Here is a 57671-nt window from a genome sequence, read left to right on the forward strand (position 1 = left end):
CTGCTATTTTAAAATTGGTGAAATTCACGTATAAAAGATTATCCTGTTTTTTGGTTTGTGGGAAATATTTAGCGATAATAAAATTACTCCCGACATCATTATTAGAGGAAACAGAAGTAACCCAGCCTTTAGCAGGAAGAATCTGCGGATAGCCCTCTGTCCCTAGTTCAAACATAATTGCGTTTTTTATACTGTAAAAAGAATAGAAGGAACCTGCAACTTCGTCAGAATTTTCTTTGAAAACTTCCAGATTTAAGTAAGGTGACCTTCCTACATATTCATTGGCAAGTGGTCCGGTTTCTGTAGAGATGTTTTCATGTTGTGTAATAACTTCTTCTCGACCATTTTCTTTGTAAATCCAGTTATCATCCTGTAGTTTTATATTCGGGTTTTTTACTAATGCTTCATTGATCCTATTGTTTGAACTGGTTTTAAATTCCTGTTCTGAAATCTCAGTAATAGTTCCAAATTTCTTAAAAGATTTATTCTTAAAATCATCAGATTGTTTAAATGTACTGCTTCTGATCTCATAGAGATCCACACCTTTTAAAGTAAGCTCATATGCCGGAGTGAATTCTGATTTCAGGACAAATGCCTCAATGCTGTTAGAAATATTGTTATTAATGCTGTAGTGAATAGAGTAGAAGTCTTCAAATTCTTCAAATCCGTAATAATTATCGAGTTTATGATAAGCCATTTTCAAATGAGCTGCATCTTTGCTCGGAGTCACAAAAAACCGTATAGAATCCAACTTGGTAAATAATTGAAACGGAACATCCCGTACATTATCTACCCCTTTTATTTTTTTGAAATCGGCCAGTGTTATCTTTTTTTGCTTAACTTCAGTTTCTGCTTTGTTTGTTTCTGTTGTTTTATTCTGCTGATTGCATCCTACAAAAGCAACCATAGATGAGATGAAGAATTGATTTAAAATTTTCATTTTATATTTTTGGGGCAAATGTATCAGTATTCCAGTACAGATGCCAACAAAACTGTATGATACAGGGAATAAATGGCTGAAAACAGGGATATATTGAATGACAGAATTTGGACAATTTTACAAAGACAATAAACCTAATATTGTATTTTACTTTATAAAATGAAAAACTTAATAATCAGCCTTTCAGTTATGACTGCTTTACTGGCATCATGTTCACCCGCTACAGACAAAAAAGTGGAAAAAAATACTTCTCCGGATATCAAAAAAGAAGTTGCCACCTCTACACCGAAAACCGTAAAAAATGATCAGTTACAAGTAGAAATACCCGGTGATTTTTCAGCGTTAGTTCCTATTGATTTGCTCAATAGTAAAAGTACAAACATATATGATAAATATGGAATAGAATTCTCGGGGAACTGTTATTCATGTGATCTGACAAGCCTTTCTATCAATAAGAAACAGATCAGATGGACCAATGTCTGTGATGAAAAAGATACTTTTGAAATTGATGATTTTTCATTCTCTAATGAAGGAAACAAAACTATTTTTAAAACACCGGAAAGAACTTATAGTATAACACAAATAGATAAAGCACCAGTTTACGAACTCGTGATAGAGGGCAATAAACTGGAATTAAAAAATAAAAGAATATCCAGATATTTTACTACCAAAAAAGCGTTGTCTCTTTTTACAGAGCATGATTGTGGGGATTTTGAAGGATAGATGATAGAGTAGTACAGACATCTCTTTTTAAAATTAAAGCATAAAAAAACCTCAAATTGCTTTGAGGTTTTTTTATATTAAAATAATGACTTAATTATTTTGCTGGTTTTTTAGGACTCATCATCATAATCATCCTTTTCCCTTCAAGTTTAGGAAGCTGGTCTACTTTACCTACATGCTCTAGTTCCTGAGCAAGTTTTAAAAGCAAAATTTCTCCCTGGTCCTTAAAGATAATCGAACGTCCTTTAAAAAATACGTAGGTTTTTAGCTTAGAACCTTCTTCAAGGAATTTTTCAGCATGCTTCTTTTTGAATTCATAATCGTGATCATCTGTCTGAGGCCCGAAACGGATCTCTTTTACAACCACTTTTACTTGCTTAGCTTTAAGTTCCTTTTGTTTTTTCTTTTGCTCATATAAGAATTTCTTGTATTCTAATATTCTTGCAATAAAAGGTTCGGCCTTATCAGAAATTACTACTAAATCCAATTCCTGTTCTGCAGCAATCTGTCTTGCTTTGTCAATTGGATAAATTCCTGGCTCTACGTTATCGCCCACCAAACGAAGCTCTCTCACACGAATTTTATCGTTGATCAAGTGTAAGTCCTCCTGTACAGGACGTCTTTGTGGGCCCCTGTTGTTAAATCTTTGTGCTATTGTATTATAATTTTATTGGTTAATTACTTAATTTTATTGATTCAAATATTTAAAAATTGAAAGATTCTGTTACTATATTAACCTTTGAATCCTTCAATATTTTAATTTTAAATTATATGGCTGCTTCTTTTTTAAAGTAAGCAACGAAATCTTCCAGTTTCATCACTCCAAGATCTCCTTCTCCACGTCTTCTTACAGAAATCGTGCCTTCTTTCTCTTCATTTTCTCCTACTACAAGCATGAAAGGAATCTTATTCAATTCCGCATCACGGATCTTTTTACCTGTCTTCTCGTTTCTGTCGTCAATCTGACCGCTAATATCGTGATTTTCCAAAAATTGTGAAACTTTTTTTGAATAATCTACATATTTTTCACTGATAGGTAGAATTATAAATTGATCAGGGCTCAGCCATAATGGGAAATCACCTGCTGTGTTTTCCAACAAAATAGCAATGAAGCGTTCCATAGAACCAAATGGCGCTCTATGGATCATTACCGGTCTGTGTTTTTCATTATCATTTCCGATATAATGAAGATCAAATCTTTCAGGAAGGTTATAATCTACCTGGATCGTTCCAAGCTGCCATTTTCTTCCTAAAGCATCTTTCACCATGAAGTCAAGCTTAGGACCGTAGAATGCCGCTTCTCCGTATTCCACAACTGTTTTTAATCCTTTCTTCTGAGCTGCATTGATGATGGCACTTTCTGCTTTCTCCCAGTTTTCATCAGAACCGATGTATTTTTGTTTGTTTTCAGGATCTCTTAATGATACCTGAGTTACAAAATCTTCAAAACCTAAAGATTTGAAAACATAAAGAGTCAAGTCAATTACCTTTTCAAATTCTTCAGAAAGCTGATCAGGAGTACAGAATAAGTGGGCATCATCCTGAGTAAATCCACGAACTCTCGTTAAACCGTGAAGCTCTCCACTTTGCTCATATCTGTATACTGTTCCGAATTCTGCATATCTCTTAGGCAAATCTCTGTAGCTCCATTGTGAAGTCTTGTAAATTTCACAGTGGTGAGGACAGTTCATTGGCTTCAGTAAGAATTCTTCTCCTTCATTCGGAGTTTTAATCGGCTGGAAGCTGTCTTCTCCATATTTATCCCAGTGTCCTGAAGTTACATAGAGTTCTTTTGCCCCGATATGTGGAGACATTACAAACTCATAACCTCCTTTTTTCTGAGCATCAGAAAGGAAATTTTCAAGTTTTCTTCTTAAAGCAGTTCCTTTTGGCAACCAAAGCGGTAAACCTGCACCTACTTTTTCAGAGAATGCAAAAATTCCAAGCTCTTTACCTAATTTTCTGTGGTCTCTTCTTTTAGCTTCCTCCAGTCTTTCAAGATATTCAGTAAGGTCTTTCTGTTTAGGGAAAGAAATACCATATACTCTTGTTAACTGAGGGTTCTTTTCATTTCCTCTCCAATAAGCTCCTGCTGCATTTAAAATTTTAACTGCTTTTACAATTCCTGTGTTCGGAATGTGACCACCACGACATAAGTCTGTGAAGTTGTCATGCGTTACAAAAGTGATTTCTCCATCATTAAGATTAGAGATCAGTTCCACTTTGTAAGGATTGTCTGCATATGTTTTTAAAGCCTCTTCTTTAGAAACCGGATAAAGAGAGAAGGTAGAACCTTTCTTCGCGTTTTCTAAGATCTTTTTTTCAATCTTTTCAAAATCTTTTTCAGATAAGCTTTCATCCCCGAAATCCACATCATAGTAGAATCCGCTTTCGATGGCAGGGCCAATCGTCAACTTAGCATTAGGATAAAAGTCAAGGATAGCCTGCGCCAAAAGGTGGGCAGAAGAGTGCCAGAAAGCCTTCTTTCCAAGATCATCATTCCAGGTCAAAAGCTGTACCGTAGAATCCGTGGTTATAGGTGTGGTCGTTTCTACTTGTTTGTCATTAACAATTGCGGAAATGGTGTTTCTAGCCAATCCCTCGCTTATAGATTTTGCCACATCTAGAGGAGTCACTGCTCCCTCGAATTCTTTGACACTATTGTCTGGAAGTGTAATTTTTATCATTGTTTACTAAGAAATTTTAAGAGGCAAAAATACGGAATTTTTAGATAAAATACTATATTAGCATATATTTAGAATGAGAATTAATATTAAAAAAAGAAAAAACAGAGGTGTTTTTGTCCCATTGAATTCCAGATTCAGTTGATCATAGAAAAATACTTCAGGATTTCCAGTTATGTATTTCTTTGCTATTACTACTCATTTTCTTTTTGAAACTCTTTAAAAACAAACAAATTACATTCAATATGAATACTATAAATGTTGATTTGCACTGCGATTTATTATGCTATTTACTGGAACCGGGCTCATTAATTGACGACAAAGAGCTTGGCTGTTCACTTCCTTATTTAAAAGAAGGAAATGTAAAGCTCCAGGTAATGGCCATATACTCAGCAACAGGTAACAATAGTACTGTTTATGGAAAAAAACAGAGCGAAATATTTTCAGAATTCCTGCAAAATGAGAATTTTTTTTTATTCAATGGTGAAAACTATAAAAATTCTGAGAACAAAAACAAAGTGGGAGTTATCGCTTCTATCGAAAATGCATCAGGCTTTTGTGATGAAGATGAGACCCTGGACTCTGGTTTTAAAAAGCTGGAAGCTATCATTGAAAAAACACAGCGAATTCTTTATCTGGGAATAACCCATCATACCGAAAACCGCTTTGGTGGAGGAAACAATTCTGATGTGGGACTGAAAGATGACGGAAAAGTTTTACTTGATTATTTTTCAGAAAAAAATATCGCTATTGATCTGGCCCATACCAGTGATCAGCTTGCTTATGGAGTTCTTAATTATATTGATCAAAGAAACTATAAGATTCCTATTTTGGCAAGCCATTCTAATTATAGGCCTGTCCATGACAAAAAAAGAAACCTTCCTGATGAACTGGCAAAAGAAGTTATTAAGAGAAATGGGTTGATAGGACTCAATTTTATCCGTAACTGTGTAGATGATAAAAATCCTGAAATGTTATACGAACATATTCAGTACGGTCTTGATTTAGGAGCGGAAGATGCCATTGCCTATGGTGCAGATTTTTTCTTTTGCAAAAATCATCCTGATAAATCCCGTCATCCTTTTTTCTTTAAAGGATATGATGATGCATCTGCTTTTAATGCAATCAATAAAGAAATTGAGGAGCGGTTTTCACCTGAATTGGTAGAAAAGATCAGTCACAAAAATGCCTTGAATTTTATAGAAAATATGTATAAATAAAACTTCGCGTTTAGAATATATTTCTCTCGCAGATGGAGTCGATCAAGCAGACTTTTTTATGTTATCTGCGAAATCAGTTAAATCTGCGAGAGATTATTTTTCTACTATTTTAAGTGTTTAAATTTAGTTTAGGTGAAATTAGTTAACTAATTAAATGATAAATATTTATCTGTTTTTATTTAATGTTTTCTTTTATACTTGACTTTCTGCTTTATAATCTCGATGACATCTACATTCTGCACTTTAGATTTAATCCATCCATGGATATCAATATAAAATAATGATCGTCTGTAATATTCATTTTTAGAATATGCTTCCAGCTTTTTATCAAAACTTTCAAACGCTTTCTGCCGTTGATCCAATACCTGATTATTAAGGTTCTTAAAAAACTGGATACTTTCAAAATGGAACTCTTCCGGCTTTTTCATTTTTTTAGCAAATTTTAAAGTAGAAGCAATAAACTCGTCGTAATCTTCATCATTTCCAGATTCATATTTTGCCATTAAGATGAGAATCCTTGTATGGAACAGCAGGTCTTCCTGTACATTTCCTTTGGATTCAATGACCCTCATAGAATATTCAATAGATTTGTCAAACATCTTACTGCCGAAGAACATGGCGGCCATTTTCAGATAGAGAATCATAAAATGGTGTTCATCTATTCTTTCTCTGAGTTTTTCCATTTTTAATTCCACTTCAGGAATAAGCTTTGTTCCTGTGAAAAATTCCCCTTTTACAAAGTGAATATTCATCAGTGTATTGTAATGGGTAAGAAAAATAAGAGACTGAAGGTTTTCATTCTGGATAAAATTCTCAGCATGTACCATTTTATTAAAATTCGCGAAATGCTCTTCAAGAATATCAATGTTTCCATATAAAAACAGGATCTTCAGGAGATAGGTATTCCCTTTGATATACCAAACCGGGTGACTGTAGATCATTTCAGGTTTTTTATGAAACAGGTCTACCCATTGATAAGCATATTTCAAAGTATATTTATAATCCTGCAACAGCTGGTTTTTCCAGACATGAGCTTTATAGTACCAAAGTTTTTCCGTGAAGTTTAGTTTCTCAGGGTTTATATTTTTAATCTGGGCATTAAAAACATCCATCACTTCCTGTCGGTCTGCATCATTTTTTACGTAGCCGTGAGTAAGCATTTCACTGTATAATTTCAGAGAAAGATTAGACAGTTTTGTGGTGTAGCGGTTTTGTTTGCTGATCTCCTGAGATTGTTTGATAAGCTCTTCGGCACGTCCTTCAATACTTCGGGTAATGAATTGGGATTCAATTACTTTTTCAAGATCTATAATTTCAGAAGCAATACTTTTTTCATCCAGTTCCAATGCAGACTGTTTGGTTTTGTCCAGTATTTTTAAAGCCTGTTTGTAAAGTCCTTTCTGATACAAAATATTGGCAAAATCCAACTGTTCACGAAGCTGAATTCTGTAATTCTGATGACTCGGGTTCATACGAAGGCTTACAAGGATCTGTTTATAAAGATGGGCTTTAAGGTTAGAAAGCTGCTGTTTGGTAGAGATTTTTTTCTCAATGATCACACTTTCATCATATTCCTTCATCTTATCCATTTCAGAAAAGAGCAGTAGAAATTTGGCATCTACATTAATTCCGAGACGGTTTACATATAACTTAAACTGTCGTTTTTCAGAGGTGGTCAATGACTTTACCAATACAAACAAAAAATCTTTCTGCAATTCTGCCATTGTAAATTTTTATAAATTAAAATACTGATTAATAAATGAATACGATTGTTTTTTCAACTGTTGAATATTGTAATTTTCAGGAAAAGTGAAAATGGAAAAATATTGCAACCCGTAGTTTTGAACCAAAATTAAGTAAAAAACTTCACTTATGAATTCCGAAAAAATTGAAATTTTTGATACAACACTAAGAGATGGGGAGCAGGTTCCGGGATGTAAACTGAACACGGAACAAAAACTGATTATTGCTGAAAGGCTTGATGAGCTAGGGATTGATATCATTGAAGCGGGATTCCCAATTTCCAGTCCGGGAGATTTTGAATCTGTTTCAGAAATTTCAAAACTGGTGAAAAAAGCAAAAGTATGCGGGCTGACAAGAGCGAATAAAAAAGATATTGATACCGCAGCGGAAGCATTGAAGTTTGCAAAGAGGCCAAGAATACACACCGGAATCGGAACTTCTGATTCTCACATTAAATATAAATTCAACTCCACAAGAGAAGACATTATTGAAAGAGCGGTAGAGGCAGTAAAATATGCTAAAACTTATGTAGAAGACGTAGAATTTTATGCCGAAGACGCCGGAAGAACAGACAATGAATATCTGGCGCAGGTTTGTGAGGCTGTTATCAAAGCTGGAGCAACTGTTTTGAATATTCCTGATACAACAGGATATTGCCTCCCGGAAGAATATGGCCAAAAAATAAAATATCTGAGAGAAAATGTGAAGGGTATTGAAAAAGCGGTGCTGTCATGCCATTGTCACAATGATCTTGGACTGGCAACTGCCAATTCTATTGCGGGAGCCATCAACGGAGCCCGTCAGATTGAGTGTACTATCAACGGATTGGGAGAAAGGGCAGGTAATACAGCTTTAGAAGAAGTTGTTATGATTTTGAAACAGCATAAAGATTTGAATCTCTATACAGATGTCAATTCCAGAATGCTGAATGAAATGAGTACAATGGTATCTGACTTGATGGGAATGTCTGTACAGCCCAATAAAGCGATTGTAGGAGCCAACGCTTTTGCCCACAGTTCTGGAATTCACCAGGATGGAGTGATCAAAAACAGAGAAACTTATGAAATCATAGATCCTGCAGAAGTAGGAGTAAATGCTTCTTCAATTATTCTTACAGCCAGAAGCGGCCGTTCAGCATTGGCTTACCGTTTCAAACATATAGGATACGAGGTTACCAAAAATGAATTGGATTATTTATATCAGGAATTTTTGAAAATCGCTGACCTTAAAAAAGAAATTTGTAATGATGATCTGAGTCTGATGATGGATTCTTTCACCAGAAAAATAGGATAGGTTTGATTTAAATCAAGATAAAAGTAAAATGGACAACAGTAAAAAGACACTTTTTGATAAAGTATGGGACGCTCATGTGGTAGAAACCATTCCTGACGGACCTCAGATCATTTATATAGACAAACATCTTATTCATGAGGTAACCAGTCCTCAGGCATTTGCAGAACTTGAATCCAGAAATCTGGAAATTTTCAGACCGGAGCAGATTGTAGCCACAGCGGATCACAATGTGCCTACTTTACATCAGGAACAGCCCATTAAAGATGATCTCTCAAGAAATCAGGTAGAGCAGCTTACAGAAAACTGTAAGAAAAACAATATTGAGCTTTTCGGATTGGGACATCAATATCAGGGGATCGTTCATATTATTGCTCCGGAATTAGGGATTACCCAGCCGGGGATGAGTATTGTATGTGGTGACAGCCACACATCTACCCATGGAGCATTTGGATCTATTGCCTTTGGGATTGGTACCAGTCAGGTTGCACAGGTATTTGCCAGCCAATGTCTGTTATTGAACAAACCAAAATCAATGAGAATTACAGTCAATGGTACACTGAATGAAAATGTTCAGCCAAAGGATGTGATTCTTTATATCATTTCAAAAATAGGAACTGATGGAGGAACGGGATATTTCTGTGAATATGCTGGAAATGTATTTGAAGAAATGTCAATGGAAGGAAGAATGACAGTCTGCAATATGAGTATTGAAATGGGTGCCAGAGGCGGAATGATTGCTCCTGACGAAACTACTTTTGAATATGTTCAGGGAAGAAAATTTGCACCTCAGGGAGAAGACTGGGAAGAGAAAGTAGAGTATTGGAAAACTTTGAAAACAGATGAAGGAGCTGCTTTTGATGAAGAACTCAGCTTTGATGCTTCAGATATTTATCCGATGATTACTTACGGGACGAATCCTGGAATGGGTATTTCAATTCGTGAAGTGATTCCTGCACCACAAAATGAATCTGAGGAGAAAGCTTTGAAATACATGGGACTGGAAGCCGGACAGGCAGTTAACAGCATTAAGGTAAATTACGTTTTCATAGGAAGCTGCACCAATGCCAGAATAGAGGATTTCCGATCCGCAGCCCAGTATATCAAAGGGAAAAGCAAATCAGATGCGGTAAAAGCTCTTATTGTTCCCGGATCTCAACAGGTTGTTAAGCAGATTTATGAAGAAGGATTGGATAAAATATTCAATGAGGCAGGATTTCAGATCCGCCAGCCGGGATGTTCAGCATGTCTGGCTATGAATGATGATAAAATTCCTGAAGGTGAATATTGTGTTTCCACTTCCAACAGAAACTTTGAAGGCAGACAGGGACAAGGATCAAGAACTATTCTTGCCAGTCCGCTTACTGCAGCAAAAGCAGCGATAGAAGGTAAAATTTCAGCTTTTGAAAGTGTAAACTAAAAGTAATTTTAAATTATGTTTAAACCACAAAGAAACAAAAGTTGGTAACGCTTAAGTAATAAGAAATTATCAATGGCTTGCATAAAAAGAACACTTAAGCTTTTTGAAAATCTTTGATTTTCATTCTTATGCGAATTTCTTATATGGGTTCTTTTTATCCTTTCTTAAGTAAACTGAAGTGAAAAAAACTTTTGTGGTTCAAAGTCTAACAATGTAGAATACATGCAAAAATTAGTTGTTTTAAAATCCCGTGCAGTTCCATTGCCGGCAGAAAATATAGATACAGACCAGATTATTCCGGCAAGATTTCTGAAAAGTATAGACAGAAAAGGTTTCGGAGAAAATCTGTTCAGAGACTGGAGATTCAATATCCATACAGGAGAGCCCAATCCGGATTTTGTGTTGAACAATCCTAAATTCAGTGGTGAAATTCTTGTTGCTGGAAATAACTTCGGATGTGGAAGCAGCCGTGAACACGCAGCCTGGTCTTTGACAGATTATGGATTTAAAGTGATTATTTCGAGTTATTTCGCTGATATTTTTAAAGGAAACGCTTTAAATAACGGACTTGTTCCGGTAAAAGTTTCTGAAGAGTTTTTAAAAGAAATTTTAGAAGGAATCAATGAAAATCCTGACAATGAGATCGCGATTGACGTGGAATTACAATCCGTAAGCTTTAAAGATACAACGGAGACTTTTGAGATTGATTCCTATAAAAAAATATGTCTGTTGAACGGCTATGACGATATTGATTTTTTAATCAGCAGAAAACAGACAATCACAAATTTTGAACTAAAGACACAAAAAACAAATGAGCAACAATTATTTTAAAATCGCGGTTCTTCCCGGAGATGGGATAGGCCCGGAAATCATCAGAGAGAGCATTAAAATATTAGATGTTATTGCTGAAGCTTTTCAATGTAAATTCCATTTTGACTATGGATTAATCGGGGCAGAGGCTATTTTTAAGACAGGAAATCCTTTACCTGAAGAGACGTTGAAAATTTGTAAAGAATCTGATGCTGTACTTTTCGGAGCCATTGGTGATCCGGTTTTTGATAATAATCCGGAAGCGAAAGTAAGACCCGAACAAGGTTTGTTGAAGCTCCGCAAAGAATTGGGATTGTTTGCCAATATCCGTCCTTTGAAAACCTATGCTTCTTTAATTGATAAAAGTCCGCTCAAAAGAGAAATTATTGAAGGGGCCGACATTCAGATTTTCAGAGAATTGGTGAGTGGGATTTATTTTGGTGAAAAATTTACAGATCCGGAAGGTGAGTATGCTTATGATATCTGCAAATACAGTCGTGAAGATATTATTCCGATTGCCCATATGGCGTTTCAGGAAGCTCAGAAAAGAAAGAAAAAGCTTACGCTTATTGATAAGGCAAATGTTCTTGATACTTCAAGATTGTGGAGAAAAACCTGTCAGGAAATTGCTCCGGAATATCCGGATGTACAGCTTGATTATATGTTTGTAGATAATGCTGCCATGCAATTGATTCTCAATCCTAAGCATTTTGATGTTATTTTGACTGAAAATATGTTTGGTGATATTATATCGGATGAAGCGAGTGTGATCGGTGGTTCTATCGGACTGTTGCCGTCTGCTTCAGTGGGAGAGAAGAACGCTTTGTTTGAGCCTATCCATGGATCTTATCCGCAGGCTAAAGGAAAAGGGATAGCGAATCCTGTTGCTTCAATCTTAAGTGTAGCCATGATGTTGGATCATTTGAATTTACATGCTGCAGCTGATAAGTTGCGACAGTCTGTAGAGCATGCCATTGAAAACAAGTATGTCACTATTGATCTTAATACCAAACAATATTATTCAACAAGTGAAGTGGGAAGCTTTATTGCGGACCACATCAGATATTCCGAAAAATCATATTATAATTTTGAAAATATAAAGATCGGAAAATCAACCATTGTATAGAAAACAAAAAGTTCAGTTAGATAGTTAGAAAGAAAAGTTCCGCCTCGTATGAGACGGAACTTTTCAATTATAAAGAAGCCTGATAGCTCTTTTATTTTTTTGTATTATCCGTTTTTCCTGATTTGTTCTTTGAAGATTTTTGAATATCTTCTTTGTCAATATCAGGTGGATTGGTCTTTTTCGATGCCGCAGGAATATTTTGAAAATCCTGATTTTGCTGTTTCGTTTCTGCGGTATTGGCAGATTCTTTCTTTTTGGTGTTTCCTTTTGTATCCATGATTTTAAATTTTAATTTCAAGAATATGGATAGTATCATTCAAAGGGTTTGCCAAACAGAAATATTTCGTCCTAAAGTCCTAAAATACCAATTTTCCCGGTTTTATCCTCAATGGTGTAATTCAAAGCCTTTGCCAAAACAAAAACATTATTCAGGTTTTCCATCAGCTGTTTACGACCCTCATTTCTCAACTGATTCTGATCAATTGATTTTTCTGCCGTTTCTTTAGCTTTTGCCGTCACATTCTTAATATCTTTTTCCGAAATACGGTTTAAAAATGAATCGTCCAAAGACTGAATCTCAACACTCGGTGTAATTCTGATTTCAGCATCGGGAAGTTCTGTAATAACAAGCTTTTTGTTGATGGAATCTACTTCGATCTTCATTTTATTAAGATCATAAGAAACTTGCGCATTGGTCTTGGTATAAGTAATAATGCTGTTGCTGGAAACTTCTTTCCCGAATACTTCATAACCCATTTTGGTTTTCTGCATACTGGAAGTGTTCTGCTCCATTACCACCATCTTATTCATCTTAGAAATCTGATTGGTCAGGATATAATAATCCGACTGTTCAGTTTTAGTTCCAAGGTTCAAACAGGACTTCAGACCAAAAAACAGAAGCACCATAGCGCCGGCACCGGCTGCAAAGGACATGATTGTTCTATAATTTCTCAAAATCTATTTAAAAATTTCTTTAATAACGGAGGAGTCGTTCTTTTTAAGGATTTCAACTAAATCTCTTTCAATGTAGCCTGTGGTAGGCATTTCTACAATTCTTCCAAGCTCTTTTCCATATCTTTTCAGGATAATGGTAGGGACTTTTTGAAGATTATAAAGACTTTCATCCCCGGTAGGAGATTCTTTCTTACGGTTTACGGCAATAATGGTTAATTTATTTTCCGGATAATTAACGGCTTCCAATATTTTCATCAGTCTTGGAAAATCTCTGTGGCTGTCTTCACACCATGTTCCCATGAAAACAATCATATCATAAGTCCCGATTTTCTCTTTTTTTAATTCACTGACTGCTTTTTGGTCAAGAGCATACTCATCATGTTCCTTTACATACCAATCTGCATAAGGAGCTTTTAAAAACTGCTCTTTCAGTTGGTTTCCCAAAAGCATTTTGCCGTCTTTCTGAGTTTCAACCTCGCGGTTTACCACTACTTTTTGAGCGCTAAGCTGTTGTACAGCTAAAAATAAGCTTGAAAAGGCAACAATATTGGTAATAAATTTTTTCATAATTATTTCTCGATAATTGATTTTAAATCAGCAGGAGAGTAGTATTTGTTTTTTAACACTTTATGATCTGCCTGTCTGTAAACATTGAATTTTTCTCCGGACTTTTCATAAAAAGATTCTACTTCCTTTTCTTTGTAAAATTCTACTGTTTCCTTTGCCTGCTCTTCATTATCACACGCCTTCGACATATTGGAACGCTGAACTTCGTTGAATAGCTCTACAAATTTGCTGCCAAGTCCGAATTCCAGCACAGCACCACTCAAAACATACTGAAGATCACATAATGCATCAGCAATTTCTACAATATTATTATCAGCAATTGCCTGCTTAAGTTCGTTCAGTTCTTCCTGTAAAAGTTCTACTCTAAGATTGCATCTTTCCGGAGAAGGAATTTGTGGGGTATCTAAAATAGGGGCTTTGAAAGTAGTATGGAATTCTGCTACTTGGTTCAGACTATCAATTTTATCCATGAATTTTTTTATTTCCACAAAGATAGAAAAGGATTTGTAAAATGTGAAATGTACAGAGGGAAATGTATGAATAAAAGAAACAAACCACAACTTAAAAATTGTGGTTTTGTTTTGAAATCTGTTGATTATATTTAATTATTTCAGTGGCTCATATTTCCAGATGCCTGAGATATTTAAGATCGATAATCCCGGCTGTTTTTCACCATAACTGAATACACAGATGTATTTTGAAGGGCAGGAAGAACAATCGGTACCAAAATATAAAGTTGGCTGATCATTGACGGTCAGTTCTCCGAAATGAAGCATTCTTTGAGAAGTTTCATTAACCATTCCGTGCTTTAACAATTCGCTTTTAGATAAAACTTTATCTTCATTGTACACATGAAAGATTGGAAACCCTGATTCGTAAGGCTTGATTTCAACTGTATTTTCATGACCACAATTACAACAGGTAAAAGTAGTTATGGCTGAGGGGAGAGCTTCGTCATTCATGAAAGTGTTTTTTGCAACTGAAGCTTTTTTGGTAATGTTTATTTTGTCTGAAATTGAATACATCTGAATGGTTTTATGGCTGAATAACCGTGCCTACTAAGTTAGGATATTTTCCGCTTGGACTTTTCTTAATGGTAACTTTTATGTAGCCCTCTTCTGCCAGCTTATTCCATGTCTTCTGATAACCTGTGTTGATGTCAATTGGAATTTTCCACATGGTTTGTTTTCCTTTTCCGGCCTGGTTAAACCAAGGAATAATGTCTGCCGTCTGTGTTTTAAACTGCATTGAATTGTTCAGAACATCAATCTCATAATAGAAATCATACTTGTCTTCAGGCTGATTTAATGCTCTCTGTGTGAAAGTATATGTATACCCGTTGATGATAGGACTTGTAAAACTTCCTCCTAAAGTAGGAACTCCGGTACCTGTATAATTACCAACAGCTCCGCTATATCTGTCAAATTTTTGCCCAACCTGTAAAGGGACATCGTCAACGATATTGTAACCTCCATTAGCTGGCGGCCATCCACCGTTTAAATTATTAGCTTTAAAAAGTGATTCCAATTCACTCCATTTTCCTCTTTTGTACAGGTCATAAGCTTGATTTCTGATTGTTTGGCTCACCGAATTGTTGGTGTCATAAGTTACAGCCAGTTCATCAGCATTTTTGTAAAATACAGTGGTGACATCGGGATTGATGTCTATTACATCATCATTGTCTGAGCTACAGGCAACCGAGAATGAAGTAATCGTTAAAAAAAAGATGCACTTAAATAAATGTTTCATATAAAAAATTTTAAATTATTTTAAAATTAAGAGGTATTAGAAGGGAGCTGCCTTTCTGAAACATTATTCTTTACAGAAATCTTAAGTGGAAGTGTTGGCGTGTATATTATTCATGTTTTTCCAGTCAATAAGAGATATTTTCAGGTTTGAAATTGTTTCAATAATAAACTTTTCTGGCGATAAACTGTTGAAATATCAAATTATCCCAAAACAAGGGTCGAAAGAAACAACTGCATCAGACGTCAAAAACGGTCTGGAGTTCCCTTAAATACAATCTGGGTAAACGGTACAACAAAATATTGTTATGCGATAAATTTAAATCAAAAAACTCAAATATTGGTGATTTTATTTTAAATAAAATATTTTTATGAAATTAATTGCAATAATAAATGCATTTAATATGATATTTTACATTTTTTCACAAAATAAAACTGCCCCGTAAAGGGCAGTTTTTTCACATCGTTTAATTTTAAAAGTTATTAATTTTTAATAAACCTTTTAGTTGATTCTCCAACTTGAAGCATATAAGCCCCTTTGATAAGGTTGCTTACGTTTACAGAGCCTCTCTGAAGTTTTCCTGAGTCAATTAGTTTTCCACCCATATCGAAGATTTTATAGTCTTCTGAAGTTGTATTGGAAACATAAAGTACATCTCTTACAGGGTTTGGATAAAGCTTAATATCTGTGATCAGATCTTTTGTATTCTGAACATCTCCTTTTCCTGAAGAAACGATATTAAGAGTATAATCCTCAACCTGGCCATAAGTGAAAGCTTCACATGATGAAGTAGGGATTGAACTGTATTTCATCATCACTCTCATTCTTGTAGATCCAACAGTTGCAGTAGCCGGAATGGTAATAGATCCGGTAACCGGGCTTGTTGTAGAACCAGCTTTTGTCCATGCTAATTCTCCACTGTCTGTAAAGTCTCCATCACCGTTGTAATCAATATAAACAGCATATGCTTCGCTATATTTTGTAGAGGTCCAAACCGGAGTAATGGAGATTGTATAAGCACTTCCTCTGGTTACATTGGTAGAAACTGAAGTAAAGTTTTCATAACCCGCTGTCCCTGTAGAAGTATTATTAATAGATCCGAATGTTACGTTTCCGATTCTTTCGTCAGCTGTGTTAGACGCTGAAGAAGAACAATAAGTAACTGTTCCTCCTGAAAGAGTGGTAACACTTACTGTATTGCTGGAAACAGAAGCATTTCCTGCTGCATCTTTTGCTTTAACAGAAAAAGAATACGTTGTGGATGGAGTAAGCCCTGTTACGGTATATGTAGTAGAAGCTGTAGAGCCTATTAATGAAGCTCCTTGATATACATCATATCCTGTAACGCCTACATTATCAGTAGCACCTGACCATGAAAGGTTAGTGGTGGTAGCAGTAGTTCCTGAAGCAGCAAGGGTAGGTGCTGTAGGTGCAACGGTATCAGGAGTTCCTGAACCTGCATTTACAGAGATGTTCGCATTGTTTACATCAAAGAAAATGTGATTCGATCCTTTTACCATGATTCTTCCCGTAGTTGTAGTAGAATTAGGAATGGTTACCGCCTGTGAACCGTCATTTGGAGTTCCTGCCAATAGAGTAGTCCATGTATTTCCGCTGTCTGTTGACCAAAGGATATCTACATTGGCTGCATTTACACCATTAGCTGTAGTTCCTGCCACGTTCCATGTAACTGTTTGAGAACTTCCTCCGGCATAAGTTGTTGCTGAATTCTGTGACGTAATATTAAATGGTCCGGCAGTTCCGTTAACAGTGATTACAGCATCATCAGAATTATTTCCTGAACCTCCTGCTTTATTATCACGAACAGTAAATCTGAAGTTCAATGTTCTTGCTACTGAAGAAAGTGCTTCTACCGTGATTTCAGAACCTGCTGTAGTTGTTGCACCTGTTAATACAGAAGCCATTCTTGGGAAGTATCTTACAGGAGCAGTGGTAGGAGTCCATGATCTGAAGTTAGGTCCTGAAGCTTTTGTTGCGCTGGCAGCTGAACTTGCTCCTGTTTGAGAAGAAGAAGCATTATCCATCTGTTCCCAGATATAGGTTAAAGAATCTCCGTCAGCATCCGTTCCTGTACCTGTCAGTACGAATGGAGTTCCTTTTGGAATGGTATAATCTAAGCCTGCACTTGCTGTAGGAATTGAATTCCCTGTATTGGTATTGACAGAACAAGTTTTAGCTTTAATATTATTAGTGATCTGCTGAATGCTTATCGCATGGAAAAAAGCATCAGAATGCGGTTGGATGTCCTGGCTGGTAATTCCCGCATATCCCATGATTGTTGATCCTGATCCCGGTTCCATATTGGCACCAGTACCCTCATTATTCATGGAGAAGGTATGATTTCCTCCGAACTGGTGTCCCATTTCGTGAGCCACATAGTCGATATCAAAATTATCTCCTGAAGGAATAGCATCTGCCGGAGAAGTGTATCCGCTTCCTTTTGATCCGTTGGTACAGATACAGCCGATACATCCTGCATTTCCTCCACCTCCTGAAGCTCCGAACAAGTGTCCGATATCATAGTTGGCTTCACCAATTACAGAAGTTAAAGTACTTTGTAATTGAGAATTCCAGCTGCTCATTCCCGATGCTGCAGAATAAGGGTCTGTAGAGGCATTGGTGTAGATTACAGCGTCATTGTTGGCAATCAGAACCATTCTTGCTGCGAAGTCTTTTTCAAAAACACCGTTTACACGGGTCATTGTGGTATTCATTGCAGCTAAGGCCTGAGCTTTTGTACCCCCGAAATAAGTAGTGTATTCTCCAGTACAAGATAGAGCTAGTCTGAATGTTCTCAGTTTGGCATCATCAGCATTAGGTCTTGCAGCAAGCGCAGAGTTGGAAACTCCTTTCTGTGCAGCATCTACTACTGTACATTCAAATTTGTTGAGATCATCTTTTTTGTCAGACTTTCTGTACACTACATAGGTGGAAAGATCTTTGGTGTAAGGTTCAATGAATACTGCGGATTTATCACCGTAAATCTCCATTGATGACAGTCCAAGTGGAGAAACACTGAAATAGACGGTGGAATTAGGATCATCCAGACCTTGTCCTACATAGGACTTAATATCCGGATATTTTGCTGCCAGTTCAGGGGCAAAATTGGAATTCTCCCTCACTTTAAAATTTTCCATTCTGCCTTCAGAATTTGGAAAAGAGATGATGAGTTCTGATTTTTCGCCTACAGCCAGTCTTTTGGGAGCTTTTGCTAAAGCATTTTTCAATCCGTTGATATCCAGGTTGTAAACCTTAGGATTGCTGATGCCGGTTTTGTTTTCAAAAACCTCTGATGAAGTTTTTCTGGAACCTTCAGACCAAAGACGGTCAGTCTGTGCGAAAGAAATACCCGAGATAAGGAGCATTCCAATCAGCGTTAATTGTTTTTTCATATTAAATACTAAATTTGATTGTGGAATATCAAAGCTAATAAAAAATACATTATCAAAAATAAAATTTTTTAAGAAATATTTAGATTTTATGTATAATTTACTATGCAATACATTAAATATAATTGAATTTATATTGTATCAAAAAAAGAAAATAGCACCTGCGAAATGCGGGTGCTATTCACTTTTTAAAAACTAACTCAAATCTGTAAAGCTGTATGAGTTATTATTCATGATTCAGCTTACAAATTAATCTTTAATAAATCTTTTTGAAACTTTCCCAATCTGGATCATATAAACTCCTTTTACAAGACTGCTTACATTAGCAGAACCTCTAACCAGTTTTCCGGAACTGATTTGTTTTCCTTCCATGTTAAAGATTTTGTATTCTTCGGAATCCATATTGGATATCGTAAGCACATCTTTTACTGGGTTTGGATATACTTTGATATCAGTGGAGGTTGGGATTTTCAACTTGTCTGTTTCTGAAGATAAATCTTTTGGATTTACCACAATTCTATCATCAGAACCATAAATATAAACGGTATAATCTGCAACCTGTCCGGTTTTAACATTTGTACAGCTGTGATTACCCGGTGCTTCATCTGTGCCGCTCAATCTTACTCTCATTCTTGTTTGCGTCATAGGAATATTAGGAATTACAATACTTCCTGTTACCGTTGTAACACCAGAATTAGCAGTAGTTTTCATTTTAAAAACTTCGTTATTCTCAAATACTTTATTGTTATTAAAGTCAATATATACTTCATAATTACGTTTATCATTCAATGTAGATGAAGACATTGTATATGTTCCTTGCGTTCCCATAGAACCAATTAAGGCTGTATAATCACGGAATCCTGCATTAAATGTAGATGTATTATTAACTTTGACCGCTCCACCGTACTTGAAATTGATAAATTTAGGCCCGGATGGGTCGTTTGAAGTTATTGAGCAATACCCTTGAAATACGCTAGTAGTAGTCAACTTTATACCTTTACTTGCAGCAGACAGATTTCCTGCTGCATCTTTTGCCTTAACTGTGAAAGTGTAAGTAGTTGAGGGTGATAGACCCGTCTTTATAGTATATATAGTAGAAGTAGTAGTACCAATGTATACTCCGTTTTTGTAAACATTATAACCGGTTACTCCCACATTATCCGAAGAAGCATACCATCCAAATTGAAGAGTGTTAGACGAAGGTGGTGTTGCGGTTGGTCCAGCATCAGGTACTGTAGGAGGTGTTACATCTGCAGTGCCTGATGCTTTCGGGGATTTTTCAGATTGATGATGGTTTGCGCTTGCCAATGAAATTCCTCCTACAAGGAGCATTCCAGTCAGAAATAATTGTTTTTTCATTTGAATATGGTTTTATTGTATATGCATTTTACATATACAGGTTAATTTTTAGGTGTTTTAAACCAGACAAAAGAGCATAATACTACAGCTCATGAAAATATGAGAAACTGCTAAAAAAGACTTGTATGGTTTTAAGCTGGGATTGTATTAGTAAGAGTGATTTACTCTTTCAGTATCTTTACGTGATTGAAAATGTGTAATTGTATCATTTGTGTGTGTTTATAAATTTAGATTCATTCCATACAAAAAAGAAGATAAAACTTAATGATAAGATTCTATTCTCAATTTTCTCGGGATGCTTATTATTGTAAATTTCTGAATTTAAAATTAATAATCCAATGTGCCCTGCACATAATTGTAAAAAAACTCAATGAGAATATTTTTTTTAATTTTCAAAAAAAAGCACCCGTAAAATACGAGTGCTATTATTTATTTAGAAATATTTTAACAATTACATTGTATCATCAGCAGTCGGGCCATAAAGGCCGGGAACTTTATTTCCGGTTGATCTTAAATAAACAACCAGTTCACCTCTGTGATGGTACAAATGATTATAAAGAAATCCTCTTACCACCTGGATTCTGGGAGATGGCGGGAAAAGTACATTTCCGTTCATTTCCATTTTCCACTCATTGAAATAAGTGTTTTCATCCGAGTTTTCCAGAACTTTCTGTGCGTTGGCAACATTTTCTTCAAATTTTGCTAGGATATTTTCAGCTTTGGAAATGTCTCCTTTGTCATACTTGTACGTACCCATATCAAAAGTGTCTTCATTGAAAGTAGATTCATACCAATTGTATACTTCAGCAATGTGTGATGCCAGCTGACCGGTTGTCCAGTTTTTTTCAGATGGTTTCCAGTCTAATGCGCTGTCAGGGATTGCCTTCAAAATTTTTCTGGTGTTTTCAGCTTCATGCAGAAATTCACCTAAAAGTGCCTGTTTAATCATTTGTATTGGGATTTTAAAAATTTATTTTGTGATATCTCTTCCAATTACCAGTCTCTGGATCTCAGAAGTACCTTCACCAATTGTGCAAAGTTTAGAATCTCTATAGAACTTTTCAGCCGGGAAGTCTTTTGTATAACCGTATCCTCCGAAAATCTGAACTGCATTATTAGAAATTCTTACACAAGCTTCAGAAGCGTATAATTTAGCCATAGCTCCTTCTTTTGTCATTTTCTGTTTTGCATTTTTCAGGGTAGAAGCTCTTTGGATAAGAAGCTCAGCAGCATCAATTTCTGTTGCCATATCTGCTAACATAAAGTTGATTGCCTGAAACTCTGAAATAGGCTTTCCGAACTGATGTCTTTCTTTTGCATATTTCAAAGCAGCTTTGTAAGCTCCTCTTGCAGTACCTAAGCTTAGTGCAGCGATAGAAATTCTACCACCATCCAATACTTTCATTGCCTGCTTGAAACCTTCACCTACTTCTCCTAAACGGTGAGAATCTGGTACGCGTACATTATCAAAGATTAATTCTGCTGTTTCAGAAGCACGCATTCCTAATTTATTTTCTTTTTTCCCGGAAGTAAATCCAGGCATTCCTTTTTCTAAAACAAAAGCTGTAGAGTTGTTCTTAGCACCTATTTCTCCTGTTCTTGTCATTACTACCGCAATATCTCCTGAAATAGCGTGGGTGATAAAGTTTTTAGCTCCGTTGATGATCCATTCGTCACCATCTTTTACAGCAGTAGTAGACATTCCTCCTGAATCTGAACCTGTATTATGTTCAGTAAGTCCCCAAGCTCCGATTACTTTTCCAGAAGCAAGTTGAGGAAGCCATTTGTGTCTCTGCTCTTCATTTCCAAATTCATAGATATGGTTGGTACAAAGTGAGTTGTGTGCTGCTACAGAAAGACCGATAGATGGGTCAACCTGAGAAATTTCATCCAGAATAGTAACGTATTCATGATAGCCTAAGCCGGAACCTCCATATTGTTCAGGAACAACAATTCCCATAAAACCCATCTCACCTAACTGGTGGAATAAGTCTTTTGGAAAAGTCTGGCTTTCATCCCACTCCATAATGTTCGGTCTGATGTTCTTTTCTGCAAATTCTCTAGCCGTCTCCGCTATCATTTTGATGTTGTCAATAGTCTCTGTATTCATATAATAATAGTTAGTGCCCAAAGATAACCAAATTGATGGAATGCTAAAATAAATTATTTCATTCGTAATATTTAAGCGGTAATGCTTTTAATTTTCAATTTTTTATGTTTTCAGAATTAATGTTTTCTTAATAAAATGTTCAAGCTTTTCCGTTTTTTATTTCACTATTTTAGTTCCCCAATTTTTAACGCATGAAAAAAAAATTACTTCCTATCATTTTAATTTCATCATGTATTTCCGCGCAGGTTCCTACAGGGTATTATGACGGAACTGCCGGATTGACGGGGTATGCCCTGAAGTCTAAACTTCACGATATTATTTCGGCTAAAATGATCAACTGGCATTATGACGATCTGAAGGTACTCTATAATCAGACTGATCTTGACAAATATTATGATCATGATGCTTCCAATACTCAATATTTGCTGGATATCTATTCCGAAATTCCTTCAGGACCGGATGCTTATGAGTACACCGTAGATCAGTTAATAGGCACAGCGGGTGCTGAAGGGTTAGGATACAACAGAGAGCATATGATGCCTCAAAGTACTTTCAGTACAAGCTCATCTGTTAGCGACTATCCAATGTATTCAGATCTTAATTTTATTATTCCGGCTGATGCAAGGATTAATCAGCTAAGAAATAATTATCCTTATGGAATAGGAAACAGTACGAATCATTATATTTTTAGTAATACTTCAAGGATGTCCAATGCGGCAATTCCAAATTATCCTTATACGGGAAGGGTGTATGAACCTATTAATGAATTTAAAGGTGATATTGCAAGGACTTTACTGTATTTTGCGGTAAGATATGAAGGGAAGCTAGGTTCGTTTAATACGGCGTATAGTGCATCGGCAAACATAACGCCGGCCACGGATCAATGTCCGCTTGACGGAACGGAAGAAAGAGCTGTTGATCTTCCATACGTTGCTATGCTGAAGCAATGGAGTGCTGCAGACCCTGTTTCGCAAAGAGAAATCGACAGAAATAATGCCATCTACACCATACAGAAAAACAGAAATCCATTTATTGATCATCCCGAATGGATTGATCTGATCTGGTCTGAAACTCCTGATAATATTGCGCCGGCAGCTCCCGGATCTCTGACTTCAACGCAGCAAAACGCTTATTTTGTAAATCTGAGCTGGACAGCTTCTGCTGACACGGATGTTTTAGGATACAGGATTTATATGAATGGTTCAACAACTCCTGTTGCAGTTACAAAGGGAACTTCTATAAGTATAGATCATCTGAGCCCGTCAACAACGTATACATTTACCGTGAAAGCTTTTGATAAAGCATATCTGGAATCTCCGTTCAGTAATACGGTTACAGCTTCAACAATTGCTTCTGATTCATATGCTCAGGATCTTATGATTACAAAGTATATATCAGGAACGAATACAAATGCCGTTAAAAATAATGCTCTGGAAATTGTTAATAAAACGGGACATGAAGTCAATTTAAATAATTACAGGATTAATATCCAGTTTAAAAACAATATATCAGGGGCTATTTATAATGGAGATACCTATGAACTGGAGGGTAAAGTGGGAAACAATGAAACTTTTGTTATTTTGAATCCAAAAGCTGCTTTATCATGCTATACCAATGATCAGGCAAGGTTTGTAACAGCTTCTGATCCTATGCTGTTTGCAGGACAGAACTATGTGGAGCTTGCTTATAATAAAACGGTTACCATAGATGCTATCGGGGTAAAATACACTACTAATAATAACGGGAATGTATCCTTATATAGAAAAAGTACGGTCAATCAGCCAGCCAGTACCTTTACTATCAGTCAGTGGGATTCTTATCCATCCAATTACTGTCAGGATCTTGGCGGTACATTGTCATCATCTGAACTGATTGCTTCTGCTAATGAATTTAAAATATATCCGAATCCGGTTCATGATAATCTTTATGTAAGCGGAGCAACGGAGCAGGTAAAAACAGCCCGAATTATAGATCTTTCCGGAAAAGTGATTTACACAGAGAAAGATCCGTTCAGAAGTAAGAAAAATATTTCTGTGCAGGGAATTCCGGCAGGCATTTATTTCTTACAGCTTGATGATAAGGCACATCAGTTTATTAAAAGATAGCTTAAATAGCCTTGACAGGTTTTTAAAATGTGTCAAGGTTGAAAATTAGCCCTGATAGGAGCGGTTACCCCACAGCATGAGTGGGAGAGTTGGAGGGTTAAGAGGCTGGGATAGCTTGGTGTGAGGAGTATGAGCGGATAGCAGGAAATAGCTTCTTACTTAAAAAAAGTGAAAAATGTAGAGTTAAAGTAAATATAATAAGAAAAATTTTATCAGTTTTTTGCATTTTCATAATTTTATGTTTTTTGTTAAAGGGTTAAAAACCTTATGGTTACTACATAATCGATATAAGCAGATTCACTAATAATCAATATCTATAAGTGTTTCTGCTTATATTTTTTATTTATAAGTAATTATGCTTATATTTGCAGTATGATAGCGGTCATTACCGGTGATATTATAAATTCACAGCATGCGGACACTGAAGTTTGGATTACCAGACTTAAAAATCTTCTCGAAAGATGGGGAAGCGCTCCTGGCACATGGGAAATCTACAGGGGAGATGAGTTCCAGTTCAAATGCAATATTGATGACGTTTTCTGGCGTTTTCTAGCCATAAAGTCTCTTATTAAAAGCCTTGAAAATTTAGATGTAAGAATGGCCATAGGTATTGGTGAAGAAAGTTTCTCTTCTGAGAAAATCACAGAATCCAATGGTACAGCCTATGTACATTCCGGAAGACTGCTTAATGACCTTAAAAATGACGGACATACTGTTGCCATCAAAACATCCAGTGATCCGGTAGACAGAGATCTTAACATCCTGTTGAAATGGTCGTCCAAAGATTTTGACAACTGGACTATGGCTACAGCAGAGATTATTCATGAAATGATCATGAATCAGGATATTACCCAGGAAGATCTTGCTAAGAGATTTGCTATTTCACAGTCTTCTGTAAGCCAGAGACTGAAGCGAGCCAACTATGAGCTTATTGTGGAAACCAACCAGTATTTCAGAAAAAAAATCTCAGAACTATAGGCATGATCTTTATCAAACTCATATTGGCACATCTACTCGGAGATTTTATACTTCAGCCAAATTCATGGGTTGCGGATAAGGAGAACCATAAACTAAAAAGTAAGTTTTTATACTTTCATGTTCTGATTCACACAGCGTTAAGTCTTATTTTTCTTTGGGATCTGAAACTTTGGTGGGTAGCCGTTTTGGTAGGGATTACTCATTTCATTATTGATGCGGCCAAACTTACATTTCAAAATGTAAAGTCTAAAAAAAGATGGTTTTTCATTGATCAGTTTCTGCATGTTCTGGTAATTGCCGGAGTTTCCCTGTATTTTCAGGAATTCAGCTTCAGCTTTTTACAGAATCAGGACTTTTTAAAGCTCATTATGGCTGCATTGTTTTTGACAACACCAGCTTCTATTTTTATCAAAATCTTATTGTCATCATGGACACCCGCTCCGGATGGCGCCAACACTATTCAAACCGAATCTTTATCAAGTGCCGGAAAATATATAGGAATTTTAGAACGTCTGCTGGTCTTCACTTTTATCATGGTGAATCACTGGGAAGGCGTAGGTTTCATGGTAGCTGCCAAATCTGTTTTCAGGTTCAGCGACCTTGCACAGGCGAAACAGAGAAAACTTACAGAATATGTATTAATTGGTACACTGCTGAGTTTTGGACTGGCTGTCTTAACAGGAATAATTATAAAATAAATCAATAAATCTAACTACAATTTAGAAAGTAAAATTATGAGTCAAAAGAAAGAAATGTTGTACGAGGGGAAAGCAAAACAGGTATTTGCAACTGATAATCCTGATGAAGTAGTAGTACGTTTCAAAGACGATGCTACAGCATTTAACGCTCAAAAGAAAGGTCAGGTTGATCTTAAAGGAGAAATGAACAATGCGATCACAACCCTTATTTTTGAATACTTAAATGAAAAAGGAATCAAAACTCATTTCATCAAACAATTGGACGAAAGAGAGCAGTTGGTAAGAAAAGTATCTATCATTCCTTTGGAAATGGTGGTAAGAAATTACTCTGCGGGAAGCATGGCACAAAGATTAGGAGTTGAGGAAGGAATCAAATCTCCGGTAACCATCTTCGATATCTGCTACAAAAAAGACGAATTGGGAGATCCGCTTATCAATGATCACCATGCTGTTTTCTTAGGAGCTGCTACTTACGAAGAGCTTGACGAGATGTATGAATTGACTTCAGATATCAATGAAATCCTTATTGACCTGTTTGATAAAATCAACATCATCCTGGTAGATTTCAAAATCGAATTAGGTAAAACTTCAGACGGTGAAATTATCCTTGCTGACGAGATCTCTCCTGATACTTGCAGACTTTGGGATAAAGATACCATGAAGAAATTAGATAAAGACAGATTCAGAAGAGACTTAGGAGAAGTTACTGAGGCTTATGTAGAAATCTACAATCGTCTTAAAAATCTTTTACAGAAATAAGCCTTCATAGAAAGTATATTATTCTGAAAAACAATTTGTTATTTAAAACAAAAATTAAAAACTGAAGTTAACTTAGACTAATTTCTAACATCTAATATCTAACTTCTAATCATTAGAAAAAATAGAAATGAAAAGTTTAGACATTCATAAAAGTGAATATTTAAAACAGTTTGAAACCCAGACTTACGGAAGAAATCTTTTCAGAACTCAGGAAGAGGAAAGACTGGATGCTCCCAATGAAGAGTGTGGGATCTTTGGATTGTATTCGGATAATGATCTGGATACTTTCTCTCTTTCACAGTTCGGACTTTTTGCATTACAGCACAGAGGTCAGGAAGCTTGTGGGATCTCCGTTTTAAAAGATGGAAGAATCACCAATATGAAAGATGAAGGACTGGTTTTAGATGTTTATAAAGAAATTCAGGAACCTGAAACTTTTATGGGAAATTCTGCAATTGGGCATACCCGTTATACCACTGCAGGAGATAAAAAGAAATATAATTTCCAGCCATTTTTCGCGAAAAACGAATATGACCAGATTATACTTTCTATAGCACACAACGGTAACCTTACCAATGCGAAAGAATTAAAACAGGAATTAGAGGCTGAAGGCGTAGTTTTCAGAGCTACTTCCGATTCTGAGGTGATCCTTAGACTGATCCAGAAAAACCTTGATTTAGGTCTTCGCGGCGCTATTAAAGCAACAATGGAAAAGATTGAAGGAGCTTATTCCGTAGTGGGGATGACAAGAAATAAATTCTTTGCATTCAGAGACTTCAACGGAATCCGTCCATTGGTTTTAGGAGCTATTGACGAAAAATCTTATGTTGTAGCTTCAGAATCTGTGGCATTGGATGCGGTAGGGGCTCAATATGTGCGTGATATCCTTCCTGGTGAGATCATTTACACTAATGAAAACGAACCTGGAAAACTTCATTCTTATATGATGGATGAGGCGAAAGGAAAGCAGAGAATCTGTTCTTTTGAATACATCTACTTTGCAAGACCTGACTCTACTTTAGAAAACATCAATGTATACGAAATCAGAGAGAAATCCGGGGAGAAAATCTGGGAACAGGCTCCTGTAGAGGCCGATTTAGTTATTGGAGTTCCGGATTCCGGAGTTCCTGCTGCGATTGGTTTCTCAAAGGCTTCTGGAATCCCTTTCCGTCCTGTTTTGATTAAAAACAGATATATCGGAAGAAGTTTCATCGTTCCTACACAGGAAATGAGAGAAAGGGTAGTGAACCTTAAACTAAACCCAATTATCTCAGAAATGAAAGATAAGAGAGTCGTAATCATTGATGACTCTATCGTTCGAGGAACAACATCTAAGAGACTTGTTAAAATTCTAAAAGATGCAGGAGTAAAGGAAATCCATTTCAGAAGTGTTTCTCCGCCAATCATTGCACCATGTTACCTTGGTATTGATACTCCGTCTAAAGATGATCTGATCTCAGCTAATATGACGACAGAAGAACTTAAAAATTATTTAGGAGTAGATTCCTTAGAGTTTTTAAGCATCGATAATCTGAAAACCATTTTAGGTTCTGCCAATCACTGCTTCGGATGCTTTACAGAAGAATATCCTGTAGGAAAAGGAGAAGAGGTAGATTTATTCAATTAATCTCTTTATTGAAATCATAAAAAAGAGCCGGGCTACAACCTGGCTCTTTTTATTTTATAAATGTAGCAGAAGCTTAATATTCCTGTATTATATAATATATAGTAGAGTTTTAATTTTGTCTGATTAAAACAGCAGGATATGAAAAACGCATTTTTCACGGGTATTTTTCTGGTATTTGCCCAACTTTATACTTCACAATCTTTCGATAAACAGGCACACCGCGGAGGGAAATCTCTTTACCCGGAAAATACCATTCCGGCAATGAAGAATGCCTTAAAAATGAATATAACGACCCTGGAAATGGATCTGGCCATCACAAAAGACAAAAAGGTGATTCTTTCCCACGATGCTTTCCTTTCGCCGGAATTGGTTACAAAGCCGGATGGTACGTATATTCCAAAAGACTCAGGTTTTTATTATAAGATTTATGAAATGCCTTATGCAAAAATTAAAACATTTGATGTAGGTTTAAAGAAACTGAGCAATTATCCCGATCAAAAGAAAATGAAGGCTCAGAAACCTCTCTTTTCAGATGTTATAGATGCATGTGAGGCTTATGCCCGTGAACTGAAAAGACCGTTGCCTTTTTATAATATAGAAACCAAGACCCGTCCTTTCTCCGATAATATATTTCATCCGGAACCCAAAGAATTTGTAGACCTGATGATGAGGATTATTGTTGAGAAAAAGATTCAGGACAGAGTTATTATCCAGTCTTTTGATCCCAGAACACTGGAAATCCTTCATAAAGAATATCCTGAAATAATGACAGCTCTGTTGGTAGAAAAAGTGGATGATAAAAAACGGGCTCAGCAGCAGGCTTATTTTAAAAATATTCCTGTGGAGAAATTCAAAATGTATCCTGATCACCTGAGTGGAGTGGCAGGAGATATGAAGTTCCTGAGTTTTACTCCTACCATTTACAGTCCTGAACATAATCTTGTGACTCCTCAATTGGTAAAGGAATGCCACTTATTAGGAATGAAAGTGATCCCATGGACTGTGAATACAAAAGAAAGATTGAAGGAATTAAAGGAAATGGGTATAGATGGAGTGATCAGCGATGATCCGAGAATATTTGAATAACTTTTTAAATATTATCCTATTAATATAAATAGCCGGAAGAAATTCTTCCGGCTATTTTATACGTGCAGATAACTGCACTTAGGGTTAAAAAATTGGTTCTTTTGATTAGAATTTATAGTTCAGGCCTAACTGAAATACTCTGTTGTTGTTTTCAGCGGCAGGTCTGCTCTTATCAATTTTGGTTAAGCTGTTTACGTATCTTGCACTTACACCGATGTTGGAAGTAATATCATACCCTAAACCAAGACCCAATCCAAAATTAAATTTGTTGATCATATCTTTGTCGATATCCTGAGAGTTTGAACTTGCAGTAGTAGTAGTGACACCACCTGTAGTACTTGCTACAGTAGATTCTGCTTTGTTTTTACCGTTAAGGAAATAACTGAATTCAGGTCCTGCTTCAATATAAAACTTGTCGATAGGTCTCATTTGAACCATTAATGGAACTGAAATGTAGTTCATTTGGACTCTGCTCTGTACTTTAGTCTTTACATTCGTAACACCATTGTCAGTTTCTGTAGAATACATTACATCTTTTGCCCCCATTTGGTTAAATAACACCTCTGGCTGGAAACTGAATTGTTTTGAAATTGGAATATTAACGAATGCACCTGCATGGAAACCTAGCTGCTGGGTATTGATCCCAAACTTCTGCTGGCTGAAATAAGAGGAATTTCCCCCTGCTTTAACCCCGAATCTAACGGGTTGAACATCTTTTTTTAGTGGTGATGCATTTACTGTTTTTGTTTCTGTCTTGGTTTCTGTTTCCTGAGCGAAAGCTAACGTACCAGCAGTTAATGCTAATCCTAAAAATAACTTCTTCATAATTTTATTTTTTAATTTTACTATTTGTGTGTCGGATGATTTCTCAATCAGACTTGAATTATTTTGCAAATTGCTTGCCAAAGTTGAAAAATGCCTATTTATAAGGCTTTTCAAGTGGTTTTTAAGAAGGTTTTTTTTGAACTTTTTTCTCCTTTTAATGAATAAATGTATTGCCAAACGGACTATTTTATAAAAAGAGTTGAAGAATAAAAAAGCTTTACTGTTGATAATTGAAATGATAAATAATTAAAAGCAGAAGCTGTTTTTAAGACCTGAAATAAAAATACCGGACCATTTAAGCCCGGTATCGTTTTGAAAATAATAAATATCCCTATTTAAACTTATAAGCAACTCCAATTTGAAGTGCATTATTTCTTACTTTATCATCCTCGTTGTACTTATAAACCTCAGTAATACCAGCAGTAAATCTTGCTGTCACCCCAAAGTTTTTAGTAAAGTAATATCCGGCACCAATACCTAATCCCAGATTGAAACGGTTAAAAAGACCTGTTGAAATATTCTTTGAAATATGATCGGTATGATCAACCGAAATTGAATTTCCGGTAGTCTCTATAGTGGTTAAATCTCCTTTTGTTTTCCCTCCCAACAGGAATCCAAATTCAGGACCTGCTTCTACATAAAGCTGAGGAAGAATATTATATTGAACCATTACAGGAAGAGAAAGGTAATTTAATGTTGTACTATAATCATAGTGCTGTGTTGTTTTGTAATTTCCTGAGCTTGTTCTGTAGTTATAGTCTGATTTTGAACCCAATTGAGTGAAAAGAAGTTCCGGCTGAATGCTGAATTTTTCAGAAACCGGAATATTTGCGAATACTCCTGCATGAAAACCTACTTTCATTTTTTCATTGTTATCATATTCATAGCCGTCTCCTTTGGTAAGCGTAGACCCATTCAAACCTGCTTTAACACCAAAAGTAACAGGAGAAGAAGTTTTTGACTGATTTTTTTCCTGTGCATTTGCGAAAAGGCTGCCAGCAACTGTCAGGACTACAAAGAGTTTTTTCATGATTTAAAGTTTTAATTTAATTTTTATTCATTGTGACAAAATATCTGCCACAAAGGGGAGAAGTGATAAAAATCATGCAGTAAGCGAAAAAGTCAGGCTTAAACTAATAAACCTGACTTTTTCTATTGAAATCAAAATGTATCTAATTACGAGCAAAAATACGTTTCTGTATTATGCTTTGAATTCTATGTGTTAACCCACCCAATGCTGTTCCCGTTAAAAGTTTATAATGGTAATAGTTAGATTTTAGTATTGAAATTCAATTGATTTTATCAACTGAACCAACACCTGTTTCATTGTAAAAACGGAATCATAAGTTGGGATTTCCGGAATAGAGTACAATCAATACTCAATACGCAAATTTCTTGCCAAAAAGCATCTGCAAAATAAAAAAGCCGGATTAAATATAATCCGGCTTTGTATTGATTAGAAAGTTTGCTTTAAAAGCTAAACATTTCTTAGAATTTATAAGCTAAACCTACCTGGAATACTCCGTTTTTAGCTTTATCTTCAGATAAATCTGGTCTATTTTTAGCAACATCTGTTAAACCTGCAACATATCTTGCCGTAACTCCAATATTTTGTGTGAAATAATATCCTGCTCCAAGACCGATTCCGAAGTCAAACGTTTTGAAAATGTCTTTAGCATCTGCAGAGTTTGATTTATATTTCAATTTTGAATTTATTAAAAAGCTGAATTGAGGTCCTGCTTCTAAATATAGATTAGGTAGAGCATTGTACTGAAGCATTAAAGGAACAGAAATATAATCTAAGTTTGCTTTTGCATCGCTGTCTGCTTTAAATTTTGCACCCATTCCATTATATAATACCTCTGGTTGGAAAGAGAAATCTTGAGCTACGGGAATATTAGCAAATACTCCTCCATAAAATCCAGCTTTAGAGTTGAAGTCATTCTCGGTAAGAGTAGAAATATTAAGACCTGCTTTTACACCAAATCTAACTGGTGAAGATGAAGCAGTAGAAGTTGAAGTCTTCTGAGCGAAAGTGAAAGTACCTGCTACCAGGGCAAGGCCTAAAAAAATCTTTTTCATAAGTTTTATATTTTAATAGTTATTAAGTTTTATTTAACATTTCTTTAAGAATCAAATGGTGTGCCAAAGTTAAAACAGTCTGTAAATCCAATGTTTATGCTATATACTAGAAAAAATAAATCTTTCTTTTACATATAAAAAGCCGGATTAATTTTAATCCGGCTCCACTTTAATTATAAAAACTTAACGACAAAAGCTAAATAGGCTTTAGAATTTGTAATTTACTCCTATCTGAAATACACTGTTTCTTACAGATCCTGGTCTGCCATACCCATAAAGATATCTCTGTTGTTTTGCATTCACAATATCAGCTAGCCCTGCGGTATACCTCACATTCACACCAATATTTTTGGTAATATTATAACCGGCTCCCAATCCGATTCCGAAATCGAAGCTCTTGGTTGCGTTTTTAAGCTGTAAACTTCCGACATCATTTTTTAGTTCTGCCCCCATAAGGAAATTAAATTGAGGTCCGGCCTCTACATAAAAATTAGGAAGCGCTTTATACTGAAACATTACAGGAACGGAAATGTATTCTAAATTAAGTTTTGCATTACTATCTCCTTTTTCTTTTGCCCCAACAGCGCTATACAATACTTCCGGCTGGATAGCGAAATCTTTTGCTACAGGAATATTCACAAAAACACCACCATAAAATCCTGCTTTTGATTTCATATCCATATTAGAAAGGGTAGAAACGTTTAACCCTGCTTTTAAACCGAATTTGATTTTAGAGGAAGAGGGTGCTGGCGAAGTTGTTTCAGCAGTTGATGTGGATGTGCTTTGAGCGAAAGCAAAAGTACCTGCAATAAGTGCCAGGCCTGGAAAAATCTTTTTCATAGATTAGTTTTATTTTAAGTTGTTTAACGCTCGGAAAGCAACAAACAATATGCCGTGAACCCCCTTCAATAAAGACTTTATTATATCTTTAACAGAGTGAAAAATCAATAGTTTGGGATATATATTTAATGTTTTACCAAAGGATCAACACGTTACCATAAAAAAAGACCAGATTAAAAAATTAATCTGATCTTTTCTATTGAATATAAAATTTGTTAGTGAATGTATAGCTTATTTAAATTTATAAGCCAATCCTACCTGGAATACATTGTTTCTGACAGCATCAGAACCGCTAGGTCTGTTTTTTGCAATATCTGTTAAACCTGCAACATATCTTGCTGTAAGTCCAAGGTTCGGAGTGAAGTAATACCCAGCACCAAGACCAATACCAAAGTTGAATGTATTGAAATTGTCTTTGTAATTATCTGAAGTAGTAGAATCTCCGTTGGATTCATTTTTCAATTTGTTTTTAGCACTTACCATGAAACCGAATTCTGGTCCTGCCTCTACATAAAGATTAGGGATTAAATTATACTGGAACATCACTGGTACTGCAATATAATCTAACTTCGTAGAAGCTGAATATTTTGTTCCAAATGAAGTGAAATCTGATTTATTACCATATTGTGAATATAAAACCTCTGGCTGAACGCTGAATGAAGCTGCTAATGGAATGTTGGCAAATACACCTGCGTTGAATCCTATTTTAGATTTCTGATCATCAAGACCACTGTCTTTTGAAAGTGAAGATACGTTCATTCCCCCTTTTACCCCAAATGTTACTGGATTGGAAGATGTGTTTCCTGTCTGTTGAGCGAATGCGAATGTTCCTGCAGTTAACGCTAATCCTAAAATTAACTTTTTCATAACTTTAATTTTTTTAATTTTACTCTTTCTTAATTTTAAATTTTACTACTGTTCAGCATTTTTCAGTTGAACGCAGAGTATCTTTCAAATTGCTTGCCAAAAATATTTTTTATGAGTAAAATCAATAAAAAAATCACTTAGTGTTTAAGTGATTTTTAATATATGCGACTGATTAATAATACATTGTGGTTTTAAATAAACATTTGTTTAGAAGGGGTCTAAATTGACAATTTTGTTAAAAACGACCTTTGAACCAAATTTATTTTACCTAAAAATAGTTAAGCATTATTCAATTTTCTATAAAAAGACAGAGATTCAAGGATATTTTCCTGGCTGCACTGATGGTCATAAGTACAAGAGCCGATTCCGGAAAGCAGGGAAAAGTTGATTTTACTGTCTGTATTCTTTTTATCATTCAGTAATAATGCGGTGATATCTTCATCTTTAAAATCACTGATATCAAGGTAAGGATAGTATCTCTGAACATTTTCGATGATCGTATTTGCATCTGTTTCAGAAATAAGGTTCTCTAGATACGCCAAATGAGCTTCTGCAATCATTCCCATTGCCACCGCTTCCCCGTGAAGGATAGGATTCCCTTGCTGTAAACATAAACTTTCAACAGCGTGGCCTATGGTATGCCCGAAATTCAAAGTTTTTCTGATATTCTGTTCGTGAAAGTCTTTATCTACAACATCCTGTTTGATATTCATAGAAGTCTGAATATGTGGAATTACTGTTTCTACCTCCAGTTTACGAACCTGAATCAGCTGGTTCCAATGATTTTTATCAGCAATTAGTCCATGTTTCAGCATTTCAGCGAATCCGCTTCTTAATTCTTTAAATGGTAATGTTTCTAAGAATTTTGGAAAAATAAAAATCTGTTCAGGGAAAGCGAAAGTGCCCACCATATTTTTATAGTGCATCAGATCAATACCCGTTTTTCCTCCTATGGAAGCATCACACATGGATAAAAGGGTAGTAGGAATGTTGATAAACTGTATCCCTCTTTTATAAGTAGATGCCACAAATCCGCCCATATCAGTAATCACACCGCCACCAAGATTGATAACAAGTGCTTTTCTGTCTGCCTGCATTTCCGTAAGAATTTCCCAAAGCTGATTGGCAGTCTGGATATTTTTCATTTCTTCTCCGGCTTCAATCTCTAAAATTTCAAAGCCAAGGTCTGTTTCCATATTTCCTAAAAGAATAGGAAGACAGTACTCATGAGTGTTTTCATCAACAAGAATGAAAATTTTGCTGAAAGATTTTTCATGAAGAAACTCGTTAAGCTGAGAAAAATTATCGTTTAATATTGTTATCATCTTCTAATATTTGTAAAGTTAAAATGTAAACTATAGTGCAAAGTTATGATTCTTAATTTTTAACTCGTAACTAAATTACTATCTTTGCAGAAATTTTTAGAATGAGCAGAGATAATAATAATTCAGACAGATCAAAGAGACCAAGAATTTCAACCAAGAAAAGTTCTGATGATTCTCGTGCTTCCAGATCTGGAAATTCTTCAGGATCAAAACCTTTTAAAAAACCTTTCTCTAAGGATGGAGGCAGACCGGCTCCGGAACATAGAGGGTCCAACTCAAAATTCGACAAAAAACCTTTCAAGAGAAATACAGACAGTTCTGAAGGTTTTGGCGAAGATATGGGTTCAAAATCTGAAAGAAAACCTTACATCACGAATAAAAGTGAGAGTTTTGAAAGAAAATCTTTCGGAAAACCCAAAAGAGGAGGAAAAAGCTTTGATACAAGAGATAAATATGAAAGAGGTAGTCTGAAATATGGCAGAAGACCCTCTAATGGTGAGGAAAGAGATGACAGAGCAAAATCTTTTGTACAAAAAAGAAGGTTAAACAAAATTGACAAAGATGTTCATAAAGACACTATCCGTCTAAATAAGTATATTGCCAATTCAGGAATCTGCAGTAGGAGAGAAGCTGATGATCTTATTACTCAGGGGCTGGTAGAGGTAAACGGAAAAGTAGTCAATGAAATGGGCTATCAGGTACAGAAAACTGACAGAGTAGTTTTTGACGGACAAAATATTACTCCGGAAAAACCGGTTTATGTGCTTTTGAATAAACCAAAAGGGTACATTTCTACGACGAAAGATGACAAAGCGAGAAAAACAGTAATGGATCTTGTAGCGAATGCTTCTCCTTACAGAGTTTTCCCGGTTGGAAGACTAGACCGTTCCACAACGGGGGTTATTTTATTGACCAATGACGGACACATGACTAAAAAATTGACGCATCCATCTTTTGATGCTAAAAAGATTTACCATGTAACGTTAGATAAAAAGCTTACAGGGGAAGATCTACGTCTTATTGCAGAAGGAATCCGTCTTGATGAAGGTGTAGCAGTTGTTGATCAGATTTCGTACATTGAAGGAAAGCCTAAAAATGAGATCGGAATTGAGATTCATATTGGATGGAACCGTGTTATCAGAAGAATATTCCAACGATTAGGGTACGAAGTAGAAGCTTTAGACAGAGTAATGTTTGCAGGATTAACGAAGAAGAATATCAAGAGAGGACACTGGAGAATCCTTACAGAACTGGAAGTGAATAACCTTAAAATGCTTTAATATAATGATGAATTATGAGTTATAAATGATGAATGACAGATTCCAGGTTTTTAACTTATTTCATTCTTTTAAAAAGTACATTTAAGTATAAAAAACAAAAAAGCGCAGAAAGTAATTCTGCGCTTTTTTTATATCAGTTTATGAGTTTTATTATTACTATAATAATTCATAACTCATAATTTATAATTAACTCTTATCCCAAAACTGTCACCCCTTTTTCAATCATCTCGTAGATGGCATCTCTGGCATTGTCTGGTTTTACGTTTACAGCACGTGTTCCGTTGAAATGAAGACAAGTAACATATCCGTTGGCCACAGCATCCTGAGCAGTGAATTTCACGCAATAGTCTAGTGCCAGTCCTACGATTTCTACCAATTGGATATCATGATATTTTAAGAAATCATCCAATCCGGTTTTCATAAAATGATTATTATCCTGGAAACCGCTGTAGCTGTCGATTTCAATATTTTTCCCTTTTTGTATAATATGAGTTACTTTATCTCTGTTCAGATCTTTGTGGAATTCTGCTCCGAAAGTTCCCTGAATGCAGTGATCCGGCCACATAAACTGTGGAACACCATTTAAAATAATACTTTCTCCAACCTGTCTGCCATTGCTGCTTGCAAAACTTTTGTGGCCTGCAGGATGCCAGTCCTGTGTAAGAACCACCTGATCATATGCATTTTCCTCCATCAGGAGATTGATGTACGGGATAATTTCGCTGGATCCAGGGACTGCAAGGGCTCCGCCTTCACAAAAATCATTCTGTACATCGACTATTATTAACGCTTTTTTCATATTTTGATTTCTCGAATTTTTGATAAATTTACAAAACTAATCTTCAAAAACTTGTCCAAACCCTAATTATCGGACAAATCGGCAAAATAAATTTTTATGGCTGATAAAATGAGTGAGGAGGCATTAAAATCATTAAACTTTGTTTACAGAGTATTGCATTTTGAGATATAAACCAAATCTCAATAGCGTATCTTTGCAGTAAATAAGTATCTTTATGTCATTTGAATCGTTAGGATTATCACACAATATTATTCGTTCTGTTAACAAACTGGGGTATTTAAAACCATTTCCAATACAGGAGCAGGCGGTTCCTGTCATTCTGCAGGGGAAAGATCTGATGGGAATTGCACAGACAGGTTCCGGAAAAACAGCTTGTTTTGTAATGCCGATTTTAGAAAAATTACAGAATTCGGAAGTTAAAAAAGACCGTAATGTACAGGTTTTAATATTGGTTCCTACACGTGAACTGGCGATTCAGATCGATGAAGTTTTCAGGGCTTTTACAGAAAATCTAAAGCGGGAGGTACGTACAATGGCCGTTTATGGAGGTGTTTCTATCAATCCGCAGATGAAAGGAATGTTTGGAGTAGAAGTTCTTATTGCAACTCCCGGACGTTTATTAGACTTAATTGATCATAATGCATTGAGTATTTCAGGAATCCAACATTTGGTAATTGATGAGGCGGATAAAATGTTTCAGCTGGGCTTTGGTGAAGAAATGAATAAACTTTTTGCAATGATGCCTGTGGTGAAACAAACGACTTTATTTTCGGCAACATTAAATGATAAGGTTTCCGAAATGAAAGAACGTCTTTCTATTAACCCTACCATTATCGAAATAAAAAAAGAAGAAGTTGAGATTGATAATATTGAACAACTTGCATATCATGTTTCTCCTGAAAATAAAGGTCCTTTTCTGCGTTACTTAATTAAAGAAAAGAAAGTGGAAAAGGCTTTGATTTTTGTCTCGTCTACAAGGTCAGCAGATAATCTGGTGGAAAAACTTAAAAAGAATAAAATTAAAGCGGTGGCTATTCACAGTCAGAAATCACAAGGAGCCCGCAGAAATAATCTAGAAGAGTTTAAAGTAAACGGAGCCCAGATTCTGGTGGCAACAGACCTGATTGGGCGTGGAATTCACATTGAGGCATTACCATGCGTAATTAATTATGAATTGCCGCGTTCACCTTTAGATTATATTCACCGTATCGGTAGAACAGGGCGTGCTAATGAGAAAGGAACAGCCATTAGTATTCTGACGGATGATGAATTGCAGCATTTCAGGGTGATTCAGAAGAAAATGGGCAGAAAAGTTACTCTGCAAAGAACAGAAGGTATTGATTTACATGGATATTAATTATTAATTATAAATAAAAAGGTTTCAGTTTATACAATTGAAACCTTTTTTGATGATGAATCGGTACCACAAAAATCATTATCGGTATAATTAATGCTTTATTCACTTTGAATTGTTGAATTTTTGATAAATTCGCACAGCCTGATATGCGCTAATTATCCTGATCAATAATGATTGGAAAAATCCGCAATTAATTAAAAAAATTAAAACCCTTGAACAATGAGTGATTTAGAGAAAAAGAAGTTTCCGATAGGCCCGTTTGAAGCTCCCGAAAACATATGCGATACGACATTGGATACTTACATCAAAGTAATCAAAGATTTTCCGGGCAGGCTAAAAAATCTCATTGAACATTTTACGGACGATCAATTGGATACTCCTTACAGAGAAGGAGGCTGGACGGTAAGACAGCTTGTAAACCACCTTTCAGACAGTCATATGAATAGTTTCATACGCTTTAAGCTGGCTCTTACTGAAGATAATCCTACCATAAAACCTTATGATGAAGCCAAATGGGCAGAGCTTCAGGACAGTTTTCATATGCCTGTAAAACCGGCTATGAGAATGTTGAAAGGGACACACCAAAGATGGGTTGTACTCCTTAAAAGTCTTACAAATAAACAATTTGAAAGAACTTTTCATCATCCGGAGCATCAACGAGATTATAATCTAAGAGACAGCCTTGCTTTATACGTTTGGCATTGTAACCATCATTTTGCTCATATTGAAAATCTGAAGAAAGAAAAAGGTTGGTAAGAAAGCGTCTTAATAATCCCATATATTATAAGGAAATTGTAACCCGAATTTCCATGTTATCTGAAAATTCCTCAGGGAAATGGGGAAAAATGAACGTATGTCAGATGCTGAAGCACTGTGATCTGGTTCTTCAGGTAGCGTTGAAAAAAGTGGAACTTCCCCGTATTAATATTGTCTATAAGACAATAGGGGTCTTCACTAAAGCGGAAATGTATGTCTTTAATAATGGAATTCCCAGAAACATGCCTACTTTTCAAAAACTAATCGTTAATTTTGAGTGTGATTTTGATGCATCAAAAACCAGTCTGCTGAAAACGCTGGAGGAGTTTCGGGAAGCTTGTGAAAAAAGCAACCTGCCGGATCATCACAGATTATTCGGAAACATGACTGAAAAAGACTGGACATTTTTAGAATATAAACATCTTGATCACCATCTAAAACAATTTAATGTATGAGTTTTTTTGATAAAATATTCGGTGGAAAAAACGAAACCCAAGACCAAAAAACATTCTGGAAAAAGATAGAGTCTGAAGAAGACCTTACAAAAGCTATAGAAGACTCTTTTCAGAATAGAATTGCTATATTTAAACATTCAACAAGCTGTTTTATCAGCAGAACTGTACTGAAGAACTTTGAAAAAGAAGTTGAAAATTCAGAGCAGCCGGTCAATGTATATTACCTTGATCTGTTAGCTCACAGACCTGTTTCCAATAAAATAGCGGCAGATTTTGAAATAAGACATGAAAGCCCGCAGCTGATTGTAATAGAGAACGGAAAACCTGTAAACAATGCTTCACACCAGGATATTTCTTTAAGCCAGATTGTATCATGAAGAATATAAATGATTATTTAGCCAAAGTTTTAAATGTTCCCCTTCAAAATGTGAACACCTGCAGTCTGCACTATGAAGTAAAGAAAATTCCTAAAAATCAGTTTCTTCTTCAGTACGGCGAAATATGCAGACATATATTCTTTGTAGAAAAAGGACTGCTGAAAATGTATTCCATTGATAAAAACGGGAAAGAACATATTATACAGTTTGCTCCTGAAAGCTGGCTGATTTCTGACCGAAGCAGTCTTTATTTCAATGAAAAATCCATTTATTATATAGAAGCGGTTGAAGATTCAGAAATTCTGTTTTTACATCCTGATTTCTTTAATAAGCTGGTAGAACAGTTTCCAAACAGTATTGAAAGAAGTGATTTCCTTCTTCAGAAACATATCAGAAGTCTTCAAAACAGGATCAACTCTTTGCTTGGGGAAACTGCTGAAGAAAGATATATGAAATTTATTAAAATGTATCCGGATTTACTGCTGAGAGTTCCGCAATGGATGATTGCTTCTTACCTTGGAATTACTCCTGAGAGTCTGAGCCGTGTAAGAAAAGAACTGGCGAGAAAAAATTTCGTTCCGGATAATAAATAAAAAAAGGCTGGAAGATTATAATTTCCATCTTCCAGCCCCTATCTACTTATTTCAAATAAATCTTTTTGGCAAGATTTCCAATCTGTCTGAGTTTTGTCTGTGTATTTTCTGTCCATGGAAGTCCTATACAGAGCCTCATACAGTTTTCAAACTGCTCCTGAAAGGTAAACATTCTTCCGGGAGCAATACTTATATTCTGCTTGATAGCCAGATCGTATAACTCTGTTGTTTTTATCTTCTTGTCAAATTCTACCCATAAAGATAATCCTCCCTGTGGACGGCTGGTTTTGGTACCTTCCGGGAAAGATTCTGCAATGGTCTGAACGTAATTCTGATAATTATTTTGCAAGGTTCGGCGCATCTGCTGAAGATGTTTTTCATATTTTCCGGATTTCAGGAAGTTGGCTACAGCTTCGTTCACAATCGAAATAGAGGAAGTAGAATGCAGGAGCTTAAGCTTCATGATTTTGTTTTTATACTTTCCGGGAGCAATCCAGCCCACACGATATCCGGGAGCCAAAGTTTTTGAAATTGAGCTGCAGTACAACACACTACCGTCTTTATCAAAAGATTTACAGCATTTCGGACGTGTAGAACCGAAATAAAGATCTCCATAGACATCATCTTCAATCAACGGAATATTATTTTCCGAAAGTATTTTTACAATTTCCTTTTTATTTTCGTCAGGCATACAGCTTCCCAAAGGTGAATTGAAATTGGGAATGAGTAGACAGATATCTATTTTGGGGATTACTTTTTTTAAAGCCTCGATTTCTATTCCGGTAGTAGGATGCGTTGGAAGTTCCAGTACTTTTAAACCCAATCCGTTGGCCAGCTGTAAAATTCCGGGATAGCAAGGGCTTTCAATCGCAATTGTATCGCCGGGTTTTCCTAATGCCATCAAGCAGAAAGACAAAGCATTCATTCCGCCATTGGTCGTAATCAGGTCATTTTCACTCAGATTTCCTCCCCATTGCAAAGAACGAATGGCAATCATTCTTCTTAGCTTCAGATTTCCCTGAAGTTCTTCATATTCAGTACCTCCTTCTTTTAATTCCCTGATGGCGTTTACGATTTCTTTTTTCAGTTTTGCCTGAGGCAGGAGATCTCCGGACGGGATTCCAATAGAGAAAAAAGTAAGGTCCTTTTTACCCATATTTTCATATACTTTACTGATCAGTTCATCCGGCTCATCGTTATTGGCAATTAATGAGGGACGGCTCACTTCCGGCAAAGGAAGTTTTGCAGATAATAACTGACTCACAAAATAACCTGACTGCGGTTTGGATTCTACCAAAGACTGAGATTCAAGTTCCAGAAAAACACGCTTGGCTGTATTCATACTTACCTGATGTTCATGGCATAGCATTCTTACCGAAGGAAGCTTGTCTCCCGCCTTTAAAATACCATTCCTGATCTGCCCTGCAATTCCGTCTGCAATTTCTGTATACAAAAATTCTTTGCTCATATTTCAAACTGTGTTCATGCAAATATACAAAACTGATACTGTGTTTATCGGATTATCCTTTTTAATTTTGAACCATCAATTAAAAGCTTGAATAAAATGATAACAAAACAAATATCAAAAGATGAAAATATAAGCGGATGGATTAATGGCTTTATAGGGGTAGTATTATTTAGCGGTGGTTTGCCTGCTACTAAGTTAGCTGTAATGGAAATGAGCCCGACTTTTGTAACGATCGTTCGTGCAGCTGTGGCAGGGATATTGGCTCTTATCGTATTATGGCTGGGTAAAGAAAAACGTCCCGTTAAAGAACAGTTAACTCCTTTGTTATTGGTTTCTCTTGGCTGTGTAGTAGGTTTTCCGCTTTTGTCAGCATTGGCGCTTCAGTATCTTACTTCTGCCCATTCTATTGTATTTTTGGGAATGCTTCCTTTGGCAACTGCTGTATTTGGAGTAATGCGTGGCGGTGAGAGACCTCATCCCATATTTTGGTTTTTTTCTATAGTAGGAAGTCTTTTAGTGATTGGATATGCTGTTTCGCAAGGGATATCTGCTTCACCTATTGGCGACATTCTGATGCTGCTTGCCGTTATTTTATGCGGAATGGGATATGCTGAAGGGGCAAAACTATCCAAAACACTGGGAGGCTGGCAGGTAATTTCCTGGGCATTGGTACTGGCACTTCCTGTTATGATTCCTTTATTTTTTATTTATTTTCCTGATGATATTCAAAATGTCAGTTTTCAGGGGTGGTTTGGAATGGCTTATATCTCTCTTTTCAGCATGTTTATTGGTTTTATATTCTGGTATAAAGGATTGGCGCAGGGGGGTATTGCTACGGTGGGACAACTGCAGCTGCTTCAGCCTTTCTTTGGATTAGCACTGGCTGCCTGGCTTCTTCATGAGCAGGTAAGTATGGGAATGGTGGGAGTAACAATAGGAGTTATCTTATGTGTTGCAGGAACTAAAAAATTTGCGAAATAATTAAAAATCTATTGAGAATGGCAACCCATCCTTGGTAACTTACTTATAGAAAGCCCCGCTTCATATGAAGACGGGGCTTTTCCTTTAAGAATCAAAATGTTGTGATGAATATTAACTTCTTTTCAATTACAAAATATTGTATATAAAGCAGTTTTTTTGATGAGTTTAAGCTCAATAAAGTTAAAAGTACTTGAAATTAACAATTTATTTAACTTTATTTAACATTATGACTAATAATTAAGGTGCGGTTTTTGCATTCATTTAAAATCGATTACCAATACTATTTTTACTGAGACTAAGAGGATAGGAAGAAGAAAACAATTCCAAAAAAGGCTATTATGGTTATCGACGAAAACATTTTGATTTCAGCGGGAGCAGAAACGAGACATTATACCCCTTCAGAAACTATTTTCTATGAAGGGGATATTAGCAATTATTACTACCAGATTATTAAAGGACAGGTAAAACTCAACAATTATAATGAGGAAGGGAGAGAATTTATCCAAAATATCCTATCCGATGGAGAAAGCTGTGGAGAATCTATCCTTTTTATAGATAAACCTTATCCTATGAATGCTGAAGCCATTACAGAATGTACTGTTCTAAGGCTTCATAAAACTATCTTTTTAAACTTACTGAACCAATCTCCGGAATTATACATGGAGGTAAGCAATTTTCTTTCCGAACGCCTCTATTATAAATTTGTCATGATGCAGAATCTTTCATCCCAAAATCCTTCTACGAGATTAAAAGGACTGATGGATTATCTTAAGAGTTTTCAAAAGGATATAACTCCCTATTCTTTTCTGATTCCATTAACGAGGCAGCAGATGGCAAGTCTTACAGGTCTTTGTGTGGAAACCGCTATAAGGACCATTAAACATATGGAAAGGGATAAAATCCTAAGAATTGAAAATCGAAAAATCTTATATTAGAATCAATTTCAGGCATAGATTTTGTGATTTTTTCATTTAAAATATAATGAATTTATGAAAACAATAAGCTGCATGAATATTGATGAAAGCCTTCTGTACTCTTTCGGTGCTGAAGGAAGGGATTATAAAAAACGGGAGACGGTTTTTAAAGAAGAGGATCATGCACTTTATTATTTTCAGATCCGGGAAGGAAAAGTAAAATTGAATAATTATAATGAAAACGGAAAAGAATTCATTCATAATATTCTGGGCAAAAAACAGAGTTTTGGAGAAGCGATGCTTTTCCTCAGTCAGGATTATCCCATTAATGCTGTATGTCTTGAAGATTCACAAATTATAAGACTTCCCAAAAACAATTTCTTTGAAATGCTTAGCCAAAACCCTAATCTTTCTCTGGAAATGAATGCCTGTCTTTCACAGGAAGTCTATTATAAATTAAAAATGATGCAAGGTTTGGCATCGCAAAATCCTATGCAGAGGCTGAAAGGGTTACTTGATTATCTTAAAAGCTACCATGATGAAGACTGTCATCATTGCTTTCATATTGCATTTACAAGACAGCAAATCGCCAATCTTACAGGTCTGCGTGTGGAAACCGTCATCAGAACTTTAAAAAAAATGGAGAAAGAGGGTAGTATTACTTTGCAGGACCGAAAAATTTTATATTAATATCCATAAACATGACTCAGGTCATAAAAAAGTGAGTTATTCTGATGTATATTTGGTATATAATTATTCGATACAATTCTTAAGCCCTTAGTAAAAGGCACGCAAAAAGCATTTTGCTTTTATTCATTTAAATTACCGACACCCAATTGTTGCCGTCTAATATTAGTCACGGACTGCAATATCTATCACTAAATACTAATATAAAATTTAGTGATGAACAACAGAAATTAAAGAAGCCGTAGCCCAAGAGCAGCTATGGCGGACTTACACAACTTGCGATTACTATGGGACATGATAAAGCTGCCGATCTCCTTGAAAGAACACTTCAGGAAGAAGAAGACACCGATTCGCATCTTACAGATATTGCGGAAACATCCATCAATTTTGATGCAGAACAAGAGGATTAAAAGCACACCATAAACCATGTAGCTTATTCTATATGGCTTATTTTAACCATGAAATCAAAATATATATGGACGGTCAGAAAATAATAAAAACGCTTAGACACAAAGACTTTATAAAAGTAACCCATACAGGAACGTGTTTTGAGGATGGAGCGGCAATCTATGCCAAAGAAATCAGGGAAAATATCTTTCTCTTATTCATTATCCTGAAAAATATCGATATTGAAAATATACAGGCATTAATTGCTCATTTCGACTGCTTCAATAGTATCGGGTTAAAAGAGCCGGAACAGATCATGTTTTACCTGTCCATCAAGGATAAAAATGACCTTCATTATTTTGAGCAATATTTAAAAGCTTCCCACAACTAATACCCTTTTTGAATATGATATTTGAAAACGAAACTTTACAACATTCCGGGCTGAATGATAGAAATAATGCGCTGGAGAATGAGTCTTTATTTCCGCCTATTATTAATTCTTACGGAGTGACTGCTTTTCTGATCAAATCATTGGAAAAGATTAAAAACAATGCTCAATGTGAGGTTTTAAAAAGAGTAATAGATACTTACATGGAAGAATATATCCTTCATATCCGTGAGTTCCATAGTAAAAACTGCATGGAAACTAATGATATGGATGCTGAAATACGATTTGAATCCCCGGATTTCACTTTGTATGCTAAAACAGCTTACTACAAAGTGCTGAAGGAAGAAGAATATATCAACAGGCTTCTTGAAATTCTGGAGAAAAAAGCAGATTAATTCCGCAGAATATTCCTCATCTCACTGCTTTAAAAATTACACCAACCACAAAAAGATTATGATTATGGAAACGAATGAACCCAACATATTCTGAGAGAAAAGGAGACATTTAATTATAATACCTTTCACACCAATTTAAATATATGAAAAGCTGCTGTTTATTCATTCAGCAGCTTTTTGAACCTCTCTTTTTTATTTTCTCAAATTAATTTTAAACCTCATTTAAAAATATAATAATATGGATTTTCAACAAAATCTCTTAGAATATATAAGCCAGTCTCTGATGACTACAGATGAGACTATTTCAATTGCTGAAAGTGTCACTTCAGGATGCCTACAGCTGGCTTTTTCACAGATGCCCAATGCCTCAATGTTTTACAAGGGAGGTATGACAACTTATTCTTTACCAGAGAAAATAAGGCTCTTAGACGTCAACAGACAGGAAGCTGAAGAATGCGATTGTGTCTCAGAAAATATTGCAGAAACCATGGCATTAAATGTTGCAAAACTCTACGAATCGGACTGGTCTATTGCCACAACCGGTTACTGTACACCGAACCGGAGTTCCGACTATAAAATTTTTGCCTATTTCTCATTTTCCTATAAAGGGGAAATCATTCTTACAAAGAAATTGGAATTACATCCCAAAACACAAGCCCTGAATGCCCAGCTATACTATACGGAATTTATTTTAGGATGTTTTAAAAGTGAACTCAACAGGCTTTTAATTTTAAAATAAAATGGTATCAGGTATGAAGGTTAACCTTTCTGTAGTGATAGCTAACCTTTAAAATGACTATATCTCATGATGAAACGCCTTAATTTTTACTAAGTTTTGGCTTTACCTGCATGATGGCAAAATAGGATGATGTGAATGCAGACAAGCTTTGATAACCTACTTTATAAGCGACTTCACTCAAGGTATATTGCTTGGTATCTATCAACTCAATACTTTTTAAGATCCTTGTCAGTTGCAGGTATTTTTGCAGGGTAATTCCTGTTTCATTTTTAAAAATTCTCTGAAGGCTTCTCACAGACATTTGCGCTTTTTCAGCTAACGAATCAATGTCCAGATTATATTTAAAATTAACATTGATATCATTGCACACAGGAATCAGTCTGGTATCTGTAGGAACAGGAATTTCCAGTCCGCTGCTTTCTTTACAGAAGTTCGGAAGACTTTTTAAAATAGCTTTGAAAAACACATCCTGTTCTTCATTTTCAGTTAATGATTGATTCCATTTTGAAGCATACAAAAGCATTTCTTTTAAAACAGGGGGAACGGCAAATACCTGTACATTCTGATAAAATTCTTCTTCAAAAACAGACTTAAACAGAAACACCATCAGATTCACCGTTTGTGCTTCAGAAGTGATTTTGTGGGGTTTTTCTGATGGAATCCAGATGACATGATGCTGCGGAACAAGATAAATTTTCCGGTCGATATGGAAATATTGGTAGCCTTCTTCTACAAATGTAAGCTGGGCACGGGTGTGCTGATGCTCATAATCATCATGTTTCCAGTTTTTTTCACACCAGACATAAGCTTCCTTTTCGATGGAATCTACAAACTGGCTTTCCGTTTTTTCAATCAGTCCACATTTCATGTTGTCGTTTTGTATGTATATTTTGGCAAATTTAATAAAAACGACAATATTAATTTTGTATGAGCAAAATAACAGACCTTAAAAAACAATAGTCTCAACAAAAAATATTAACTTATATCTTATTCTGAATGAAAAAATTATGTCTTTTTTTTATTTTAATTTTATTATCTAATATCACCAACATCATGGCACAAAATAAAGCTAAAATACTGGTTCTTATTCATTCTGATAATGGAGGAACCTACGAACTGGCCAAAGAGATCGCCAAAGGCATTGAAAGCGAAAATAATACAGTTCCTTATATCAAATTAGTTAAAGCATCTCAACATCCTAATCTGAAAAATCTGCCTGTAGCAACAGTAGATGAGCTGACAAATTATGATGGAATTGCTTTTGGGTCACCGGTTTATTTCGGGAATATCAGTACAGGAATGAGTGAATTTTTATCCAAAACAGTTCAGCTTTGGACCAATCATGCTTTGGAAGGAGTTCCAGCAACTGTTTTCATGTCAGCGGGAAGCGGAGCAGGAAAGGAGCTTGCGCTTCAGGCATTCTGGAATAGTCTTACCGTACACGGGATGGTAATGGTGCCTAACGGAATTCGAGGAACAGAAGAACTTAACAAGGCTATTCCACAGGGAAATACCGTTTTAGGTGTGACAAGTATGGCTTCTTTAAAAGATGTTGAAAGACCTACCAAAGGAGAGAGGAATATTGCAGAGCTTCAGGGAAAAAACTTTGCAAAAATAGCATTGGCATTGAAAGATACCCGTCCAAAAAAAAGTACACCTATCGCTGAAAATCATCAGAACTTTAACGAAATACTGAAACAGAAAAATATTATGCTTCCACAGGTTCCTAAACCGGCAGGAAACTATCAGCCGTTTGTGCGTTCCGGAAATCTGGTATTTATTAATCAGGTTGCTTTGAAAGACGGAAAAATTCTCAATCCGGGAAAATTGGGCGTTGAAGTAAATGAACAACAGGTAAAAGATGCTACAAAGGTTACCATGCTGAACGTGATTTCTGTCTTGAATGAAGCTGTAGGAGGAGATTTGAGCAGAGTAAAGCAATGTGTTCAGCTTACAGGAATTTTCAATACAAAAGATGATTATACAAAACATGCAGATTTAATGAATGTTGCTTCTGATCTGGCCGTTGAAGTTTTCGGAGAAAAAGGAAAACATGCCAGAGCGACTTTTGGGGCATCTTCAGTTCCGGTGAATTCCTCTGTTGAAATTCAGGCGGTTTTTGAAGTAGAATAAATTTCAAAAAATAAAATCTGTGGTTACTTTTAGCCACAGGTTTTCTTATTATATGCTGTATAAATGGGTCAAAAAAGTTTAAAAATACTTAGCAAAAACCTCTGAGATAACAGGGATACTTTGCTCCAACTGTTCTTCGGAAAGCGCTCCATAGCTCAATCTGAATCCATTCACGTGATTCTGACTGTATTGTTTCGGGTGAATGATCTTAATATTTTTTTCTAATAACTGAGCGGCTACAGCATCCCAATCCAGTTTTACCTTAGGCACAATCCAAAACGCAAGTCCGCCCTCAGGCAGTGTAAAATCTGCAATATTGGTCATGTATTTTTTCAACAGCTCAAAAACAAAATCTCTTTTATTTTTATAATGAACGGTTGCTTTTCTGATATGTTTTTTTACTGCTCCTTCTTTTATCAGTTGAAGAACGGCCTGTTCCATAATGACATCTCCGTGTACATCAATAATCTTTCTCAGATCTCCTATTTTTTTCAGTAATTCCTTATTTGCAGTAGCCAGATAGCCAATTCTCAAAGCGGGTGCAACAACCTTACTCAACGTTCCGATATAAACATAATTCTGAAGTTCCGGAAAGCTCGAAATAGGCAGGATAGGACGGTATCCGAAGTGAAATTCATTATCATAATCATCTTCAATGATCGTGATATTGTATTGGTTTGCTAGCTCTATTAATCTTAATCTTCTTGATAAACTTAGGGTAACTGTAGTAGGATATTGTCTGTGAGGAGTAATGTATATTGCTTTTATCTTCTGATGCTTTGTCAAAAGCTTTTCAATAGCTTCAATATTGATTCCTTCTTTATCCACAGGTACGGGCAAAAGTTTTGCTCCTGCATATTCAAAAGCTTGCCATGCAGGCTGATATCCCGGATCTTCTACGATAACAAAATCACCGGAAGTAAAAAGAGCCTGAGCGGTGAGAAACATTCCCATCTGGCTGCCTCTTGTTATAGAAATCTCATATTCATCAATATGCATTCCCCGTTGGTGGTTGAGCATTTGAGAAATCATTTTGCGGAATTCCCTGTCACCATGTTCATCTCCATAACCCATCATCTGCCACTTTGCCTTGATGCTGAAAATCTGTCTGTACGCTCTTGCCAGCTCTGTTACAGGGGCAATTTTACTGTCCGGATGGCCATCATCGAAATTAATCAAAATATTTCCGGCTTTTCCCGGTTGATGCTGAGAACCAGGAGTTACTTCAGTATTTCTTTCATGCAGAAGAGGCAGTCTTTCCGATACAAAAATTCCTTTCCTTTCCCTTGAAACCACCCATTCTTCATTGATCAGTACCTGATAAGCTTCTACCACGGTATTTCTGTTAATTTTTAAAGTTTGTGCAAAATTTCGGCTTCCGGGGAGTGCATCTCCGGCTTTTAATCTTCCTGAGCGGATATCACTGATAATGGTATCTGCAATCTGTAGATAAACGGCTTTATCAAGCTTTTTATCAATTTCTATTTCTAATTTCCAAGGGCGCAGCATCTGGACTACCTATTTATGTAAAAACTGAATCATTTGAATAGTCCAAATATAAAATAATTTTGTCATGCAATAAAGCACAAAACCATAATAATTTTAAAATCATGGATAAGAAACAATTCAGTTCTAAAGATTTCCACGAAACTTTTGCAAGACCAAAGTATGTAAAACCAACCCATTTGATTCATAAAAATGTAGAAAATGCGGGAGAACATAATCAGTTTTCAACAGAAAGGAAACATCCTGTTTTCTTTGTAGATCTTCCAAGTAAGAATGTAAGCATGACGATTGGGGGACTCACTCCCGGACAGCAAACCAACAGACACCGCCATACTTATGAAACGGTATTATTTGTAATTGAAGGGAAAGGCTGGACAGAAGTAGAAGACGAAAGGGTGTATTGGGAAGCCGGAGACGCCGTATATATTCCTTCATGGGCATGGCACAAGCATCAGAATCTTAGTGATACAGAATCAGCCAAGTATATTGCCTGCGAAAATGCTCCCCAGCTGCAGAATTTGGGCGTTGCTTTGAGAGAGGAAGAAGGAAGAGACCTTTAATATCAGCAAAACATGAAAAATGTTCCATTTAAAGGGATTATTGCGTATCCCATAACACCTTTTGATGAAAATGAAAAGGTAAACATACCTCTTTTCAGGCATCTGGTAGAAAGGCTGGTCACTTCCGGAAGTCATGGAATTGCTCCGTTGGGGAGTACAGGAGTGATGCCTTACTTATCTGATGAAGAAAAAGAAGAAGTAACGGAAGCTACTTTACAGCAGGTAAATAGACGAATTCCAACTCTTGTAGGAGTTTCTAACCTTACAACAGAAAAAACAATTCATCACGCTCAGTTTGCAGAAAAAGCAGGCGCTGATGCGGTTATGATTATTCCGATGAGTTACTGGAAGCTTACGGATGATGAGATTGTAACACATTATGACGCAGTAGCCAGGAAAATTTCTATCCCCATTATGGCTTACAACAATCCTGCAACGAGTGGAGTAGACATGTCACCAGCCTTGTTGAAAAGACTCCTTGAAATTCCTAATGTAACCATGATTAAGGAAAGCACAGGAGATATTCAAAGGATGCATTTTTTGAGAAGAGAACTGGGAGAGGATGTAGCTTTTTATAATGGTTCAAATCCTTTAGCACTGGCCGCTTTTTCTGCCGGAGCAAGGGGCTGGTGTACAGCTGCACCGAATCTTATTCCTGAACTGAATATCAGCCTTTATAATGCCATTGAAGAAGGAAACCTTGAAAAAGCAAAAGCTATTTTCTACCAGCAGTTTGACCTTTTAAAATTTATTGTCAATAAAGGATTACCAAGAGCTGTAAAATCAGGGCTTACGATTCTGGGTGAAGACGGCGGAAACTTGAGAAGTCCTTTAAAACCGCTTCAGGAAAAAGAAACTGAAGAATTAAAAAATATTATGAAAACCCTTTTTAATTAATACAATCTTATGAAAAAATCCATTTTTTATCACGCAGGATGCCCTGTATGTATCAGTGCTGAACATGATATTATTAACCTTATAGGTCTGGAAAATGTTGAAGTTATCCATTTAGGAAATGACAGAAATAAAATTGAAGACGCTGAAAAGGCTGGTGTAAAGTCTGTACCCGCTGTAGTAACGCCTAACGGGAATGTTCTTCATATTAATTTTGGAGCATCTATGGAGGATGTGAAAAAATAGAATATTAATCTTGTTGTATAAACGAGGCTGTCTCAGAAAGTCAAATAATTTGCTTTTGTCATTCTGACGAAGGAAAAATCTCATTGATAACTAAATACACGAGATTCTTCACTTCACTTATGAACTACGTTCGCAGACCTTCGGTTTGTGTTCAGAATGACACTTCTGAAACATCCTCGTTTTTGTTTTCTTCCTAATTACATTTATCTGTAAATCTTTGAGAGAATTTATTGCCTATTCAGAACTTTCTAAATCGTTGCATTTCCTTCTACACCGTCAGAATTATTGGTTTTATGACCAGTGATTGCAGATGCAACAAAGCTAAACAGACTGACCAGTTTTCCAGCTTTAGTGTCCCAATAATATGTTTCCTTAGGCTCTACACGGATAATGGTAACATTGGGATCGTCTTTTCCATCGAACCAGGCTTTCGCTAAAGGAGACCATTTATCTTCTATGGTAGCTTTATCTTTATAAACAGAGGCCTCTCCATACACCGAAAGATATTGGGAATCACTGTTATTCATGAAAAACAACTGTACTCTCCGGTCTTCTTTAATTTCAAAATTCTTATTGCTGGTTCCACTGCTGATAAACCAGAGGTTTCCACTATCATCCGTTTCCTGAAGAGTCATAGGTCTTGAGTTCACAGGAACGGTCTCCAATTCTGTACAGAACATACAAATTTTTGCCTTTTCTGAAAGTTCCTTGATTTTTTTGATCGCCTCGAGATGGCTCAAATTCTGTGTTGACATAATATAATATTTTAAGTGATTGATGTTGCCTAAATCATTCAAATACCTGACCAAAGGGCAATAAAATGTGGTACGTGGAGTGGATTTCTTTTCAAAAAACTGTCTCTTTTTCTGCCAATAAGTTTTGCGTACATTTGATGAATGCAGATTTCGCCGCCTAAACATTTGGCTCCTTTTATCAGGCATTATATCTTTTTGGAGAATTCTGAAAAGGATATAAGGCGTTTACGGCTGTTTACCGATGGAAGTTCCGGGCTTATTTTATCCGGAGATATGAATCTGTATTCGGGTATTTCAGAAGATCAGATGCCGCTTTCTTTTTTTTATGGAACTTTAAATGGTTATAAAGATTTTTTTTCAAAAGGAAAATTTTCCTTGATTGCCATTGTATTTCAGCCTTATTTTTTAAATATCCTTTTAAAAACATCTGCCAAAGAGGTTAGAAATCAGATTGTTTCTGTAGAAGATATATTAAAAGATAAACTGGAAATATTTCAGGAAAAACTTTTCAATAAAATGAATCCCCTGAATGTTATCAATGATCTGAATACTTTTTTCACTGAATTTTTATCTGAAAAAATAAGCATTGATCATCATATTATAGCGGCTACACAACAATATATTCTCCAAAATAAAGGAGCTGTATCATCCCGGGACTTAGAGAAATTCACAGGATATTCTGAACGCCATCTGGAAAGGAAATTTGAATTTCATATGGGAATATCGCCTAAAAAATATGGAAATATTATTCGCCTTCATTATTTTTTAAGCCTTGTCAATAAAAGTGCTGACCATAGAAACATGACGATGCTTTCTTATGAAGCAGGTTATTCTGATCAGTCCCATCTTATCAGGGAATTTAAAAACAATATCGGGCTTACTCCCAAGCAGTATTTGAAGACAGAAAATAAAATGGCTGTCAACTTTATTGAGTTATAGTAAACATGTCGGTTTTATACAATTTTTTAGAAGCAGAGTCATCTAGTTTTGCTTAAAAAAATCAATGAATATTAAAATTTCAACGGCACAATTTGAAAACAGAAGTGGTGATAAAGCTTATAATCTGTCTGTTATAGAAAAACTGGCCAGTCAGGCTGCTTCCCAAGGATCTCATGTCATTGCTTTTCATGAATGTTCTATTACAGGGTATACTTTCGCCCGAAAACTTTCCAGAGAACAGCTTCTTGATATTGCAGAACGAATTCCGGAAGGGGAGAGTATTCAAAAACTGCAGGAAATTGCCGCTCAGAATGACATCACCCTATTAGTCGGATTATTTGAAAAAGATGAACATGATCAACTTTTTAAAGCATATGTATGTGTTGATAAAACAGGGCTGAAGGCAAAGTACAGAAAATTACATCCTTTTATCAATCCTCATCTTACACCCGGTAACGAGTATTGTGTATTTGATATTATGGGCTGGAAGTGTGGCATTCTCATCTGCTATGATAACAATATCATTGAAAATGTAAGAGCTACAAGGCTTCTTGGTGCAGAAATTATTTTTATGCCTCACGTTACGATGTGTACCCCTTCCACAAGGCCCGGAGCAGGTTTTGTGAATCCTCAGCTTTGGGAAAACAGGGTCGCAGATCCTACGTCATTACGTTTAGAATTTAATGGAATGAAGGGCAGAGACTGGCTGATGAAGTGGCTTCCGTCAAGAGCCTATGATAACGGAGCTTATATTGTTTTTTCAAACCCTGTTGGGATGGATGATGACCAGCTGAAAAACGGATGTTCTATGATCATAGATCCATTCGGAGATGTGATTGCAGAATGCCATTCTTGGGAAGACAGTTTTGAATCCGCGGTTATTACTTCTGAAAAACTTAGTCAGGCAGGAGGCTGCAGATATATTAAGGCCCGAAGACCTGAATTATACAAGGATATCATAGGACAGGAGCATTCATCTGAACAAAAAGTGGTATGGCTGGATGATAAAACGGTTTAAAAATATAAACCCTCCCAGAGTCTGAGGAGGGTTTGTTTATTTTATGGATTGATTGTTTTTTGAAGATCACTCCAGGCACCACCATTATAAATATGCTTGAAACCTCTTTCTTTCAGAATACTTTCTGCTTTTACACTTCGGAGTCCGTGTGAACATACTGTGATATATGTTTTTTCCGGATCCAGTTCTACATACCGTTCTCTGATTGTTCCTAATGAAATATTAACAGAACCTTCTATATGTCCCGTTTCGTATTCTTTTTCAGTTCTTACGTCAAGAATGACTGCTCCTTTTTTGATCAGTTCAGGCAATCCGTTATCTAAAGTCTGAAGGCGGTAAACTTTATATATTACATATATCGCAATAGCTATACCGCAGATTATTAAGATACTTTTCATAGTTTGCTCAAAATTTTCCAGTCAATATAAAATGTTCCAAAAGGAATAAAACAGGCAAGAATTACCTTCCATGTTATTTCTTTAAACTTCCAGTTCTGTTCTACACCAATACTCAGTGTATTGAACAGGAACAGCAGGAATAATGTTCCATGAACGGGGCCTATTAATCGTACAAATAAAGGGTTTCCCATCCAGTATTTCATAGGAACGGCAATACATACTAAACTTAATAATGAAATGCCTTCCAGGATCGCCAGAATTCTTAGTCTGCCGATTTTTGTTTTGAATAAATCCATCATAATTATCTGAAATAAGGTCTGTTTGCTAAAGGAGAAAAAGGCCACGGAACAGCAATGAAAATAATAATCAGTGCAATAGAAAACCAAACGCCCATTGTTTTGAATTTCTCTTTATCTGAAAGTTTTCTTTTGGCTAAAGCTGAGCCAATGGTGATGATGATAATCGCTGTGACCATCAATGAAATATGAATCAATCCGAAAAACAGGTGCTCAAAAGATTCTTTGGCTTCATTAAAATTTTTCCAGAAATATTGAATCACAGGGCTTTTGAAATAGAATATCATCCCGATAATCAGCTGAATATGAGCTATGGTGGCCGTCCAGTGTCTAACACTGTTATCTGTTCCTGTAAATTTTCTGTCAGAATAATATCCTTTAAAAGAACGGAAAATTGCATACATCAGGCTTATTAAAACCAGCCAGCGGGTTTGTGAATGTATAAAAGTCAGGGTTTGATACATTGTTTATTTTTTTTGAACACAGCAAAGGTATAATAAAAACATACTAATTAGTATGTTTTTGGTCAAAAAAATTATTGCAGGGTTTTCAAATAAGATTTAAGTCCTTTTAAATAAACAAGATACACTTCTTTGGAATTTTCAACTTTTCCAAGATTTCTGACTCCCCAATAGCCGGAAATGACAAAAACACTCACTTCTCTGGCACTTACTTCCTGCTTTATTATTCCCTCTTTTTTACCTTTTTCAATACTTTCTGTGAAAGTATTTTCCCATTCTTTTGAAAGTTCGTGCAAAGCTTGGGTAAAAGCAGTGTGCCATGGTGCCATCTGCTGTACAAAATTAGAGGTTGGGCAGCCATATTCAACTTTTAAAAAATCAGTTTCCATCAGAAGATTGTAGATGATCTCATAAATATTGTCTAATGGATTCCTGTTATTCTGAAGAGATTCAATAAAGTTACGTCTGAAATTGGGCTTCATCAGTTCATTGATAATCGCCAGTCCCATTTCATCTTTGGTTTTAAAATGATAATAAAAAGCCCCTTTAGTCACCTGAGTCGTTGCAATAATTTCATCAATGCTTGTGGTCTGAAAACCTTTCACATAAATCAATTCAAACGCTTTCTGGAGAATGGTAAGACGGGTTGCTTCTGATTTTTTCATTAAAAATGGCTGATTATTATACAAAGGAACAAATTTTAAACTGAAAATAAAACTATCATTATTCTGATACTTTAATACAATTTAAATAATTTTTATAATATGATTATTCGTCGGAAATTTGCCTTGTCAATATCAACAAAATACAAGACAATGAATTATCAAAAAGAAATACAGATTAATACTGCAGCACAGACTGCTAAAAAAGGTCTTCCTGCAGCACTATGGGCATTAACAATAAGTGCTTTCGGAATAGGAACTACGGAATTTGTCATTGTAGGTCTGCTTCCAACAGTAGCTTCTGATTTAGGCATTACAATTCCTTCAGCCGGGCTATTGGTAAGTCTTTATGCAATAGGAGTGGCTATTGGGGCTCCCATCTTAACGGCATTAACAGGGAAAATTCCACGCAAGACCCTTTTAGTTTCCATTATGCTTTTATTTGTTATCGGAAATGGTTTGGCATCTATTGCTCCGGGTTTTATCACCTTAGTGTTGGCAAGAATTCTTACAGGATTTGCTCACGGGGTTTATTTTTCCATCGGTTCTACCATCGCGGCTTCATTGGTTCCTGAAGAGAAAAGAGCTACAGCGATATCTATTATGTTTGCCGGACTTACATTAGCGATCGTAACAGGAGTACCATTAGGAACTTTTATCGGACAGCATTTCGGCTGGAGAGCAACCTTTATTGGGGTTTCCATCCTTGGAATTATAGGATTAATTGCCAGTTTATTATTGGTTCCTAACAACCTGAAAAATGGAAAAACAGCTTCTTTAAAAAGTCAGTTTAAAGTATTGGGAAACAAACGTCTGATTTTTGCCTTCCTGATGACTGCTATGGGATACGGAGGAACATTTGTAGTTTTTACCTATCTGTCACCCATTTTACAGAAAATCACCGGATTTCAGGAGTCTACTGTGACTTTTATC

General features: G+C 35.9%; 60 protein-coding genes and 1 pseudogene (2 of these 61 cut by a window edge). 32 read left to right on the forward strand and 29 right to left on the reverse strand.

All coding sequences use genetic code 11. The annotated features are described in order from the left end of the window. Positions 1 to 940, reverse strand: partial view of a resolvase gene (locus FW780_RS02950; protein ID WP_149832126.1) — the 5' portion only. The gene continues 134 nt to the left of window position 1, outside the view; the window shows 940 of its 1074 coding nt (coding positions 1-940); the start codon lies at positions 938 to 940; its stop codon lies beyond the left edge, outside the window. Positions 941 to 1099: 159 nt separating this feature from the next. Here FW780_RS02950 and FW780_RS02955 point away from each other — a divergent pair, with 159 nt between their 5' ends. After that, positions 1100 to 1663 carry a hypothetical protein gene (locus tag FW780_RS02955; protein WP_149832127.1) on the forward strand — a complete coding sequence of 188 codons (564 nt, stop codon included), beginning with the start codon at positions 1100 to 1102 and terminating at the stop codon, positions 1661 to 1663. Positions 1664 to 1757: 94 nt separating this feature from the next. Here FW780_RS02955 and infC read toward each other — a convergent pair whose 3' ends face one another. Both infC and thrS read right to left on the reverse strand, forming a co-directional pair. After that, positions 1758 to 2258, reverse strand: coding sequence for a translation initiation factor IF-3 (gene infC, locus FW780_RS02960; RefSeq protein ID WP_172625635.1), 501 nt, complete (start codon positions 2256 to 2258; stop codon positions 1758 to 1760). 172 nt (positions 2259 to 2430) lie between these two features. Beyond that, complete coding sequence (gene thrS, locus FW780_RS02965; protein ID WP_149832128.1) at positions 2431 to 4350, reverse strand: threonine--tRNA ligase; 1920 nt, start codon at positions 4348 to 4350, stop codon at positions 2431 to 2433. A gap of 242 nt (positions 4351 to 4592) precedes the next feature. Here thrS and FW780_RS02970 point away from each other — a divergent pair, with 242 nt between their 5' ends. Continuing rightward, positions 4593 to 5567: a dipeptidase gene (locus FW780_RS02970; protein WP_149832129.1), complete on the forward strand. Its 975-nt coding sequence runs from the start codon at positions 4593 to 4595 to the stop codon at positions 5565 to 5567. 179 nt (positions 5568 to 5746) lie between these two features. On the opposite strand, the gene FW780_RS02975 is transcribed toward FW780_RS02970, so the two are convergent. After that, a complete protein-coding gene (locus FW780_RS02975) occupies positions 5747 to 7291 on the reverse strand; it encodes a hypothetical protein (protein ID WP_149832130.1) in 1545 nt (514 codons plus the stop codon). A gap of 148 nt (positions 7292 to 7439) precedes the next feature. Here FW780_RS02975 and FW780_RS02980 point away from each other — a divergent pair, with 148 nt between their 5' ends. The 4 genes from FW780_RS02980 to leuB all read left to right on the forward strand — a co-directional run bounded on the left by FW780_RS02980 (position 7440) and on the right by leuB (position 11956). Further along, positions 7440 to 8603, forward strand: a complete 1164-nt coding sequence (locus FW780_RS02980; protein WP_149832131.1) for a 2-isopropylmalate synthase — start codon at positions 7440 to 7442, stop codon at positions 8601 to 8603. Positions 8604 to 8631: 28 nt separating this feature from the next. Beyond that, on the forward strand, positions 8632 to 10020 hold the full coding sequence (gene leuC / locus FW780_RS02985; protein WP_149832132.1) for a 3-isopropylmalate dehydratase large subunit: 1389 nt from the start codon (positions 8632 to 8634) through the stop codon (positions 10018 to 10020). A 222-nt stretch (positions 10021 to 10242) separates the two neighbouring features. After that, positions 10243 to 10851 (forward strand): 3-isopropylmalate dehydratase small subunit, encoded by a 609-nt coding sequence (gene leuD, locus FW780_RS02990; protein ID WP_149832133.1) that lies wholly within the window; start codon positions 10243 to 10245, stop codon positions 10849 to 10851. Further along, positions 10832 to 11956 carry a 3-isopropylmalate dehydrogenase gene (gene leuB / locus FW780_RS02995; RefSeq protein ID WP_149832134.1) on the forward strand — a complete coding sequence of 375 codons (1125 nt, stop codon included), beginning with the start codon at positions 10832 to 10834 and terminating at the stop codon, positions 11954 to 11956. Before leuD ends, leuB begins: the two co-directional genes overlap by 20 nt. A gap of 91 nt (positions 11957 to 12047) precedes the next feature. On the opposite strand, the gene FW780_RS03000 is transcribed toward leuB, so the two are convergent. From FW780_RS03000 to FW780_RS03045, 10 genes are all read right to left on the reverse strand, one after another. Then, complete coding sequence (locus FW780_RS03000; RefSeq protein ID WP_149385689.1) at positions 12048 to 12233, reverse strand: hypothetical protein; 186 nt, start codon at positions 12231 to 12233, stop codon at positions 12048 to 12050. A 71-nt stretch (positions 12234 to 12304) separates the two neighbouring features. After that, positions 12305 to 12889 (reverse strand): DUF4230 domain-containing protein, encoded by a 585-nt coding sequence (locus FW780_RS03005; protein WP_241676828.1) that lies wholly within the window; start codon positions 12887 to 12889, stop codon positions 12305 to 12307. A 24-nt stretch (positions 12890 to 12913) separates the two neighbouring features. Further along, on the reverse strand, positions 12914 to 13477 hold the full coding sequence (locus FW780_RS03010) for a TlpA family protein disulfide reductase (protein ID WP_149832136.1): 564 nt from the start codon (positions 13475 to 13477) through the stop codon (positions 12914 to 12916). A gap of 2 nt (positions 13478 to 13479) precedes the next feature. Further along, a complete protein-coding gene (locus FW780_RS03015) occupies positions 13480 to 13947 on the reverse strand; it encodes a pyrophosphohydrolase domain-containing protein (protein ID WP_047374946.1) in 468 nt (155 codons plus the stop codon). A gap of 135 nt (positions 13948 to 14082) precedes the next feature. Continuing rightward, a complete protein-coding gene (locus FW780_RS03020; protein WP_149832137.1) occupies positions 14083 to 14502 on the reverse strand; it encodes a hypothetical protein in 420 nt (139 codons plus the stop codon). Between the two features lie 10 nt (positions 14503 to 14512). Next, complete coding sequence (locus FW780_RS03025; RefSeq protein ID WP_149832138.1) at positions 14513 to 15226, reverse strand: glycohydrolase toxin TNT-related protein; 714 nt, start codon at positions 15224 to 15226, stop codon at positions 14513 to 14515. 479 nt (positions 15227 to 15705) lie between these two features. After that, on the reverse strand, positions 15706 to 18636 hold the full coding sequence (locus FW780_RS03030) for a reprolysin-like metallopeptidase (RefSeq protein WP_149832139.1): 2931 nt from the start codon (positions 18634 to 18636) through the stop codon (positions 15706 to 15708). Positions 18637 to 18882: 246 nt separating this feature from the next. Beyond that, positions 18883 to 19992, reverse strand: a complete 1110-nt coding sequence (locus FW780_RS03035; RefSeq protein WP_149832140.1) for a GEVED domain-containing protein — start codon at positions 19990 to 19992, stop codon at positions 18883 to 18885. Between the two features lie 451 nt (positions 19993 to 20443). Then, complete coding sequence (locus FW780_RS03040) at positions 20444 to 20941, reverse strand: DinB family protein (RefSeq protein ID WP_149832141.1); 498 nt, start codon at positions 20939 to 20941, stop codon at positions 20444 to 20446. Positions 20942 to 20962: 21 nt separating this feature from the next. Then, a complete protein-coding gene (locus FW780_RS03045) occupies positions 20963 to 22102 on the reverse strand; it encodes an acyl-CoA dehydrogenase family protein (protein ID WP_149832142.1) in 1140 nt (379 codons plus the stop codon). Between the two features lie 191 nt (positions 22103 to 22293). On the opposite strand from FW780_RS03045, the gene FW780_RS03050 reads away from it, so the two are divergent. The 6 genes from FW780_RS03050 (at position 22294) to FW780_RS03075 (ending at position 29355) form a co-directional block, all read left to right on the forward strand. Beyond that, positions 22294 to 24207, forward strand: a complete 1914-nt coding sequence (locus tag FW780_RS03050) for an endonuclease (RefSeq protein ID WP_149832143.1) — start codon at positions 22294 to 22296, stop codon at positions 24205 to 24207. Between the two features lie 372 nt (positions 24208 to 24579). After that, positions 24580 to 25185: a SatD family protein gene (locus FW780_RS03055; RefSeq protein WP_047422919.1), complete on the forward strand. Its 606-nt coding sequence runs from the start codon at positions 24580 to 24582 to the stop codon at positions 25183 to 25185. Between the two features lie 2 nt (positions 25186 to 25187). Further along, positions 25188 to 25883 (forward strand): DUF3307 domain-containing protein, encoded by a 696-nt coding sequence (locus FW780_RS03060; RefSeq protein WP_149832144.1) that lies wholly within the window; start codon positions 25188 to 25190, stop codon positions 25881 to 25883. 36 nt (positions 25884 to 25919) lie between these two features. After that, positions 25920 to 26642: a phosphoribosylaminoimidazolesuccinocarboxamide synthase gene (gene purC / locus FW780_RS03065; RefSeq protein ID WP_027372243.1), complete on the forward strand. Its 723-nt coding sequence runs from the start codon at positions 25920 to 25922 to the stop codon at positions 26640 to 26642. Between the two features lie 127 nt (positions 26643 to 26769). Then, positions 26770 to 28269: an amidophosphoribosyltransferase gene (purF, locus tag FW780_RS03070; protein WP_149832145.1), complete on the forward strand. Its 1500-nt coding sequence runs from the start codon at positions 26770 to 26772 to the stop codon at positions 28267 to 28269. 138 nt (positions 28270 to 28407) lie between these two features. Then, positions 28408 to 29355: a glycerophosphodiester phosphodiesterase family protein gene (locus tag FW780_RS03075; protein WP_149832146.1), complete on the forward strand. Its 948-nt coding sequence runs from the start codon at positions 28408 to 28410 to the stop codon at positions 29353 to 29355. 105 nt (positions 29356 to 29460) lie between these two features. On the opposite strand, the gene FW780_RS03080 is transcribed toward FW780_RS03075, so the two are convergent. From FW780_RS03080 to aroB, 6 genes are all read right to left on the reverse strand, one after another. After that, positions 29461 to 30180, reverse strand: coding sequence for a porin family protein (locus tag FW780_RS03080; protein WP_241676829.1), 720 nt, complete (start codon positions 30178 to 30180; stop codon positions 29461 to 29463). 331 nt (positions 30181 to 30511) lie between these two features. Then, a complete protein-coding gene (locus tag FW780_RS03085; RefSeq protein ID WP_149832147.1) occupies positions 30512 to 31210 on the reverse strand; it encodes a porin family protein in 699 nt (232 codons plus the stop codon). 458 nt (positions 31211 to 31668) lie between these two features. Beyond that, on the reverse strand, positions 31669 to 32262 hold the full coding sequence (locus FW780_RS03090) for a porin family protein (protein ID WP_149832148.1): 594 nt from the start codon (positions 32260 to 32262) through the stop codon (positions 31669 to 31671). Between the two features lie 207 nt (positions 32263 to 32469). After that, positions 32470 to 33102 carry a porin family protein gene (locus tag FW780_RS03095; protein WP_149832149.1) on the reverse strand — a complete coding sequence of 211 codons (633 nt, stop codon included), beginning with the start codon at positions 33100 to 33102 and terminating at the stop codon, positions 32470 to 32472. A gap of 231 nt (positions 33103 to 33333) precedes the next feature. Then, positions 33334 to 33969, reverse strand: coding sequence for a porin family protein (locus tag FW780_RS03100; RefSeq protein ID WP_149832150.1), 636 nt, complete (start codon positions 33967 to 33969; stop codon positions 33334 to 33336). Positions 33970 to 34247: 278 nt separating this feature from the next. After that, positions 34248 to 35294 (reverse strand): 3-dehydroquinate synthase, encoded by a 1047-nt coding sequence (aroB, locus tag FW780_RS03105; protein WP_149832151.1) that lies wholly within the window; start codon positions 35292 to 35294, stop codon positions 34248 to 34250. A 101-nt stretch (positions 35295 to 35395) separates the two neighbouring features. Between aroB and FW780_RS03110 the strand changes: the two genes are divergently transcribed. Further along, entirely contained in the window at positions 35396 to 36574 is a 1179-nt protein-coding gene (locus FW780_RS03110) for a pseudouridine synthase (RefSeq protein WP_241676830.1), read from the forward strand. A 193-nt stretch (positions 36575 to 36767) separates the two neighbouring features. Here FW780_RS03110 and pncA read toward each other — a convergent pair whose 3' ends face one another. Beyond that, a complete protein-coding gene (pncA, locus tag FW780_RS03115; protein ID WP_149832152.1) occupies positions 36768 to 37373 on the reverse strand; it encodes a bifunctional nicotinamidase/pyrazinamidase in 606 nt (201 codons plus the stop codon). 214 nt (positions 37374 to 37587) lie between these two features. Here pncA and FW780_RS03120 point away from each other — a divergent pair, with 214 nt between their 5' ends. The 5 genes from FW780_RS03120 to FW780_RS03140 all read left to right on the forward strand — a co-directional run bounded on the left by FW780_RS03120 (position 37588) and on the right by FW780_RS03140 (position 40911). Further along, the gene (locus FW780_RS03120; RefSeq protein ID WP_149832153.1) at positions 37588 to 38730 is read left to right on the forward strand and encodes a DEAD/DEAH box helicase; all 1143 of its coding nucleotides are present in this window, start codon (positions 37588 to 37590) and stop codon (positions 38728 to 38730) included. 219 nt (positions 38731 to 38949) lie between these two features. Beyond that, entirely contained in the window at positions 38950 to 39486 is a 537-nt protein-coding gene (locus FW780_RS03125; protein WP_149832154.1) for a YfiT family bacillithiol transferase, read from the forward strand. Beyond that, positions 39480 to 39941, forward strand: coding sequence for a DUF1569 domain-containing protein (locus FW780_RS03130; RefSeq protein WP_262714025.1), 462 nt, complete (start codon positions 39480 to 39482; stop codon positions 39939 to 39941). Before FW780_RS03125 ends, FW780_RS03130 begins: the two co-directional genes overlap by 7 nt. Further along, positions 39938 to 40318 (forward strand): bacillithiol system redox-active protein YtxJ, encoded by a 381-nt coding sequence (ytxJ, locus tag FW780_RS03135; RefSeq protein ID WP_149832156.1) that lies wholly within the window; start codon positions 39938 to 39940, stop codon positions 40316 to 40318. The genes FW780_RS03130 and ytxJ overlap by 4 nt, the downstream gene beginning before the upstream one ends. Continuing rightward, positions 40315 to 40911 (forward strand): Crp/Fnr family transcriptional regulator, encoded by a 597-nt coding sequence (locus FW780_RS03140; RefSeq protein ID WP_047374905.1) that lies wholly within the window; start codon positions 40315 to 40317, stop codon positions 40909 to 40911. Before ytxJ ends, FW780_RS03140 begins: the two co-directional genes overlap by 4 nt. A gap of 46 nt (positions 40912 to 40957) precedes the next feature. On the opposite strand, the gene FW780_RS03145 is transcribed toward FW780_RS03140, so the two are convergent. Next, positions 40958 to 42379, reverse strand: a complete 1422-nt coding sequence (locus tag FW780_RS03145) for an aminotransferase-like domain-containing protein (RefSeq protein ID WP_149832157.1) — start codon at positions 42377 to 42379, stop codon at positions 40958 to 40960. A gap of 96 nt (positions 42380 to 42475) precedes the next feature. Here FW780_RS03145 and FW780_RS03150 point away from each other — a divergent pair, with 96 nt between their 5' ends. The 7 genes and pseudogenes from FW780_RS03150 (at position 42476) to FW780_RS03180 (ending at position 46870) form a co-directional block, all read left to right on the forward strand. Then, on the forward strand, positions 42476 to 43360 hold the full coding sequence (locus tag FW780_RS03150) for a DMT family transporter (RefSeq protein ID WP_149832158.1): 885 nt from the start codon (positions 42476 to 42478) through the stop codon (positions 43358 to 43360). Between the two features lie 338 nt (positions 43361 to 43698). Beyond that, positions 43699 to 44295 carry a Crp/Fnr family transcriptional regulator gene (locus tag FW780_RS03155; RefSeq protein ID WP_149832159.1) on the forward strand — a complete coding sequence of 199 codons (597 nt, stop codon included), beginning with the start codon at positions 43699 to 43701 and terminating at the stop codon, positions 44293 to 44295. 54 nt (positions 44296 to 44349) lie between these two features. Further along, positions 44350 to 44964 carry a Crp/Fnr family transcriptional regulator gene (locus FW780_RS03160; RefSeq protein ID WP_228460059.1) on the forward strand — a complete coding sequence of 205 codons (615 nt, stop codon included), beginning with the start codon at positions 44350 to 44352 and terminating at the stop codon, positions 44962 to 44964. 260 nt (positions 44965 to 45224) lie between these two features. After that, a pseudogene (locus tag FW780_RS03165) lies at positions 45225 to 45371 on the forward strand (DUF892 family protein); the annotation flags it as partial. Positions 45372 to 45436: 65 nt separating this feature from the next. Next, a complete protein-coding gene (locus tag FW780_RS03170) occupies positions 45437 to 45739 on the forward strand; it encodes a hypothetical protein (RefSeq protein ID WP_149832160.1) in 303 nt (100 codons plus the stop codon). A 14-nt stretch (positions 45740 to 45753) separates the two neighbouring features. Beyond that, the gene (locus FW780_RS03175; RefSeq protein WP_149832161.1) at positions 45754 to 46131 is read left to right on the forward strand and encodes a hypothetical protein; all 378 of its coding nucleotides are present in this window, start codon (positions 45754 to 45756) and stop codon (positions 46129 to 46131) included. 238 nt (positions 46132 to 46369) lie between these two features. Further along, positions 46370 to 46870, forward strand: a complete 501-nt coding sequence (locus tag FW780_RS03180; protein ID WP_149832162.1) for a CinA family protein — start codon at positions 46370 to 46372, stop codon at positions 46868 to 46870. A gap of 79 nt (positions 46871 to 46949) precedes the next feature. Here the strand turns inward: FW780_RS03180 and FW780_RS03185 are convergent, their stop codons facing one another. Next, a complete protein-coding gene (locus FW780_RS03185; RefSeq protein ID WP_206669026.1) occupies positions 46950 to 47738 on the reverse strand; it encodes an AraC family transcriptional regulator in 789 nt (262 codons plus the stop codon). A gap of 128 nt (positions 47739 to 47866) precedes the next feature. Between FW780_RS03185 and FW780_RS03190 the strand changes: the two genes are divergently transcribed. After that, positions 47867 to 49003 carry an Atu1372/SO_1960 family protein gene (locus FW780_RS03190; protein WP_149832164.1) on the forward strand — a complete coding sequence of 379 codons (1137 nt, stop codon included), beginning with the start codon at positions 47867 to 47869 and terminating at the stop codon, positions 49001 to 49003. A 78-nt stretch (positions 49004 to 49081) separates the two neighbouring features. Here FW780_RS03190 and pdxR read toward each other — a convergent pair whose 3' ends face one another. Further along, positions 49082 to 50512 (reverse strand): MocR-like pyridoxine biosynthesis transcription factor PdxR, encoded by a 1431-nt coding sequence (gene pdxR, locus FW780_RS03195; RefSeq protein WP_149832165.1) that lies wholly within the window; start codon positions 50510 to 50512, stop codon positions 49082 to 49084. A 101-nt stretch (positions 50513 to 50613) separates the two neighbouring features. Here pdxR and FW780_RS03200 point away from each other — a divergent pair, with 101 nt between their 5' ends. From FW780_RS03200 to FW780_RS03210, 3 genes are read left to right on the forward strand one after another with little or no spacing between them, the layout of a single operon-like run. Then, positions 50614 to 51069: a cupin domain-containing protein gene (locus tag FW780_RS03200; RefSeq protein WP_149832166.1), complete on the forward strand. Its 456-nt coding sequence runs from the start codon at positions 50614 to 50616 to the stop codon at positions 51067 to 51069. Positions 51070 to 51081: 12 nt separating this feature from the next. Further along, positions 51082 to 51966, forward strand: a complete 885-nt coding sequence (locus tag FW780_RS03205) for a dihydrodipicolinate synthase family protein (RefSeq protein WP_149832167.1) — start codon at positions 51082 to 51084, stop codon at positions 51964 to 51966. 9 nt (positions 51967 to 51975) lie between these two features. Further along, positions 51976 to 52209 carry a thioredoxin family protein gene (locus tag FW780_RS03210; RefSeq protein WP_149832168.1) on the forward strand — a complete coding sequence of 78 codons (234 nt, stop codon included), beginning with the start codon at positions 51976 to 51978 and terminating at the stop codon, positions 52207 to 52209. A gap of 248 nt (positions 52210 to 52457) precedes the next feature. On the opposite strand, the gene FW780_RS03215 is transcribed toward FW780_RS03210, so the two are convergent. Further along, positions 52458 to 52964 carry a pyridoxamine 5'-phosphate oxidase family protein gene (locus tag FW780_RS03215; RefSeq protein WP_149832169.1) on the reverse strand — a complete coding sequence of 169 codons (507 nt, stop codon included), beginning with the start codon at positions 52962 to 52964 and terminating at the stop codon, positions 52458 to 52460. A gap of 141 nt (positions 52965 to 53105) precedes the next feature. On the opposite strand from FW780_RS03215, the gene FW780_RS03220 reads away from it, so the two are divergent. Continuing rightward, a complete protein-coding gene (locus FW780_RS03220) occupies positions 53106 to 53903 on the forward strand; it encodes a helix-turn-helix domain-containing protein (RefSeq protein ID WP_149832170.1) in 798 nt (265 codons plus the stop codon). Positions 53904 to 53967: 64 nt separating this feature from the next. Further along, positions 53968 to 54921 carry a nitrilase family protein gene (locus FW780_RS03225; protein ID WP_149832171.1) on the forward strand — a complete coding sequence of 318 codons (954 nt, stop codon included), beginning with the start codon at positions 53968 to 53970 and terminating at the stop codon, positions 54919 to 54921. Positions 54922 to 54962: 41 nt separating this feature from the next. On the opposite strand, the gene FW780_RS03230 is transcribed toward FW780_RS03225, so the two are convergent. The 4 genes from FW780_RS03230 to FW780_RS03245 form a co-directional block, all read right to left on the reverse strand. Next, entirely contained in the window at positions 54963 to 55319 is a 357-nt protein-coding gene (locus FW780_RS03230; protein ID WP_149832172.1) for a rhodanese-like domain-containing protein, read from the reverse strand. After that, positions 55316 to 55618, reverse strand: coding sequence for a DUF3817 domain-containing protein (locus tag FW780_RS03235; protein WP_149832173.1), 303 nt, complete (start codon positions 55616 to 55618; stop codon positions 55316 to 55318). Before FW780_RS03235 ends, FW780_RS03230 begins: the two co-directional genes overlap by 4 nt. A 2-nt stretch (positions 55619 to 55620) precedes the next feature. Then, the gene (locus FW780_RS03240) at positions 55621 to 56079 is read right to left on the reverse strand and encodes a hypothetical protein (protein WP_149832174.1); all 459 of its coding nucleotides are present in this window, start codon (positions 56077 to 56079) and stop codon (positions 55621 to 55623) included. Between the two features lie 71 nt (positions 56080 to 56150). Next, the gene (locus tag FW780_RS03245) at positions 56151 to 56741 is read right to left on the reverse strand and encodes a TetR/AcrR family transcriptional regulator (protein ID WP_149832175.1); all 591 of its coding nucleotides are present in this window, start codon (positions 56739 to 56741) and stop codon (positions 56151 to 56153) included. A 150-nt stretch (positions 56742 to 56891) separates the two neighbouring features. Here FW780_RS03245 and FW780_RS03250 point away from each other — a divergent pair, with 150 nt between their 5' ends. After that, positions 56892 to 57671, forward strand: partial view of an MFS transporter gene (locus FW780_RS03250; RefSeq protein ID WP_149832176.1) — the 5' portion only. It continues 438 nt past the right edge of the window; 780 of the gene's 1218 nt are visible here — the first part of the coding sequence; it begins with the start codon at positions 56892 to 56894; its stop codon lies beyond the right edge, outside the window.

It is taken from the genome of Chryseobacterium sediminis, from assembly GCF_008386505.1.
Taxonomy (GTDB): Bacteria; Bacteroidota; Bacteroidia; order Flavobacteriales; family Weeksellaceae; genus Chryseobacterium; species Chryseobacterium sediminis.

Bases quoted from the DNA above. Each gene is read 5' to 3' on its own strand.
- FW780_RS03000 (WP_149385689.1), bottom strand. From the start codon at position 12,233: ATGGATACAAAAGGAAACACCAAAAAGAAAGAATCTGCCAATACCGCA.
- FW780_RS03110 (WP_241676830.1), top strand. From the start codon at position 35,396: ATGAGCAGAGATAATAATAATTCAGACAGATCAAAGAGACCAAGAATT.
- FW780_RS03185 (WP_206669026.1), bottom strand. From the start codon at position 47,738: ATGAAATGTGGACTGATTGAAAAAACGGAAAGCCAGTTTGTAGATTCC.
- FW780_RS03140 (WP_047374905.1), top strand. From the start codon at position 40,315: ATGAAGAATATAAATGATTATTTAGCCAAAGTTTTAAATGTTCCCCTT.
- FW780_RS03095 (WP_149832149.1), bottom strand. From the start codon at position 33,102: ATGAAAAAGATTTTTCCAGGCCTGGCACTTATTGCAGGTACTTTTGCT.
- ytxJ (WP_149832156.1), top strand. From the start codon at position 39,938: ATGAGTTTTTTTGATAAAATATTCGGTGGAAAAAACGAAACCCAAGAC.
- FW780_RS02980 (WP_149832131.1), top strand. From the start codon at position 7,440: ATGAATTCCGAAAAAATTGAAATTTTTGATACAACACTAAGAGATGGG.
- FW780_RS03160 (WP_228460059.1), top strand. From the start codon at position 44,350: ATGAAAACAATAAGCTGCATGAATATTGATGAAAGCCTTCTGTACTCT.
- leuB (WP_149832134.1), top strand. From the start codon at position 10,832: ATGAGCAACAATTATTTTAAAATCGCGGTTCTTCCCGGAGATGGGATA.
- pncA (WP_149832152.1), bottom strand. From the start codon at position 37,373: ATGAAAAAAGCGTTAATAATAGTCGATGTACAGAATGATTTTTGTGAA.
- FW780_RS03245 (WP_149832175.1), bottom strand. From the start codon at position 56,741: ATGAAAAAATCAGAAGCAACCCGTCTTACCATTCTCCAGAAAGCGTTT.
- FW780_RS03055 (WP_047422919.1), top strand. From the start codon at position 24,580: ATGATAGCGGTCATTACCGGTGATATTATAAATTCACAGCATGCGGAC.
- FW780_RS03040 (WP_149832141.1), bottom strand. From the start codon at position 20,941: ATGATTAAACAGGCACTTTTAGGTGAATTTCTGCATGAAGCTGAAAAC.
- FW780_RS03210 (WP_149832168.1), top strand. From the start codon at position 51,976: ATGAAAAAATCCATTTTTTATCACGCAGGATGCCCTGTATGTATCAGT.
- FW780_RS03125 (WP_149832154.1), top strand. From the start codon at position 38,950: ATGAGTGATTTAGAGAAAAAGAAGTTTCCGATAGGCCCGTTTGAAGCT.
- purF (WP_149832145.1), top strand. From the start codon at position 26,770: ATGAAAAGTTTAGACATTCATAAAAGTGAATATTTAAAACAGTTTGAA.
- FW780_RS03075 (WP_149832146.1), top strand. From the start codon at position 28,408: ATGAAAAACGCATTTTTCACGGGTATTTTTCTGGTATTTGCCCAACTT.
- FW780_RS02970 (WP_149832129.1), top strand. From the start codon at position 4,593: ATGAATACTATAAATGTTGATTTGCACTGCGATTTATTATGCTATTTA.
- FW780_RS03170 (WP_149832160.1), top strand. From the start codon at position 45,437: ATGGACGGTCAGAAAATAATAAAAACGCTTAGACACAAAGACTTTATA.
- FW780_RS03010 (WP_149832136.1), bottom strand. From the start codon at position 13,477: ATGAAAAAATTTATTACCAATATTGTTGCCTTTTCAAGCTTATTTTTA.
- FW780_RS03175 (WP_149832161.1), top strand. From the start codon at position 45,754: ATGATATTTGAAAACGAAACTTTACAACATTCCGGGCTGAATGATAGA.
- FW780_RS03155 (WP_149832159.1), top strand. From the start codon at position 43,699: ATGGTTATCGACGAAAACATTTTGATTTCAGCGGGAGCAGAAACGAGA.
- FW780_RS03220 (WP_149832170.1), top strand. From the start codon at position 53,106: ATGCAGATTTCGCCGCCTAAACATTTGGCTCCTTTTATCAGGCATTAT.
- FW780_RS03080 (WP_241676829.1), bottom strand. From the start codon at position 30,180: ATGAAGAAGTTATTTTTAGGATTAGCATTAACTGCTGGTACGTTAGCT.
- FW780_RS03020 (WP_149832137.1), bottom strand. From the start codon at position 14,502: ATGTATTCAATTTCAGACAAAATAAACATTACCAAAAAAGCTTCAGTT.
- FW780_RS03120 (WP_149832153.1), top strand. From the start codon at position 37,588: ATGTCATTTGAATCGTTAGGATTATCACACAATATTATTCGTTCTGTT.
- FW780_RS03235 (WP_149832173.1), bottom strand. From the start codon at position 55,618: ATGATGGATTTATTCAAAACAAAAATCGGCAGACTAAGAATTCTGGCG.
- FW780_RS03145 (WP_149832157.1), bottom strand. From the start codon at position 42,379: ATGAGCAAAGAATTTTTGTATACAGAAATTGCAGACGGAATTGCAGGG.
- FW780_RS02975 (WP_149832130.1), bottom strand. From the start codon at position 7,291: ATGGCAGAATTGCAGAAAGATTTTTTGTTTGTATTGGTAAAGTCATTG.
- FW780_RS03205 (WP_149832167.1), top strand. From the start codon at position 51,082: ATGAAAAATGTTCCATTTAAAGGGATTATTGCGTATCCCATAACACCT.
- FW780_RS03085 (WP_149832147.1), bottom strand. From the start codon at position 31,210: ATGAAAAAACTCTTTGTAGTCCTGACAGTTGCTGGCAGCCTTTTCGCA.
- FW780_RS03045 (WP_149832142.1), bottom strand. From the start codon at position 22,102: ATGAATACAGAGACTATTGACAACATCAAAATGATAGCGGAGACGGCT.
- FW780_RS03060 (WP_149832144.1), top strand. From the start codon at position 25,188: ATGATCTTTATCAAACTCATATTGGCACATCTACTCGGAGATTTTATA.
- FW780_RS03150 (WP_149832158.1), top strand. From the start codon at position 42,476: ATGATAACAAAACAAATATCAAAAGATGAAAATATAAGCGGATGGATT.
- purC (WP_027372243.1), top strand. From the start codon at position 25,920: ATGAGTCAAAAGAAAGAAATGTTGTACGAGGGGAAAGCAAAACAGGTA.
- FW780_RS03240 (WP_149832174.1), bottom strand. From the start codon at position 56,079: ATGTATCAAACCCTGACTTTTATACATTCACAAACCCGCTGGCTGGTT.
- FW780_RS03005 (WP_241676828.1), bottom strand. From the start codon at position 12,889: ATGTCCTTTGCAGCCGGTGCCGGCGCTATGGTGCTTCTGTTTTTTGGT.
- FW780_RS03050 (WP_149832143.1), top strand. From the start codon at position 22,294: ATGAAAAAAAAATTACTTCCTATCATTTTAATTTCATCATGTATTTCC.
- FW780_RS02955 (WP_149832127.1), top strand. From the start codon at position 1,100: ATGAAAAACTTAATAATCAGCCTTTCAGTTATGACTGCTTTACTGGCA.
- thrS (WP_149832128.1), bottom strand. From the start codon at position 4,350: ATGATAAAAATTACACTTCCAGACAATAGTGTCAAAGAATTCGAGGGA.
- FW780_RS03090 (WP_149832148.1), bottom strand. From the start codon at position 32,262: ATGAAAAAGATTTTTTTAGGCCTTGCCCTGGTAGCAGGTACTTTCACT.
- FW780_RS03200 (WP_149832166.1), top strand. From the start codon at position 50,614: ATGGATAAGAAACAATTCAGTTCTAAAGATTTCCACGAAACTTTTGCA.
- FW780_RS03225 (WP_149832171.1), top strand. From the start codon at position 53,968: ATGAATATTAAAATTTCAACGGCACAATTTGAAAACAGAAGTGGTGAT.
- FW780_RS03015 (WP_047374946.1), bottom strand. From the start codon at position 13,947: ATGGATAAAATTGATAGTCTGAACCAAGTAGCAGAATTCCATACTACT.
- leuC (WP_149832132.1), top strand. From the start codon at position 8,632: ATGGACAACAGTAAAAAGACACTTTTTGATAAAGTATGGGACGCTCAT.
- leuD (WP_149832133.1), top strand. From the start codon at position 10,243: ATGCAAAAATTAGTTGTTTTAAAATCCCGTGCAGTTCCATTGCCGGCA.
- FW780_RS03180 (WP_149832162.1), top strand. From the start codon at position 46,370: ATGGATTTTCAACAAAATCTCTTAGAATATATAAGCCAGTCTCTGATG.
- FW780_RS03230 (WP_149832172.1), bottom strand. From the start codon at position 55,319: ATGAAAAGTATCTTAATAATCTGCGGTATAGCTATTGCGATATATGTA.
- FW780_RS03030 (WP_149832139.1), bottom strand. From the start codon at position 18,636: ATGAAAAAACAATTAACGCTGATTGGAATGCTCCTTATCTCGGGTATT.
- FW780_RS03190 (WP_149832164.1), top strand. From the start codon at position 47,867: ATGAAAAAATTATGTCTTTTTTTTATTTTAATTTTATTATCTAATATC.
- FW780_RS03100 (WP_149832150.1), bottom strand. From the start codon at position 33,969: ATGAAAAAGTTAATTTTAGGATTAGCGTTAACTGCAGGAACATTCGCA.
- pdxR (WP_149832165.1), bottom strand. From the start codon at position 50,512: ATGCTGCGCCCTTGGAAATTAGAAATAGAAATTGATAAAAAGCTTGAT.
- FW780_RS03215 (WP_149832169.1), bottom strand. From the start codon at position 52,964: ATGTCAACACAGAATTTGAGCCATCTCGAGGCGATCAAAAAAATCAAG.
- aroB (WP_149832151.1), bottom strand. From the start codon at position 35,294: ATGATAACAATATTAAACGATAATTTTTCTCAGCTTAACGAGTTTCTT.
- FW780_RS03025 (WP_149832138.1), bottom strand. From the start codon at position 15,226: ATGAAACATTTATTTAAGTGCATCTTTTTTTTAACGATTACTTCATTC.
- FW780_RS03035 (WP_149832140.1), bottom strand. From the start codon at position 19,992: ATGAAAAAACAATTATTTCTGACTGGAATGCTCCTTGTAGGAGGAATT.